Origin of the sequence: Paraburkholderia sp. RCC_158 (genome assembly GCF_041355255.1) — a bacterium.
In the GTDB taxonomy this organism is placed as follows: Bacteria; Pseudomonadota; Gammaproteobacteria; order Burkholderiales; family Burkholderiaceae; genus Paraburkholderia; species Paraburkholderia graminis.
Map to the genome: position 1 here is coordinate 1 of NZ_JBFUPM010000015.1, position 57,671 is coordinate 57,671.

The window sequence follows — 57,671 nt, forward strand, 5'->3', positions numbered from 1 at the left end:
TACGGGGTACGATGCTTGCCCATTTCGGCACCTCCTTCTTCAAAAGGATAGGCGTCCGTTTTCGCGGGTCAACTTCAGATGCGATTGCTAAACACTTGCTGCAATGCCACCAAGCGCTCATCCCCATCGGGCACTTGCGCCAATGCGGTGAAGTAGGCATGACCGATGCAATGATCACGGTCGTAGAGCGCCTCCACCCGCTGATTGATGGCCGCAAGCATCCGTGGAATGTCGATGACATGCTCGCCGGCCGTCACACGCAAACCATGCAATGGTGCGCTGGGTTCGTCACGCGCATCCGGCATGACGGGCACAAATTCGAACCGGCGGCGCAGAGCAGTATCCAACAGCGCCAGCGAGCGATCTGCCGTGTTCATCGTGCCAATGATGTCCACATTGGCTGGCACCGAAAAGCTGTCGCCGGAATACGGCAAGGTCACAGAAACGGCGTTCTCCGCACCTTCTCGCTTATCAGGTTCGATCAGGGTGATTAGTTCACCGAATATCTTGCTTATGTTGCCCCTGTTGATCTCGTCGATCACCATTGCGAATCGCTGATCCGGTGCTGATCGGGCCCGGCGGCACAGATCCTTGAAGACACCCGCACGGATCTCGTATTGGATTTCGCCGGTCTCCGCATCGCCGTTGAGGACCGGTCGAAGCCCCTCCACGAACTCCTCATAACCGTAGGATTGGTGGAAGGTTACAAAACTATAGCGACGAACTGCCCCTGACGTCGGCAAGCCGGCTCGATAAGCCTTCACGGTTTCAATGAGATCCGCACAGGAATCGGCCCATTCGCCAGCTAGTCGCCAAACTGAGTCCGATGCCTTGTCAAAAACCGCGGGCGCCAGTCGCTGCTTAGCATTAACGGTTTGTGACTCCTCAACCGTGTGGTACTGCAACGCGTTCCATAGCGTCTGTCTAACGTTCTGAATTCGCCCTTTAGCGGTTGCAATCGCTTCGATGAACGGATGCTCGTAGAGTTGCCCCACTTTAGCGTTACCGCCCAGATCGAAAAGCGCGGCAGCCGCGCCCTCCCACCAACTTAGACCGGCGATGCGGGTGGCAATAAATTGTTCGCGCCATTCCTCGTCGGATACTGCGGTCATGGGCTGCTCGTATTCACGTTTGAGCAGTCTCGAGAGTTGGTAGGTCTTTCCCGTACCTGGCGGACCGTAATAGATGCGGTTGATAGGTTGCCTCACCACATCGGTGTCAGTCGCCTCCTCCTCGTCGGAGTCCTCTCCGGGCTCCATCGGATCGTCACGCAGTTCATCGGGCCACAGCCCGGGCCGCTGTACCAGCCAATCGTCCAACGAATCACGCTCAGCCGAAAGGGTTGCCTCGATCTTCGCGACCAGATCCTCCGTCAACGTCTCGCGGTTGAGCTTGTGTAACGCGCCAACATCTCGCGTCCATGAGATTTTCCGCGTCCGAGTACCCCGAAGCACGCCGAGCACGCCTGCGGCGCGCTCGCTACCGGGATTCTTTCGACCAAAACGCACCTGAATGCTTTTGCTCATGTGCCACCAGTCCAGACCGGCTGCGTGAACGACCCGTGCCAGCCGACAGAAGAGCGCTTTGTCCTGGGGAGACCATGAGGCGCGAAAAGTCTTAAAAGCAGGCTTACCGTCGAAATGTTTGAGCAAATCCTCATCGCTCAACATCGTGCCTAGGTTGAGCTTCGCCACCACGTCGTCGTAGCGGAGCTTGAATCCCCGTATTGCCTCCACGCTCCACGCGGTCAATTGCTCCAGAGACATTCCAAGTCCGTCCGATGCTGACAACTTGGCCACGAAGGGCGACGTGTTGTCATAGGCACCGCGGACCGACAGATAAGCCTTGCGGGTCGCATCTGTGTCATCCAGACCAACGGTATCAATCTTGACCACGAAGCCATCGTCAGCACCGATACCCACGGTGTACGCGAGTTCCTTGGGAGCTTCCTCGGACGGGTAAAGCTTCGCCCAGTTGTAGGCGGCGAAATTGTTTCCCTGATTGGTGGGGCGCTTGCGGGTCTCCACACGACCTAGAGGAAACAACGCATCCTTAACCGACTTGGCCCACGCCTCAGTTATTTCATAGGCTTTCTTCAAATCCTCGTAAGCACGGTTCTGCTCCGGGTTGGTCTCGTCCCGCTTCTGCCCCTTCCATTTGTTGAGCAGCTTGAAGTGGTCACTTGTGAAAAAGTCCGCCATCGTTGTTAGATTCCTTCGACATCGATTCCGTGTTCGGCGAGCCACGCTTTGCGCTGCGCGAAATCAGGCATAGCTCTCTCGACGCGCAGCCAAAATGCGGGCGTGTGGTGCGGTTCGTGCAAATGGGCAATCTCGTGTACTACGACGTACTCGGCGATGCGGGCTGGCAGAAGAATCGACTTCCAATGGAAGTAGAGCCAATCTCCCTTCCCGCACGATCCCCAGCGGTAACCGAGATCTTGAACCTTGACACCAGCAGGCGCCACCTCCATGCGAGACTGGTACTCAGCCACCTTGACTGCCAACCAAGCCTTTGCGCGCTCGCTGTACCAGCGGATGAAGTGCGCGCGCGCGGCGGGCAACGCATCCCGACGCAAAGCGAAGCGGCCATTGACGAGCTTTAATGGCACATCCTGTTGATCCACCAACTTCAGTCGATGGCTGCGCCCGAGGTACAGAAACCCCTCACCACCCACGAACTCCTTTCGTGGCACCGAACGTTTCAGCCTGTCCTTCTCCGCCAGCTTGGTGTAAATCCAGAAGCGTTTCTCCGCGACGAATTCGCGCAGGTGGGCGTCGTCCACATCCGGCGGCGCGCACAAGACCAGTTCGCCAGTGCGTTCTACGGTGATTTGCATCGTCCTGCGCCGCCCGCTGCGCCGAACGATGAACTGCAGATCACCGACAGTCAAGTCACTGCGCGACCTTGATGCCGTGGTATCAGCCTGCGAACTGATCGATTTCGCGTGCGCCAGCATTGCGTCATACCTGCACTAGCTTGTCGTGGTTGGCGCGGGCTTGCTCCATCAACCGATCAGCCAGTACCCCGGCCTTATCGGCATTGACAAGCGCCGGTCTCAGTCGCATCACGTGATCGAACAATTGTCCATTGAGCTCGTCCTGTGCTGCGCGCTTATGCGGACTCCAAATGTTCCGGTTACTCTGCAACTCCTGCACCAGTAGGTCCACCACCTCCACGGTCACATCCTTCAGTCGCAGCAATTCGACATCCGTTGGTGGGGCGTCGGCACAGACCACGTCTATTACCGTCCTGAGAAACGGGACGCAATGCTCGGGTAGGTCGCCGGGCGCATCAGCCGTAGCCGCTTTGCCGGTGCGCAGCTCATCGATGATCTTTTGGAGTTGCATAATGACCTCGTCCCATTGCTCGCCCAGTGTTTTGAGAATGTCGCTCAACCGTTCCGAGAGCTTGCGGTAGAGCACTGGGTCTTCTTCAATGTGCTTGCGGATATGCGACCGAATCGCATGTTCCATCTCCGAAGCTTTGGCGCGGGCATTTGCCACACGCGACAGGTGGGCGTCAAACTCGACATCGGAGAGCTGAATCGGCGGAATCTTGGGATCGATGCCCAGCGAGATCACGTGATCATCGATCAGTTTTCGAACCTTGGCGCCAACGTCCTTGCCTAGAACCGGCGTGTCCTTGTATCGATTTCGGGCTCTGGCGTAGATATAGGCCAGCCGCTTCGCGTCCCCGGAATATTGCAGTCCCTCTGGACGTGGCAACACCGTATCCAGCGATGCGAGAAAAGCCTTCAGCTTGACGGCGAATTCGGCGCGCAGCTTCTCGCTGCCGAGCGCGTCGATGCAGGCCTCGGTGTCGTCCAGCGATTCGATGCCACGCTGGCGGAACAGGTCCACAACGCGCAGATGCCGATCGCGCAGCACCGGCACCTCATCTTTCAGGCTGGCCAGCGCGCCTTCCACGTCTTCGTCCGCGTAGGCGGCGAGCGCCTCCCTCAGGTGCTGTGCAACCCCGTAATAGTCCACCACGATGCCGCAACGCTTACCGAAGCCCGTGCGGTTGACGCGGGCGATGGCCTGCAACAGTTCCGCCTCGCGAATCGGACGGTCCAAATACATCACACCCTCGATGGGTGCGTCGAAGCCGGTGAGCAACATCGACTTCACCACCAAAAAGGCGAGCGAATCGGTCTTGTCGGGCTTGGCATGGAAGAGCGGCTTCTTGAAGCGCTTGATGAGCTGCTCCTGCGCCCTGCCGTCGGTCCACTGCGCCCACGTCGGATCGTCGTTGTTGCCACCGGAGATGATGGGAGCAAACTCGAGTCGGGCTACCGATTCGCGGTAACGCCACGCCTGAACCACCGCCTGCACCTTGGGCGAGCGCCGGCACAGATCCTCGTCGTCGAGCGCCTTGTCTTCCGGAGACAGTGCGCCAGCTTCTGCCAGCAGTTCGTCGCGGGCATTCCGGAGTGCATCGAAATAGCGGATCGCCGCCAGCCGGCTGTAGGCAACAACCTGAGCTTTGTAGCCGTTAGGCAAGATGTTCGTCACATAGTGACGAAGGATGTCGCGCGCCTTATCGGCAATCAACTCCAGGGCGTCGAATATATGCCCCTTGGTTGCGTATTTCTGCTTGATTGCCTCCAGCTCTTCCGAAGTGTGTTGACGAAACAGATCATCGAATAGCTCATCCAGGCTTGCGCCGTCCTTGATCGCACCGTTGGCAGTCCGCCCCTCGTACAACACTGGCACCGTAGCGCCATCGGCCTCGGCCTCCTTGATCGTGTAGCGGTCGATGAATTCGCCGAAGATTTCGTGAGTGCGCTTTTTCTCGCCCATGATGATCGGCGTGCCAGTGAAGCCGATCCGGGCGCAATTTGGCAATCCCGCCAGCAGGTTCGCGTGTAGATCGCCGGCCTGCGTGCGGTGCGCCTCGTCGACCAGCACGAGGATAGTCTCATCCTCGTTCAACACTTCGAATTTTTGTTCCGCTTTGTAAGCAGCCTTAGACTCCGCTGCCTTTGGCAGATCGTCCGCCTCCAAAGGCGTGCCGCCCTGCGTGTCAGCATTTCGGTACTTTTGAATGGTGGCAAAAATCAACGCTGGCCCCCTGCGCCGGGCCAGTGCCTTCACGCCTTCGTTGCTTTCAGCCACCTCGACCGTCTCGCCAGTCAGCGTGGTGGTGACGGATAACTGCCCCTGCAAATCCTTACGGTCGGTGACGACGATGATTTTGAAGCGACGAAGCTGCGTATCGGTGCGCATCTTGCGCACCAGGAACACCATGGTCAGACTCTTTCCCGAGCCCTGCGTGTGCCAGATGATGCCGCCGCGCTGGTCATGCTCGCCATGCTGTAGGCGGGTCTCTCCATTCCTGAGGCGGGAAATTGCGCGGTTGACGGCGCGGTATTGCTGGTAGCGGCAAACCGTTTTGATCGTCTGCCCACCGGCCTGCATGAAGAGCATGAAATTCTTCACCACGTCCAGCAGATGAGCGGGCGTGAGCAGGCCTGCGATCAAACGTTCTTGTCCCGATAGAGCGGCTTTGCCTAACGCGTGCGCAATCTCGATCTCGCTGCCCGAGCCGTCCGGCCCTACCACCGTCTTCCACTGCGCGTAATGCTCGAAGGCAGCGCCGATGCAGGCGACCCGGGCCTCGTCGAAGCATGTCGCTATCAAGAGCTGGGTGGTCGCGAACAGCGCCTCGTTACCCTCGTTGTCGTCCACCTCGAAGGCGACCTTGCGCTGGTTGCTGTAGCGTCGCAGTTGATCGACCGCCTCGGCCAGTGGTTCCGGGATGGATGGGCTCTTGCACTCCACCACCACCAGAGGAATGCCGTTCACCAACAGCACCATGTCTGGCACGATGAAAGCCTTGGCCGCGTTGAAGCCCGGCGGACAATCGACGCGGTACTGGTTGACCACGGAGAAGCGGTTGTTGGCCGGCGTCTCCCAGTCGATGTAGCGAATCGTCTGACCGCGCCCACCATCCCAGCCGGGTACCCCCTCAATGGTGATGCCCTTGATCAGCAACTCGGTGGCCTTTTCGTTGGCCTCCATCAATTTGTGCGTACCCAGGCGGGTGATGGCCGCCACGGCTTCCGATAAGCGAATATCGTCCAGCCAGGACTGACCGTCAGGGCCTAGGTTAAGAGCATGTAATTGCTCCCGCAGCACGCCTTCCTGGATCACCTCGACGAAGTTGTTGCGGCCCGTGATCCCTGGGTCGTCGAGGCTGCCTTCGATGTGCGTCCAGCCCAGTGCCTGCAATTGGGCGACAAAAGGCTTTTCCACATCTTCGAGCTCCCAGCCCATCAGACGTCCCCTTCTTGCTGTTCGTCTTCAATCAGGAGGGGCGTGACGCGAACGCGACCAGTGAGGAGGTCGTCCATCAGGCCGGATTTCTCATTCTGGAGCTTCTGGTACTCGAGTTGTGCGACTTCGATTTGCAGGCGAATTGCCTCCATGCGTTCAATAACTATGTCTTGTTCTGCGATTGCGGGAAGTGCGATATCAATACGCCGCAAGTTACCGAGATTGATGCGCTTCATCGTCACGCCCTGCTCATACCTTCGAATTTGCACTCTAGCCGTGCTGCCGTTCATCGAAAGCATGACGAACTGATTGCGGCATCGCGAGTTCGCACGAAAACGAAAGCAATCTGCCTTGTTGACCGCATCAGGCAGTGTCGTCGGATAGCAGCAGGAGCGCCCCACCGGATAGCCGGCATCACCAAGTGACGCAATTAGTACATCTCCCCCGACTACGCGATTCCGAGACAGTGACGCGGCGTGTTTGTCAGAGATGAAGGCTCGTTCCGAGTCGTTGTATTCACCCGACAGGATGTTCTGCAGGCGGACAACTCGCACACCAGGGTTCTCGACATAGTGCGCGGTTTTGAGGTTTGATCCGAACGGTCCGTCAACCAGTGACTCCGCAAGGTCGCCAAGCGGAAGAACCTCCCACGCCGTCGGAATCCACCCCAACGGGGACGACTTATAGAGATCCGGCGCCTCGGCCTGTGGGGGACGCAGTTCCCCGTTGGCGTCAATGCCTCGTGTCAGCAGATCGTGCAGCAAGCCCTGCTTGACGGCCATAAGTTTGGCGATGATCGCCTCGTTTTCGTGGATGGCGGTGTCGAGGGTGTCAAGAACATATGCGATCTTCGACTGCTCGCGGAGACTTGGGCAAAACACCTCCAGCGCGCTCAAATGCTTCCATGAGGTTCGTGGCATCTTCGTGCCGACAGACGTCATTTCAGCCGCTGTGCCAACAAGCTCGGATCGAAGCACCTTTCCTGCAAAGCTCGGATCGGTGAACTCATTCGCTCGCAATACCAAGATGTCGGTGGAGCAGTAACCGTCGAAAGGCGCAACAACACACTTGCGCAGGTTTGGGCGTAGCTTGCCAAAGAGAACGTCACCTGCTCGAAAGATTGCGTTGGTACTTATTGACGTACTGGCGAGCGCCCAATCGGCGAGATGCGCGCCACGCGAACGAATGTGCTCCAGTCCGATGTATGGCCTAGTCTCGTCCTTGCGAATGGTAATCTTAGCGTCCACTGGCGTTACCAACGCCGAAAGCGCTCGATAAGCAGTTGTTGCGTCGTTAGACATACCGCAACCCCTTCATGAACCCCTGCAGCGCCTTTGCCGCCGCGTCGCGCTTGCCCTCGATCTCGGTCAGTGTTACGCGGTACTTGTCCCACCAGTTCTCAAACGCCGCAACGATGGCCTTGCGCTGGGCCGCGATGTAACGCTCGACGATGGCGCGCATATCGTTGTGCAGGATGGTCAACAGCAGTTCGGCAGCCTGCCCGGGCGACAAACCATCGACGGCCGCGTTGACGTGTGCGGCAAAGCTCTCCTTCTTGGCCTTGAGCTGCTTCTTGACCGCGGTGAGTTCCTTTTTCCACGTCTTCAGCTGGGATTCGTCGACCGCGCTCTCATCGTCGGCATACTCCTCCGCAGCTTCGGCGGCTTCGCCTTCCTCTCCCTCGGCGTCCTTGGGGCTTGCGGCCTTAATTTGGCTGTCAAGTTCGGACTTCTTGGCCTCCAGCTCGTTGATTGCCTCAACGAAGTCACTCATCAGGAACCTGACCAGCTTGTGCTCCAGCGGGCTCTCCTTGCTGGCTTTGTCCTCGAGTGCGGTCACGATGCTTGTGCGCCAGGCGTCGGCCACCCCCTTAGCGCCGCGTGCCATCAGGGTGAGGAAGTCGTATTTGGTCTGATACCAGAAGCCGGCGACGATGCCGCGCACCTGGAAGGGGTCCAGCATGCCGATGGCCTCCAACGATGCGCTGAAGCTGGCCAACAGGTCGGTGCGAAGGGCGACGAGGCTGGCGGCGTTGTCCATTTGCCCGGCCAGAGCGGTAATGCGCGTGCTGTGCTGATGCCACCACTGCTCGAAGGCCGCGCGGATGGCGGTTTCCTTGGCTAGCAGGCCGGCGTTGTTTTCGATGGCGGGCTTGAGCTCCTGGCGCTTGGCGAGTTCGGGGTTGAAGTCGACGTACTTCGCGTCACGTCCGACGAACAAGTCCATTGGATCGAGGCCGTGCGCAGCGAACAGCGCCGCTTTTGCCTGTACCTCAGCCTTGGGCACCCCGCCCACGAGGTGCGCACGAACGTCGTGCGGTTCGGGTGAAGGCGCATTATCAGCGTAGCGGCGAATGTTGAGGTTGTAGTCGTTGGCCTTGAGCGTGGCGATGTCCACGATAGCCGAAAACCTTGGGACTGCCCTGAATTCGTCGAAAGTAGTAGCGATCTTCTCGATGTGCTCGGGCAGCAAGTGGTTCTGCGCCCGGCCTTCGAAATATTCCCGGTCGGCGTTGATGAACAGCACCTTGCCTTGACGTTTGACCGGTTTGCCGCTTACGCGATTCGCACCGTTCTGCACGCGCTGGCGTAGCACAAGAATGCAGGCGGGAATACCCGTGCCATAGAAAAGGTTGGGCGCGACGCCGATCACGGCTTCGAGCAAATCGTCGTCGACGATGCCCGCACGGATTGCTCTCTCCTCGCCACCACGAAACAGCACGCCGTGCGGCATCACGGTTGCAACCATCCCCCCGTCACGGGTGACAGCCAGCATATGCTGCAGGAACATCAGATCAGCCTTCTTGGCGCCTAGAGGACCTGCCCGTATTTGAATCGCTCGGGGAATCTCGGCGCCCATGCGGGCGTACCGTCTGGATTCCTTTCGGTGTTGCCCCACGGAAGCGAGAACGGTGGATTGGTAATCACGCGATCGAAGTGAATTAGCTCGCCGCCCTCGACGTGCTGCGGCTCGGCCAGCGTGTCGTCGTTCTGGAGATTCGTGGTACTGATGCCATGTAGCAGCATGTTCATCTTGGCAATGGACCAGACCGTACCGTTGAACTCCTGCCCGAACAGGTTGGCCTTTCGACCGTCTTCACCGTGCTCATCGATGTACTCTTTGGCGGCGATCAGCATGCCGCCCGAGCCGCAACAAGGGTCGTAGACGTCGTGCTTGAGTTCGGGCTTGACCAACCGGACCATCATCCGCACAACCGAACGCGGTGTGTAGAACTCACCGCCCTTCTTGCCGGCGGAATCGGCGAATTCGCCGATCAAATACTCATACGCCGCGCCAAGTAGATCCGGGAACTCGAAATCCTCGTTGCGCAGCCGATGCTTGGCGAAGTGCGTAATGAGTTGTCGAAGCTTAATATCAGGGATCTTGCTCTGGCCAACCTTACGGGTGAAGTCGATGTGCTCAAGCACGTCGTACAGGCTTGTATTGGCTGTCTCAATACCGGTCAGCGCCTTGTTCAGGTAATCGCCAACATTCTGGTGAGCGTCGTTGATCAAGAATTCGTAGCGCGACTGCTGCGGCACCCAGAAAGAACCTTCCTTCTTATACCAGCGCGAGTTTTCTGCCGACTGGCGAGCGTCAGCCTCGCTCTTGCCTGCCTGCATTTCGAGTCCGATGACTTCTTCGCGGCGCTGATCGAACACGTCGGAGCAGCGCTTGAGGAACAACATCCCGAAGATGTATTCCTTGAACTCGGAGGCATCCATCTTGCCGCGAAGAATATCGGCGGCTTTGAACAGGTGGCGCTCCAGTTGTGGCAGAGTCAGTGGCATCAGTTAATTTCCAAATTCATCATTGCATGTCCTCCCGGGTCATCAGTTCCGGGTAGGCGGTGTACGTTTGCTGCGCTTCGACGGAGAGCTGTCGCGCGTATGAATCAGATGAAGCCCGTCACGAATAGCACTCTCCCTCAAACGCGAACCTTCGCCGCGTCCCGTCAACAGGTGCAGCATCAGGTTAAACGTCAGGGAGTCGATCTCCTTTGGCGAAATCGCCAGAGCGTGGGCGACGTCGGCTCTGGACGTTCCCTCATCGCGCAGCGCCTTGAAAACCTTCTCAAGCACTTGGGACTTTTCATGCGTCATCGGCTCAGGCTCGTTTGTGCGGTAGCCAGCTTCTGCCAGTTGAATACACAACGTCCTGTAGACCCATGCGCTCGTCAGTCCGAGTGCGTGCATTCGGTAGTTCAACGCCGCAACCGACACTTTCCAGTGGTGTTTTGCGTGTACCAGCCCCGGCAATGTCGCCACACGAGGCGCATAGGCCAATACACTCTTGCGGGGCATGAGGAATGCCGATGCAAACGCATTCGCTTCGCGCTCCAGCTCGGGGCCCTGCGTCTGCCCATGTCGATGCAAAACCAGATGACCCAGCTCATGGGCCGCATCGAACCGGCAATGTTCCGCCGACTTGTACGTGTTCAGGAACATGAAGGGCGTACCACCATGCCACATCGAGAATGCATCGACCTCTTTCGCATCGATCGCGAGAGAGAACACGCGTACGCCCTTCGATTCGAGTAGAGCAATTACATTTTTGACCGGAAGCTCACCGAGCCCCCATTGGGAGCGCAGCGCCTCGGCCGCCGCCTCGGGATCGTAAGCCGTGGCGGTGGATGGGAATGGAATGCCTTCCTCGAAGTCCTCCAGAACCGCAGGGGCCGTCAATCTACCAGGTTCGCGCCCCAGGTCAGGCAAGTCCGGAGACGGCAGGTTGAAATTGCGCTCTAGCCACTCGTTCAGCATCAATCCGATTGCGCCGGACCCTAGCGCACTGTCACGCTGGCGCGCGCTCATTTTCGACATCGAACGGAAGCTGGCCACGCCCTCTGACAGCTCTTCGGGATCACCGGCGAAAAAAAATGCCTCGGGAAAACCGAGTGCCGCCGCAATGCGCTGCATATTCGACGGCTCGGGTTCCTGATCGCCCTTTTCGTACGCGGACACTGACCGCTCGCTGACACCAATGTGTTCAGCGACTTCCCGTTTGGTCAGACCTCGCCGGCGTCGCGCCAGCGAGAATCGCTTTGCGTTAAACATCACTTACCTGATTGCGTTACTTACGGCTTACGGCCACATCGACATCGGGCGATTGGGGAATCGGCAACACGGTCGGTTCGCCGTCAAGTTCAATCGAGCCAATTACGATGCGTTCGGACCATGAAGTTACGAAACGCTGAGTCGAGTCGTAACCGTTCGGACGAGAAAGTTCAAGACGCATCGCATCACCGGCATGATGGTGCAGCAGTATCCACGTGTCGAGAGCGCGCTGTTCGTCCTCTACGGACGGCAGTGTCTCGGGAAACAAATCCGCCGTCCGGTTGTCGTCCACCGCCTTGACGGTACGCGGACCCTTTTCACTCTTGTTGGACGGCGTGCGGTCCTTCATACCGGTCGCATCGTCGCCCGAGGCCACGGCAATCGCGACATTGACCTCCGGATTAACGACCAGTTCGTAGTTACCTTCGTCTTGCTTTCCCCAGCCACGCGGAACGAGGAAATCTCGCAGGGCGGCAACCGTCTCATTGGTCAGTACGGAATGCCGATACAAGTTGGGGTGATGGGAGGTGAGGCGCGCCTTGTACAAAAGCGCCTGCAACACTGCGTCAATAAGCACCTGCCGGTCAAGCGCCAATACAGCAAGACGGGCATCGACATCGGCAGACTCGTGGAAAACGACAGTGGCAGACATAGCTACGCCCCAGAAATTGACTTCCGATTACTCTACCACAAATGCGGAACAAAAACCGGAAGCCGAAAGAAGCCACACTGTCTCAACAACGGGTAAGCTGCATAATGAAAAAATTTTCAACTACACATCATCCGGTTGAGCACGCGTCCCCGCTGCTCCGCTGCTGCGATCCCGCACTGGCGAACTTGCTCCAGGAGTCTGGTGATGCTTTCTACCCCCCTTGAATACCTGATCGCATTCGTGATCTGTTCCCTCCTCGGCTCGCTCTGGACGATATGTGTCGGCTGCTACGTCAGACACGTCCGGTAAAAAGGCGGCAGCTGGCATGCCTGACCGCCACCCACCTTATCGGCCAGTCGACGATGACGACGAAGATAGTTGCCCGCATGGGCCGCCCCACCCGCACGACCGTGAGTTTGCGCAAGAGCCGCCCCGCCCTTTCGAGCACACAATCCCACGCTACCGCCCCGATATGGGCGAAGCGATCCACGCCTGTCCTGCGTGCGACTCGATCCGGACAGCGCCACGTCACCTTGCACGCCGTTTCGGTGGCGCGCTCGGTGCGGCGGCAGGCGGCACCAGTGCGGTAGCGGCAGCGCTGTCCGGCGCCGAACTCGGTGCCACTGCTGGGACCCTCGGAGGTCCGGTCGGCGTCGTCTGCGGTGCTATTGCAGGTGCCATCATCGCGGGCCTGGCCGGTGCGGCCGCTGGCTGCGCGACGGGTGCGGCCCTCGGCGAAAGCATCGACCATACGGTGCTCGACAACTGGCATTGCCGCGCCTGCGGGCACACCTTCTCCATCCGGGCGGCCTAATCGCCCGTCGCTTTTCTCGTCCACCATCCTTTCATCGTTGGCCCGGCCTTACGCCGGGCTTTATGCCGTTTACACGAGATTTTCATGCACCTCATCCACTCAATGGCGTATACAGGCCAGCAACCGTGGCACGGCCTCGGCAACCAACTTTTGCCGAGCCAGCCCATCGAAGTGTGGGCCAAACAAGCCGGCATGGACTTTACGATCGAATCGGCCGACGTGCGATTCGTGTCCGGCAATGCCGGCACCAACCTCGGCTCGATCCACGCGTTCCCGGAACAGAAGGTCCTTTACAGAAGTGATAGCAAGCTCCCCCTGAGTGTCGTGTCCTCGCGCTACAACGTCGTTCAACCCAGAGAGGTGCTTGAGTTCTATCGCGACCTCACCGAAGTCGGCGGCTTCGAGCTGGAGACCGCAGGCGTCTTGAAGGACGGCAAGAAGCTCTGGGCGCTCGCCCGTACCGGCCAGTCCGTCTCGCTCAAAGGCTGCGACGAAGTGAACGGCTATCTGCTGCTCGCCACCGCCTGCGACGGCACACTCGCGACAACTGCGCAATTCACGTCAGTGCGCGTGGTCTGCAACAACACGCTCGCGATCGCCCTCAGCGACAACACCGGGGCAATCAAGGTGCCGCATCGCAGCCAGTTCGACCCGCAGGCGGTCAAGCGTCAGCTCGGGATCGCGATTTCGTCATGGGATGCGTTCATGGTCCGCGTGAAAGCCATGTCGGAATGCAAGGTCACCGACGCCGTCGCGGAAAAATTCCTGCGGCGCGTACTCACCTATTCAACGACGAACCAAGCTGATCGTGATGCGATTGCCGTCAACGAACGCGCAATCAAGGCAGTCCACGCACTGTACACCGGGAAAGGAATGGGGGCCGACTTGGCTTCGGCATCGGGGACGGTTTTCGGATTATTGAACTCAGTCAGTGAATTTACCGATCACCACCGCCGCGCACGCAGCGAGGACCACCGGCGCGACGCGTCCTGGTTCGGCTCCGGGGCCGTACTCAAAGCTCGAGCCTGGGACGAGGCGATGAAACTCGTCGCCTGACCCATGAACACAACGGCATATCAGCCCGGCCGGGATTTCTCCCGCCGGGTTTTTCACTTTCTGGAGGTGAGAAATGGCTTTGCCTGAATCAATCGAACGCGGTCGGCATCGGCCAGCGCTACGGCTTGTCGAGACGAAAGACCTGTCGCGTGACGATTGGCTGGCGGTGAGAAAAAACGGCATCGGCGGGTCCGATGCCGCCGCAGCAGTCGGGCTCTCGCCCTACATGAGCCAGCTGGAACTCTTTCTAATCAAAACAGGAAGGGATGCCAAGCTGCCGAAGCCGGATGCTGACGATACAACACAGCCCGTGTACTGGGGCCATATTCTGGAACCGATCGTTGCTGCTTCCTACACCAAAGCTACGGGAAATCGCGTGCGTCGCGTCAATGCCGTGCTCCAGCATCCGACCATCCCATTCATGCTCGCCAATGTCGATCGCGAGGTAATCGGCAGCCACGAGGTCCAACTGTTGGAGTGCAAGACGGCCGGCGAATGTGGCGCACGACTCTGGCGAGGCGGTGTGCCGGAATACGTGCAGCTTCAGGTTCAGCACCAGCTCGCGGTCACGGGCAAACAGGCAGCGGATGTCGCCGTGCTGATTTGCGGACAGAAGCTCGAAGTGCATCGCATCGAGCGTGACGACGGACTCATCGCCCGCCTGGTCGAACTCGAAGCGGCGTTCTGGCGTTACGTGGAAACCGATACCCCGCCGCCCGTTGACGGCTCGGAATCAGCGGATCGTGCGCTGCGCTGCCTTTATCCGGGCGCGGGCGGCATGATCGATTTCACCAGCGACAGGAAGATGTCTGCGACGTTTGCCGATCTCGTCGCCATGCGTGCCGAAATCGAGGCCCGCCAACAGGTCGAAGCGCAGCTCAAACAGAGCATCGTGCAGGCGATGGGCGAAGCCGACCGGGCCGAGTTTGAGACGGGCTCGGTTTCCTACAAACGCAGCAAGGACGGCACCGTTGTCGATCTGAAACGCCTGCTCGCCGATCAGCCGCAGCTCGCCACGCAGTACGCCATCACGAAACCGGGCTCTCGCCGGTTTCTCGTGAACACCTGATTCCCCGCAGCTCCCTTCCTTCGCTTCATTCCCCTCTGTTTACATTCAGGAGAATTGCCATGCTCAAAGGTCTCGCTATCACGCCGCCCATCATCGGGCGCATCTCCATCGGTCGCGTCGTGGAAAAAAACGGCAAGCGACTGCCCGAGAAAGACGATCAGTTCACGATTACAACCCAAGTTCAGGGCCGGGACGGATGGCATTTACATCCTGTCGACGCCGAATTACGCAAGGCCAATACTGGCAAGCTGCGCACGATTCCCGTGCGGTTTCTCTTCAATGACGCCGACCTGAACCTACGTGCCGAGTATTCATGCTTCGACCGTGAGAACGGGCGGCCTGTCTGCGTCGGCAACGGAGAAACCTGCCGCCGTGCTGGTGACGGTGGGATCGCGGAGCTGCCATGTCCGTCCCCGGACGGCTGTGCGTTCGGTCAGGGCGGCGCCTGCAAGCCCTATGGCCGGCTCAACGTGCTGATTGGCAACGAGGACGAGATGGGTTCGTTCATCTTTAGAACGACGTCATATAACAGCATACGGGCTTTAGCTGCGCGCCTGCATTACTTCAACGCGGTATCGGGCAACCTGCTGGCTTGCCTGCCACTGGAACTGAAGCTGCGCGGCAAGTCCACAACTCAGAGCTACAGGAGCGCAATCTATTACGTCGATCTTGGCGTGCGATCCGGCAGCACGCTCGAAGCGGCAATTGCCGACGCGCGCGAGCTGGATGCTCGCCGGAAATTGGCCGGGTTTGATCAGGCTGCGCTCGACGCAGCAGCACATGCTGGGTTCAGCAATGGTGCCTTCGAGGACAGTATTGAGGAGCGCGCCGCCGTCGCTGAGGAGTTCTACCCGCCCGAATCCGGTGGCGTGGACAGTCAGCGCGACAGTCATGCCCAGCCCAACACGCCGCCTGCCTCCGGCCTGAGAGGCAAACTCGAGCAGCGCGCGGCGTTACTCAGCGGGAAGGCCGCATGACCGGATTGCGCCCTGCCTGGCCGCTGGCCGTCACGGCAACGGGAACAGCTCTCTGCATGTCTGTGCTCGCAGGCTGGCAGCGCGGCGGAACGCTCCCCGAGCGCGTCGTATGGATCGCAATCGGCGTCGTGCTCGTCGTCAGTGCCCACCTGTTACCGGCGATCGTGCGAGATGCGTCGGTCATGGTTCGGCTCATAGGTGCCGTGTTATGGGGTGCGTGCATGGTCACCGCCTGCATAGGCCACGCAACCTTTTTCGTATTGGCCCAGCAGCATGCGGGGGCGGCCCGTGCGGCCACCGTAACGGCTGACCCAGACCGTCCTGCCGTCTCACCACCAATACTCGCGCCCGTCATGGAGGAACGGGCAAGCATCGCGCATGAACTCGCGCTGGCCAAAGCACAACGCTGTTCGCGCAACTGTGGCTGGCTCAATGTGCGCCGTATCACGCTCGCCGCCAAACTCGACGCGCTGGAGGCGCAAGCCAACGATATCCGACGGCAGGACGTGCACCGTGACCGCGCCACGGTGCGACGTGACGCGCTACTCGCCGATCCGATCGCGTCGCGACTCGCCGCGTTACCCGGCTTGACGCCTGCCCGCATCGACCTGCTGCTAGGACTCGGGTTTGCCGCCGTCCTCGAAGGCGTTGCGTGCCTGCTGTGGACGGTCGCGCTTCGCCCGCCATCGTTACCGGCTCCGGTGCCAGCCGTGACTTCGCCAGCAGTCGCGTCAATCGCGAGCGTGACTGCCGTGACTCAGCACGCAGTAACGGACGGTACGGGAACAATGCCCGACGGTCACGCGCCGCATGACGATCCCGTGGCACCGTTACCGAGTCACACGTTACCCGGGGACGACCTGAGCCAGCTGGTTCGCGACATCGAAGCGGGCCGCCTGCGCCCAACCGTCTCTGGCATCCGCCGACACCTGAACTGTTCACAGGCAAGGGCAGCGGCCCTGCGCCGTGAGCTTTCTGAACTTTCCGCAACGCCATAACACGGGCGCGTCCTGCGTCCGATCTTCGTTTCCCCCTGGCTGCGCCCCGTTCCGGTTCATCCGGAAGGCCGTGCTCGCCCTTTGCAGGAGAACCCCATCGTGAACACCTCTACCTGTCACAACCAGCCTTATCTGCTGGGCGGCTACACCGAACGGCCGTCGAACGATCGGCCGGCGTGCGTGCAGTCCTTCGGATCGGGACGCTGCGCGCTCACCAGCGGCCATCGGATCGGTGACCGTGTGACCTTCGGCACGAGCAACTACCGCAAGCCCATTGACCCACCTGCTTCTGCACCCGTTCCGGCGGGCTTCCTTCACTTCGACCCATGGACACTACCGATCTCGTCAAAAGCATCAGCATCGCCAATCTCGCCAATCAGCGCGTCTCGGTCGTCGAACGCGTCCGTCGTGCGCTCGACCTGCTCAACGAAGCCGAACAGCTCGCGAAGACCGCACACCTCGGCTTCCCCCGTCTCGTGCTCGACGACAGCTACGCCTGCCGCGGCAAACCAACCATTACGGGAGAATTCGCGAAACGCGACGAGGTGGAGGCCGCCATCGTGCGCGTGATCGATTCATGTGGCTGGAACTACTTGCTGTCGGAATCGGGCCTGCGTACCTTCATGGATGCGAAGGCGCGCGAGCAATGGAGTACCCAGATCGCCGACGGTGACGTACCCGAGCTTACCGCCGCCAACATTGAAGCCACGTTTGCGCAGCTTTACGGCACGCGCGGCGACATGTTCGAACGCGGTGTGCTGCAGTGCTTCCGACGGCTGTCATGGGACTACAAGACCAACCAGCCGTTCAAGTTCAGTAAGCGGATCATCGTGCGGTATCTGCTCAGTTCCGGCTCTCCCAATCACCGAGTCACTGATGAACTGGACGACCTGATCCGCGTGTTCTGCGTGCTGGATGGCAAGCCCGAGCCCGATCACCGGCATGGTGCGTATGTCCTCGTATCCGATGCATTGCGGGCGCGACGCGCCGAAGCCGAGCATGCCTACTTCTACGTGCGCTGGTTCAAGAATGGCAACGGGCACCTGACGTTCAAACGATCGGATCTGGTCGACCAGCTCAACCGGATTCTCGCCCGGCACTATCCGAACGCGCTTGCATCGGAAGCGCGATAGTTTCCATCGTCATCGGACGCATCCAGCGTCTGGCCTTTCCCCTTTCTCGCGACCGCTATCCGGCTCGTCCGGAGGCCGGTGCTCGCCCTTTTTTCAGGAGACTCCATGCCCAAAATCGGCTTCGCCGAACTTCCGCCGCGACCCGATTCGTTACTTGGGCAGCTCAGTGTCGCGGTCCGGATCACCGCGATCAGCATATCTGTCGCCATGTACAGCTTCGAGCAGACCCGCAAACGCCAAACCGAGCGACCTCGCACGTGGTTCCCGACACGCCCGTGATTCGGCCCAAAAAACGGTAACGCCTGACCTTTGCGCCGGCCCACTGTGCCGGCGCCCCTCCACTCGACGGCCATGCATCCGGCTTTGCCGGAGGAGCGTGCTCGTCTGTTTCAAGGAGATAAACAATGCATCAAGTTACCCGCCTTAAGCCGCTGTTTCATCCCGGCAAGCTACTCGTCTCGCCCGCGGCTCTCGCCGAACTGCGCGCGAACAGCGTGCCGGTCATCAGCATCGTGCTTCGCCACATTGCTGGTGACTGGGGCATCGTGTCCGATGATGACAAGCGCCAAAACGACGTATCGATCACGGCCGGGTTGCGGCTAATCTCGATCTACCGCCTGCCGGACCGGACTCGCATCCTGGTCATCACGGAATGGGACAGGTCGAGCACCACCATCGAATGCCTGGATGATGTCGTGTCATCGTAACGAGGCACGCCCGGTTCATCCGGCGAGCCGTCGCTATTCAACTACTGCTGTAAGGCGTCACATCGTCTGCATTCTTGGCCGCCGCACAACCAACATTGAGCGGCAGGCGAAACGTCTTGGTGCCGCTTTGCCTAGACCTGTGCTCTGCGTTCTACCAGCTGCGCGGACAGATCTTCAATTGTCTTCGAACCGAGTTCAAAGCCGCTAAAGAGCGCATATAGCGGCGGCAACATCGAAGTCAACAATCCACCGATCGCCGAAGGCGGTGTATCCAAAGTCACCGTCGAATTTAAGTCGTAAAACGTCCTTGATCATGCGCATGTTCATCCGGTGCGCGGGCATGCTCTCTCCGGCCAAAGCCGGCGAGCATAGCCCGCGTGGTTGATGTCATGCGCAACGCCAATCCTGCCGTCCGGTCCGCTCGGTCACGTTCCCGAAATGACCGGCCACGTTGCCGAAATCGCCGGTCACGATCCCGAAACGGCCGGTCACGTTCATCCGAAATACGCAGCAAGTGCACACGGCGAAGCACACGGAGGTCGCCGTGATGACAGGAGGCGTAGGTGGCGTGTGCTCCCGCCGAATGAAGCTGAAAAGATAGAGAGTTGTCTGGACGCGACCCTGCGTCGGCTGGTGGAAGTATTCACCGCGTCGACGGCATGCAGCTTTGGGGATTGAGCGGACAGCTGGACATCACTTTTGACTGACAGCCCAAAAGAACAATGGGCCAAGGCCAAGCAGAGTTAAAGCCTCGTTCTGCTTTTGACGTTGGAACTCCGCCACTGTAGTCATCCTCGCACTCTCGACGTTCGCCACCCAGCTCACGCTCAGTTTCGCGCCAGCGATATCTGCATTCTGAAACGCAACCAGCATGAGTGAGACCAGTGTCTCGAAAAAGGTCTCAGAGGCAGTATGCTGCGCGTGAAAGGTGACACCCAGCGACTCCTGGACTCCAGCCGTGTTCCTGACTCCGAAAAGGAGAACGTTTTGAAATCGCGCATGAAGTGGACCAGCAAGCTCGAAAGCCAGTGCTCGGATAAGGGGTGCTACTACAACATGTCCAGCGAGCGTAACAACGAGCTTGAACGGATCATGGCGAAGTACAACATTGCTCCGATGTAAGCCACCGCTCGCTATCGAACGGAAGAGTGGGCGTGACGCCCACTCTTCTCGCATATGCCGCTTTTTTTTGCCTGCGGAAGACGGAAAGGACAATTGCAAGGAGCACGCCGACCGCCGTCTAGCCCGTCGTTTCCACTCGAAAAGCGCGGGCCTCGACTTCCCCTCTGGCCCGAGACGTAACACCAGTCGCTCCACTCAATTGCAGCGCGTCATGGACGGGCGCCTTCCCATCGGTCGGGAAGGCGCAGCACAATGGTGAACAGACGGCTAGGCGGAACGCGGGCGCTTAACGTTGCACGCCGTTGAGGAAAGGCGATGGCCGCTGCCTACGTTCGTCTCCCCATGGCATCAAACGTGACGCGGGATAAGTCAGGTATAGCAGCCGCCTCGAACGAGTGGCCGCAACAAATGCGTTGCGAGTCTCCTCTGCACGCTCTTTGGGACCGGTGGCGCGGTAATCCGGAAACACGCCGTCGGCCATTCCGGCCATGAACACGACGTCGAACTCCAGTCCTTTCGAGGAATGCACAGTTAGAAGCGCTACTCCGTCACGGGACGCCTTCTGCGTTCCGCCCAAGGCCTTGCTGCTGATGAATCCAGCCAAGTTCTTGGAGCCAGTCGCCGTGCGAAGAAATTGATCCCACTCTCGGCTCAAAACCGCGACATCCTCGTAAATCGGAAGCCGCTCTGCCTCCTCCAGCGTGTCCGCATATGCTTTTAGCACGTCCAACGCCGGCATAAGGTTCACCCGAGCCGAATTCTTGGCGGCCGCTGCGATGGCATCGCGCACTGCTGCGCACTTCGGGTCATTCGAGCTCGCGGCCAGCGTCGTCAAGTTCGCGACGAAGTCTCCCGACACATGGCTCTCGGGTAGGCGCCAACGCTTGGTGAGCGTCGCCAAATGAAGCCGGTCCTTCGGATTAGCGAGGATCCGAAGCGCGACGAGAAAGTCCTCGACCAGCTCGGACTCGTTTTCATGATTGCCTGAGAGGCGCTTGACAAAGTCGATCCCGCGCTCCTTGAACTCTGCCTCGATCGACAGGAGCGCGAAGCGCGTACGCCCAAGCACGGCGCACTTCGAGGGCTGCACTCCCCCTTCGACGTCGGGGTGACCCTCGGCGAATACCGGCCACAGCAATCGCCGATTTGGAAGCTTCCTCGGCCTGATACCGTGATAGCTACCATCCGACGAGTAACGCTTTCGAATGGATTGCGGATTGACCGCCAGAATGGCCGCCAACTCTTCCGTGGATACGTGATCGCGGTTTACCGGAATCGGCATTGGCCCCGCCGTAACCCGCGGAGTTTTTTCCGCAGGCCGGGCAACTGGCGTGCCTAACGCTGCACCTCGATCGTCTCGCCCCGCAAGGGCGGCATGGATCACGCCCAGCGTTTCTTCTGCCTGACTCGCGTAGTCGAGCACCGCAAGCGGGATTAACTCTGGCCGATCTGTCTGCGCCTCGCCGCCGTGAATGACGTCAAGAATCAGGCGCATCCAATCCGTCTCAATATCGGTATCCACGCACCACTGGATGAAATCACAAGGCTCAACCTGATTCGGCGCGACAGCGCCCTTCTCGGCATAGTCTTCGCAGTGCCAGTCCCACGTCCTCATGATGTCGCGAGCCTTGATCATTCGATCAATGACATCGCCTTCATACGGCCGATCATCAAGGCCAGTCGCCGTTCGAGGCAGTTCCGTGCAGCCCGTTGGTGGGCACAGGCCAGACAGAATCAAAGCGCCTTCTGCCGGCGTCCAGGCTGGACGGTCAAGGTACCGCTTCAAAACGGCATAAAGCCGCCTCATAGCGGCAAGGCGCTCTTGCGGCGTTGGCTCTGGCATACCAGCTTCCTCCTACGATATGAATCGTGTCGAGCAATTCTACCGCTTAGGGCCAGAACGAACGATCAGGCGACGGTGGGGTGGATCGAGATGGGATTGACTGGGAGCCAATCCGGTTACACAGCGGTTACACGGACGCCAGAAACAGAAAAGGGTTACAGGCAAAACGCCTGTAACCCTTTGATTTATTGGTGGAGAGGAGGAGGATCGAACTCCCGACCTTCGCATTGCGAACGCGACGCTCTCCCAGCTGAGCTACCCCCCCACTATCGAAACAATTCTAGCACAGCCCTTTTCGGTTTTGCCAAGCCGCAACGGACCACAAAACCTCACTTCGACGGCGCCCCAGCAAGCACCCAACCAACCACCGTACGGACGTCAGCATCGCTCATCGACTGATGCGCCGGCATGGGAATCATGCCCCACACGCCCGAGCCGCCGTCCTTCACTTTGCGCGCCAATTTTCCGGCCGCCTGCGCATCGCCCTTGTACCGGGCGGCGATCTGCTGGAACGACGGACCGACGAGCTTGCGATCCACCGCATGGCAGCCCATGCACGCATTCGCATTAGCGACACGCTGACCAGCGGGTACATCGGCGGCAAACGCTTGAGATGCAAACACAAGCGCCACCGAGCCCGCCATCAACGCCATAAAAACACCGGCAACCCCACGCATCATTGCGGCGCCTTCGGATTGCCCGGATGCACCGCGTTCGAATTCGTGACCGGCGCCGGCGCCTGCTGCTCAAGCGGCCGCGCGCTCACCGACGAATCCGGAATCGCGCCCACCGTCGCCGCGCTCGCGTCGGGCTGCGACGCGGCGACCGGCGCCGTTGCCGCAGCAGCGGCCGCCGCCGCAGCCTCCTGCGGCTGGATGTACTGGAACACCTTCACGACCTGCGTCACCCCCGGCACCCGGCTCGCGACGTCCGCGCCGCGATTGCCTTCATCCATCGTGACGAGGCCCATCAGATACACCGAACCGCGCTCGGCCACGACCTTGAAATCGTTCGCCGAAATATCCTTCTCGGCGATCAGCGCCGTTTTCACGCGCGTCTCGAGATACGTGTCGTTCGTGCGCGACGAGAACGAACTCGCGGGCATGATCGCCAGTTCGTTGACGATTGTATTCACGTTGTTCAGTCCGCGCACGATGCTCTCTGCGCGCTGCTTCGACGCGTCCCCCGCGACTTCGCCGGTCAGCAGCACGCGGCGATTGAACACCGTCACGTTGACGTGCGCCGAGTCCGGCAGGTTCTGGCTCGTCTGCGAAAGCGCCTTCACCTGAATCTCGCGGTCTTCGGTCTGCGCGCCGAGCGTGCGCCGGTCGGTCGCCATCAACGCGCCGCCGCCCGCCGCGCCCGCAACGGCGAGAAAGCAACCCTGCAACGTCGCGGACAACCCCGCCGCAAAACCCACCACCAGCACGGTTCTCACCAGTGTCTTCTTGACGCGGAATACGCTCATCAACTAGCTCTCCTTCGGATCGTTCTCAGTCTTCGCCCAGCAACATGGCATCGATGCCGTCGCACAGACAATGGATGGTCAGCAAATGCACTTCCTGGATACGCGCGGTGCGATCCGACGGCACGCACACGTGGATGTCGGTATCGCTCAGTATTTCCTGCATGCGTCCGCCGCCTTTTCCGCTCAGCGCGACGACGATCATTTCGCGCTCATGCGCAGCTTCGATCGCGGCGATCACATTCGCGGAATTGCCGGACGTGCTGATCGCGAGCAACACATCGCCCGGCTGTCCGAGTGCCCATACCTGCTTCGAGAAAATCTGCTCGAACGAGTAGTCGTTGGCGATCGCGGTAAGCACGGACGTATCGGTGCTGAGCGCGACGGCCGGCAAGCCGGGCCGCTCGCGCTCGAAGCGGCCGATCAGTTCCGCGGCGAAATGTTGCGCGTCGGCAGCCGAGCCGCCATTGCCGCAAGAAAGAATGCGATTGCCGTTGGCAAGCGCGGCGAACATCGTGTCGATCGCTGCAGCGATCGGCATCGACAAGGTTTCCAGGGCTTCGAGTTTGACTGCCGCGCTATCGCGGAAGTGTTGTTGAATGCGTTCGACTGACATCGAGTCTCTATCTTCTACCGCGAGTGGGCCGCAATGCGCAGCCATGTTGTGAAGTCGTATGAATGAAGTCGTGCAGCCTGCCGTGCCGCTGCGGTAAACGTGTTACGCAACGCATGACGTGGGTACGTGCATGCGCGAACCGAAACACCTCGCGAAATGCGCTGCACGGCGCACTGTTGTGCCGCACGTCGTCCGTCGCCCCGTAGCTCGCACGCGAGCGCAAGTTTATCGCACTAACACGCGTTGTCCGCGCATTGCATCAGACTTCGTCGGCGCGGAAAGCATCGCGCAGCCACACGAGCCGCCCCGCTTCGAAGGCAATCACGTCGAAGCGGCAAGCGGGCTGGGCGCCTTGCTGCGACACCTGCGTCGCGAGGTAATGCTGCGCGGCGCGCACGATTCGCTGCCGCTTCTGCCACCCGATGCTCGCCGCCGCGCCGCCATACTTGCGTTGAGCGCGCGCCCGGACTTCGACGAAGACCAATGCGCCATCGCGCTCGCGCATGACCAGATCGATTTCGCCGCCGCGGCACGACACATTGCGCGCGACCAACCGCAAACGCTGGCGCTGCAGAAACTCCTGTGCGCGTGCTTCGAAAGCGGCGCCGACGAGCTTGGACCCGGCTTGTGTGGAAAAGTTGTGAGGCATGGCTCCATACGCTTTCGGCCTAGGCTCGTGCTCGTGCTCGTGCTCGTGCTCGGGCTCGGGCTCCTGCTTCGAGCGAGACGCGCTCCGAGCACGCACGCCGCCAGGACCTGGTGCCCCTGCGTGGCACAATGACGGCCTCATTCCGTCCGTCTGCGTTTTCTGCCTCATGACTTCTCTCTCCGAACTCGCGCAAGGACAGCAGTACCCTGCCGCCGCGCTGTATGTGGTGGCCACGCCGATCGGCAACGTCGCCGACATCACGCTGCGCGCGCTGCATGTGCTAGGTCTTGTCGACCGCATCGCCGCGGAAGACACGCGCAACACGGGTCAGTTGCTCGCGCGCTATGGCATCTCGAAGCCGCTCATCGCGGTCCATCAGCACAACGAGCGAGCGGCGGCGCAACGCATCGTCGAACATTTGCAGGCGGGCGAGCGCGTGGCCTATGTGTCCGACGCAGGCACGCCCGGCATCTCGGACCCAGGAGCGAAACTCGTCGATGCAGCGCGCGAAGCGGGCTTTGCAGTCGTTCCGCTGCCGGGCGCAAGCGCGCTTGCAACCGCGCTGAGCGCGGCGGGCGACTGGGTCGCGACGTTCTCGTTCCTCGGCTTTCTTCCGCCGAAAGCCAAAGCGCGCGCCGCCACACTTCAGGGGCTCGCCCATCATCCGCATGCGCTGGTCTTCTATGAAGCGCCGCATCGCATCGTCGAAACGGTGCAGGCGCTGGCCGATGCGCTGGGCGGCAAGCGCAAGCTGCTGATCGCGCGAGAACTGACGAAGTTACACGAAGCGCTGCATTGCGGCACCCTGGCCGAAGGGCCAACGTGGCTCGCCGCCGATCCGAACCGGCAACGCGGGGAATTCGTACTTGTGGTGGAAGGTGCGCAGCAGGAAGCGGCCGGCGAACACGATCACGACGCGTTGCTCGAAACGCTGCTGGAAGAATTGACCGTGAGCAGCGCGGCCAAAATCGCGGCGACGATCACCGGCGCATCGCGCAACGCGTTGTACACGCGCGCGCTCGAGCTCAAGAAAGAAGAGGACTGACGCGCGAAGCGGCCGCGCCGCAAGCGCAGCGGGAGACATCGCAAAACAAAAGGGCCGCTCATACCGATGAGCGGCCCTTCTTGCATTTACACACACAGCAGCGTGGCTGTTCGTCATGCCCGGCAGCGCCCAAAGCGCCGCCGCAAAATCATTTCTGCGCCGTCGATCCGGAGTTCGATGCCAGCGTTTCGTCGCGTGCGGCACGCGCTTCTTCCTGCGTCAAACCTTCGATCTTCACGCGCGCCGTGCCGGCGTGGCGCATATCGAGCACGTTCGCCGCCGCCATCGACAGATCAATCACCCGGCCGCGCGCATAAGGACCGCGGTCGTTGATTCGCACGACGACCGAGCGCGACGTGGCCGGATTTGTCACGCGCACATACGAGCCGAGGGGCAGCGTGCGATGCGCGGCAGTCAGCGCGTGCATGTCGTAACGTTCGCCATTCGCGGTGCGGCGGCCGTGGAAACCGCGGCCGTACCAGGAAGCGCGGCCGATCTGATGAAAGTCCGACACGTCGGTGCCGTCATCGGTGAGCGGTTTGGCGTCGGCCAGCGACGAGCCCTGGACGGCGACCTCCGAGGCCGGCGCGCTGCCGTAGGCTTGCGGTCCGAAGGACGCTGCTTGCGCATTTTTTGTGCGGAGCGGCACAGCGTTTGCAACGCTGTTGTCGGCCCCCGGCGGCGTGGCGCAACCGGCCAGCACAAAAAAGGCGAAAAGAGTCCCCAGACTACGGGATAACCGAGTTTTCATAAGACGTGCAATCACATTGTCGAGCCGCATCACGCGAAGTTGAGCGTGTTGCCTGCGACTCCGGCGGCAAAGGACGACAACGCGCCGCGCAGACGAGCGCAGTACGTCGAAGCCCGGATGCAGCTCACTGAGCCGCTACCGCACGGTTAATTTTCACGTCTGGCGCAACCTGTCCCCGGCAGCCTGACCAGACCCCACATGCCGCCATCGAACGTGGCAAACACGTTCTTGCGCGCGAAAGTTCAGCGCGCAGGAACGGCGGCGTAGGCCCCACCCAGCGTCACGACCGTTAAAGTCGTAGCAGGCGCGCGGCGCCTGGCTGGGCAAGACGTGTGCATCGAATGCATCGATACCTGATGGCCGTCATACCGCGACGGCCCTTACTTGAGTGGCGATCCGCGCGCCCATTTTTGATGGGGACGCATCGCCTTGTGGCAGCACGATTCCTCGTGCATCGGGTCCATTATACCCAAAACAGAAGTCTGCGTTGCTAAGCGACTGAAAACCTTGATGAATCTTCACCATTGCTGCAAGAATCGACAGACAAAAGCCGCAGGCGCGGCGTTTGCGGGGAGGCGACAAGCCTCGGCGCGCGCCGGAAAGACGCCGGTACAATCAACGTTTTCACCGCGGCGCCGTCATCCATGAAAGTCACCTTGATCCCCGTTACGCCGTTCCAGCAAAACAGCTCGCTGCTCGTTTGCGAGGCGACCGGACGCGCGGCCGTCGTCGATCCGGGCGGCGACCTCGACGTCATTCAAGGCGAGATCGCGCGGCAGAAGGTGAGCGTCGAAAAAGTGCTGCTGACGCATGGTCATATCGACCACTGCGCCGGCGCGAAGACGCTGGCCACGCATTACGGCGTGCCGATCGAAGGCCCGCATCCGGACGAACGTTTCTGGCTCGACAAGCTGCCGGATCAAAGCATGCGCTTCGGCTTTCCGGCTGCGCAGGCGTTCGAGCCCGACCGTTGGCTCGACGACGGCGACACCGTGCAGTTCGGCGATGAAACGCTCGAGGTCTATCACTGCCCGGGCCACACGCCGGGCCACGTCGTGTTCTTCAGCCGCGCGCATCGGCTCGCGCTGGTCGGCGACGTGCTGTTCGCGGGCTCCATCGGCCGCACGGATTTTCCGCGCGGCAACCACGCCGATCTGATCCGCTCGATCCGCGAAAAACTCTGGCCGCTCGGCGACGACGTCACGTTCGTGCCGGGCCACGGTCCCACGTCGACGTTCGGCGCGGAGCGTCGCAGCAATCCCTATGTCGCCGACGGAGTCGCCGCATGAGCAGCGAAATCTATGTCAGTACCGACGTCGAAGCGGACGGCCCGATTCCCGGCCCGCATTCCATGCTGAGTTTCGCCTCGGCCGCCTACACGGAGGACAAGCAGCTGATCGCCACGTTCTCCGCCAATCTGGAATTGCTCGACGGCGCCGCGCCGCATCCGGTGCAGGAGGCGTGGTGGAAGACGCAGCCCGAGGCGTGGGCGGCCTGCCGCACCGACTTGCAGCGTCCGGACGCGGCGCTCGCGGCCTACGTCGACTGGGTCGAGGCGCTGCCCGGCAAGCCGGTGTTCGTCGCCATGCCCGCCGGCTTCGACTTTACGTACATGTTCTGGTACATGATGCGCTTTGTCGGCCGCTGCCCGTTTTCGTGGTCGGCGCTCGACATCAAGACGCTCGCCTTCGCGATGACCGGCCTGCCGTATCGCAGGAACATCAAACCGCGCTTTCCGAAACACTGGTTCGACGAGCATCCGCACACGCACGTCGCGCTCGATGACGCCATCGAACAGGGCGCGCTTTTCTGCAACATGCTGAAGGATCTGCGCACGATGCAGGCCGCCAGCCTTGCGTCGGCGCAAGAAGGGGACGCCTCAGGACAAAATCCCGCTGAGGAACCGGCAAATTAGGTAATCTCCCTCGCTGGAGGCGTTTTGCATTGCGTTTCGTTTTCGCGCCCTCTACCATGCGGTGATACGGCGACGCAAACGGAGGCGCAGTTGACACTCGATACGTTCTCTCAAAAAATTCTGCGCCTTTTGCAGTTAGATGCACGCCGTTCGGTGCAGGAAATATCCGATCAGGTCGGCCTGTCGAGCACGCCATGCTGGCGGCGCATCAAGGACATGGAGCAGTCGGGCGTGATCCAGCGCTACACCGCGCTGCTGGATCGCGAAAAACTGGGGCTGCACGTGTGCGCGCTCGCGCACATTCACCTCACGCGTCACACCGAAGGCGGCGTCGAACAGTTCGAGCGGGAGATCGCCACCTGCCCCGAAGTCACCGAGTGCTACAGCACGACCGGCGAGTCCGATTACATCCTCAAGATCGTCGCGCCGGACATCAAGGCGTACGACACGTTTCTGCACGAACGCATCTTCAAGATTCCCGCGGTGGCGCAAGTGCGCACGAGCGTCGTGCTGCGCGAGATCAAGTTCGATACGCAGTTGCCGCTTTGAGGGGGTGGCGTGTTTTGGCGCACTTCGATGCGCTTTGATGCGCTTCGCTTCGATGGGGTTTGATGCGCGTCGGTGTGTGAGAGGTGCACGTGCGATGCGCCTGATGGTCCGCAATCCGCCGATGATGCGCCGGCGAGCCGCCGCAATCCATCAAGAGCGCCCGTTCGGCATGGCGACGCGGCCCGCCGCGCGTTGCGTTGCTCTCAAGCCTCAGTTAGTGCCGTGCGGCACTGTGGTACGGCGACGACCATGGCCCGTAGCGCCCGCCTGCGTGGACGAACCGCTTTGCGTCGACGGCGTGCTCACCTCGCGTAACACCTCCAGCTTGCGCGCACCGAGCCGGCGCTTGAGCGCGGCGAGATCCACGCGCTGGAGCCCCTCTGCGTCGCCCTTGCCGGACCCATGCGAAGGCAGCGCCGGCAGCACGACTTCGACGTCGAGCCCCGTGCTCAGATAATGAATGTTGACCGCGGCCGCCTTCACGCCGCCGGCGGCCAATGCCGCGTTGACGTCCGCGACGATCCGCTCGCGCGGCGGCAAACCGACGGGCGGATGCGCGACGGCATCGTTCTCGGGATCGACGTGAATCAGCGCGTCCAGCACGCGGCTGTCGTTCAGCACGCGCAGGCGCGCAGTCTCCGCGATGTAGTGCCCCTCGGAAACCGAGATGAGCGGATCGACCAGAATGTGCGCGTCGACAAGCGCGAAATCTCCCATTTTCCGCGTGCGTAATTCGTGGACGTCGCGCACGCCTGGCGTGGACAGCAGCAGCGCGCGCATGTCGGCGGTGGCGGCATCGTCGAGTGCGCGGTCGGACAGATCCTGCAGCGCGTCCCATCCGAACATCCAGCCCATGCGCGCCACCATGAAACCGACGATCGCCGCCGCGATCGGATCGAGCAGCCGCACGCCCGCAAGGCTGCCGAGAATACCGAGCGCAACCACCAGCGACGACGCCGCGTCCGAGCGCGCATGCCACGCATTCGCGATCAGCATGGCCGAACGCACGCGCTGAGCTTCCCGCAGCATGTAGCGAAACAGTCCCTCTTTGGAGACGAGGACGAGCACGGCCACGATAAGCGCGCTCAGATGAACGGCGGGGATGCTCTCGAGATCGGCGAGACGCGTACCGGCACGCCATAACATGCCGAAGCCGACCGCAATCAGCAGCGCGCCGAGAAAGAGCGATGCGACCGTTTCGTAACGGCTATGGCCGTAATTGTGATCGGCATCCGGCTTTGCGCCGCTGTGCCGATTGGCAAACAGCACGACAAAATCGGAAATGAGGTCGGCGAGAGAATGGATGCCGTCAGCCACCAATGCCTGCGAGTGCGCGAACACACCGACGGCGATTTGCAGCGCCATCAATACCGTATTCAGCGCAATACTGACAAACGTACTTTTGCGCGCGACGCGGTGTTTTTCAGCGGACTCAATGGCGGCGGAAGGCATCATGGAAGCGGTGGGTGTTCAACCCCTCCATTCTACCCGTCCGGTCTTAAGAATGAGCGCCCACGCCAACAAACATCTTTTAGAATCAATCGCTTATGAAAACGAAAAGCATTCGCATTCGAATTGCGCGAAGCGGCAGTGCGCGTAGCACACACACGATTTGAACGGACGACAAAAAAGCCGCGCCTGGAAACTGCGCGGCCTTAGTGAATGAGTCCAGCGCACTCGCGACGCGAGCCTCATTCGTATTACGTTAATGCTACACATGCGAGAGGCATTACACCTGATTAATTCCGGGCAAGCACTCAGTAAGCCTGGCGCCTGATTACTTCTGAATGAGAAACTTGTCGCGATCCATGCCCGCAATCCAGCGCGGCGGTTTGCCGCGGCCCGACCACGTGCTGCCGCTTTCCGGGTCACGATATTTAGGCGCAACGCCGGCACGCGGACGAGCGGCTTTTGCACCCTTGGGCGCGCGCCCGCCGCCGAGTTCGCTCAGCGAAATGCCGTAGTCGGCCATTTTCTGTTTGATTTCGTTCAGCACTTCCGCGTATTCGCGCGACTTCGCCTCTTCGATCTGCTTTTCCAGCTTCTCTCGCTGCGCGAGTAGTTCCTTGTAGGAAGACATAGGTTCCCTTGTGGTTTGGATTAACGACTGCCAGTCTTAAGCCGGCTTGCCCTTTGAAGGTGTTCATGCCTCGGAATTTGAACGCGAGATTAACACAAAATAGAAAGACTACAAACGCGTCCGCGTAAAACTAATACTTGTCCGTTTCAAAAACTTTCGCGGCGAGGCGCTGTCACGCGTCAGCTTTCATTTAGCCACTCCGCGTTTTTTGCAGACAAAGCGTCGCGCGAATCGGTAAATATGGGATTAATTATCAGCGCATGAAAATTAAGACAGTTTCCGCAAGCAAACATTTCATTGCATGAGAGCTTCGACATGAAATGTCGGCACATATTTGAAGCACTTTGGGCCTACCGTTTTCGGCGATAAGGTTTTCCCGAATAGGCAATAAACGCCTAATTGGCCCGCCGTCGAATGCAATCTTCTAGCGCCGCACGCAATGTTTCCATGTCCAGCTTCGCGCTTTCGAATGCGAAACGTTTGCGCAGACCGTTTTGCCGCAAATCGACGCCATATCTGTCGACGCCGATTAGCCGGTAGCCGCAGGCGTCGGACAGTGCGTCGGCGAATTCGCCAATCAGCGCGTCTTCCTCGTCGTGCCCGAGCACCGGCAGCGGGTCGAGTTCATCGCCGCCCAGCCAGCCCATCGCGCCGAATCCGCCGATATAACGGAGGCGGTCGAGCTTCATCGTCCAGAACGTGAAGTCGCCGAGGACGAGGTAGCGCTCCGCGTCTGGGTGATAGCGCAGATACCGCGCGACGAGTTCCGGTGCCGGGTCGACCGGTTCGAAAGTGCCGAGCAACGTGACGCGCTGACCGTTGAGCACGTCGCCGTCCGGCGCATCGACGACGAGGAAGCCGGCACGCGGATCGGCGTGCAGGTTATGCGTGTGCTCGGCGAGCCGGCTCACCAGAATCGTCGGCCGATGCTGTTCATCAGGCGCAAACGGCAGCACCGACGGATAAGGGAAGCCTTCGGGCTGGCGTGCATGCGTCGCCAGCGTGCCGACCGCGGCGGTATGCAACAGGTGCAATGGAGCTTGTGCGGGAATGTTCAAGTGTCTTCCTTTCGTCGATGAGCGAATTCTTGGCGTCCGTTGATACGCGGATTGGCGTGGCGTGCAATGCCGGCTGCCCGCCTATATATATTGCATGCACCTCGTGGATTCGCGGATTCGTGAGTCGCTGGGCGCGCACATCCGCGAACCGTCTGCCAATGCGCGACGAATCCAGCAAAAGCGCAATTCCGTGGGTTCAAGCATAAGACAGCGCCCTTCGTTAGAATCGGAAATTCGCTTTCAGTGCGCTTTCTTCCGCATCTTCCTCCTCACGAGACTCCCGTGTCCGATCGCTCCACCGACTTCGCCGCCATCCCCGCCGCTCACCGGAACCTGTCCGACACCGCGCGTCAGCGAGCGCGCATCGCAACGATGGCGCTGTTTTTCATCGCCGGCATGGTGTACGGCTCGTGGGGCGTGCATGTGCCGACCGTGCGCGACCGCTTCCACCTCAGTCCCGCCTTGCTGTCGGTCGCGCTTCTCGCGGTTGCCGGCGGCTCGATCGGCGCGATGGCCGCGAACGCGTCGTGGATTGCGCGCGCCGGCACGCGCCGCGCCTGCCTCACCGGCGGGCTCGTGATGTCGGTCTGCGTCGCGTTGATCCTCGTGGTGCCGTTTTACTGGATGCTGCTGGTCGTGCTGGCCCTGTTCGGCGCGGGCATGGCCACGCTCGACGTCGCGATGAACGCCGAAGCGAGCGCCGTCGAAAAGGCGCTGCGCAAGCCGATCATGTCGTCGTTGCACGGCATGTTCAGCGTCGGCGGGATGGTCGGCGCGGCTGTCGGCGGCGCGCTGCTCGCGCATGGGATGGCGCCGGCCGTGCATCTCGGCTTGGCCGCGGCCGTCAGCGCGCTCGTGCTGATCGCGGCCTGCCCTTCCGTGTTGCCGCACGTGCCGCACGACGAACATCCCGACTCGGCGACGCCGCGTGCGAACCGCTGGCGCTCGCCCGCGTTGTGGGCGCTCGGCACGGTCGCGCTCGTCGCGCTGATCGCCGAGGGCGCGATGTACGACTGGGCGACCGTCTATATGCGCGATGTCGTCCTCTCTTCGCCGGCGGCCGCGAGCGCCGCGTATGCCGCGTTTTCGGGCGGCATGGCAGCCGCGCGTTTTGCCGGGGACGCGGTGCGCGCGCGCTTCGGCGCTCCGCAACTGGTGATGGCCAGCGCGACGCTTGCGCTCGCCGGCATGATCGGCGCGCTGTTGGTGCCGACGCCAGTCGCGGCGCTGACCGGCTTCACGCTGATGGGCTTGGGCCTCGCCAATATGATGCCGGTGCTGTTCGCGGCCGCTGCGAGCGTGAAAGGCATCCACGCTGCCGAAGGGCTCGCGCACGTCGCCGGGCTGGCTTACTTCGGGATGCTGTTTGGGCCGGTCCTGATCGGCGCGGTGGCGCAGGTGACGAATCTGTCGATCGGACTGTCCGTGGTCGCGGTGTGCTGCGCGCTGATTGCGATCGCGGGGCCGAAGGTGCTGCAGCGGCTGAAGATTTAGCGGCTGCGGCGCAGCGGCCGTCGCCTGTTTCGTGGACTGGCGCGGAGGCGCCGGGTCCCGTTGGTTGCGATAGCCGTTACTCCTCTTAGAACGCAAGCAACGCGGGCAACGCGCCCGACGCACGCAACGCACGCAACGCGACCACCACGGCTGACGCCAACCACCAACCACCAAACCCCACCCCAAAACAAAAGGCACGCGACCGAAGGTACGCGTGCCTTTCCAATCATGCGATCACGGACAGCGCAAGCTGCCCGCACCCATGCGGTATTACATCTTCACCACGTCGAGCAGCGTCTTCTTGCCCGACTTGTAGTTGTACAGCGAGATCACGCCGTGCTTCAGATCGCCCTTCGAGTCGAAGGTCGTCTGGCCGATCACACCCTTGTAGTCGGTGTTCGGCATTGCAGCGAGGATCTTCGACGGATCGGTCGAGCCAGCGCGCTTCATTGCGTCGACGATGATGTACACAGCGTCATACGTGAACGGAGCGTAGATCTGGATCGGTTGACCGAAACGCTTCAGGTACTTCGCCTGGAACGCCGAACCGCCTTCCATCTTCTCGAGCGCCATGCCGGCTTCCGAGCAGACGATGTTGTCGGTTGCGTCGCCAGCGAGGTCCGACAGCTTGTCGGTACACACGCCGTCGCCTGCCAGCACCTTCGCGCGCAGGCCGAGCTGCTTGGCTTGCTTCGCGAACGGGCCGCCGGTGGCGTCCATGCCGCCGTACATGATCGCGTCCGGGTTTTCGCCCTTGATCTTCGTCAGAATCGCGCGGAAGTCGACAGCCTTGTCGTTCGTCGCGTCATGCGACATCACGTTCAGGCCCAGCGACTTTGCGGTCTTTTCGAATTCGTTCGCGAGACCCTGGCCGTAAGCGGTCGAGTCGTCGACGATCGCGACGCTCTTCACTTTCAGACCCTTGGCTGCGTAGTTAGCCAGTGCCGGACCTTGTTGCGCGTCGGTCGCAACGACGCGGTACGTCGTCTTGAAACCTTGTTGCGTATAGGCCGGGTTCGTTGCCGACGGCGAGATCTGCACGATGCCTGCATCGCTATAGATCTTCGAAGCCGGAATCGACGTGCCCGAGTTCAGGTGGCCGACCACTGCCACAACCTTGTCGTCGACCAGCTTCTGCGCGACTTGCGTAGCAGTACGCGGGTCGGCTGCGTCGTCTTGTGCGTCGAGTTGCAGCGTGACTTTCTGGCCGCCGATCGTCAGGCCCTTCGCGTTGATTTCTTCAACCGCGAGGCGTGCGCCGTTTTCGTTGTCTTTCCCCAGGTGAGCGATACCGCCAGTCAGCGGTGCAACGTGACCGATCTTGACGACCGTGTCGGCTGCAGCCGATGTTGCCAACGTCGCGAACAGCATCGCCGCAGCGCTGATCGGCAACAGCTTTTGAATCTTGATGTTCATGTAAGTCTCCAGTTTCGGTCCCAAAAACAACGTAATCGCCCTGTGCCCCCGCTTCCCCAACACGTGTCGCTCAGTCCCGTGGACGACCACGCCGGTTGCATCGTTCATGCACTTGGCCAGTACGTCTGCCGGACTGTTTGTGACAGGCGGCAACCCGTACTTGCGCGCAAGTGTAGGCTATCAAATTAATTTGTGGGACTTTTTTGAGGAAGTGGGATGAACACTAATAGCGTTTATCCAGTGGCGCCGGCTTCCGGCTTGCGTCGCGGGCTGGAAAGCACCGGCCCATGCGGGTTTCCGCTATATGAGCAACGCATCGGCGAGTAAGCGCTAAAGGTTTTAGCGAGTCAAACCGTTAATGGTTCGAATGAGGCGGAATACGTCGAAATGGATTCGAGCGGCCGGCACTTTTTTTGAAAACGACGCGCGCCGCAAGCGGGGGCGGCACGCGTCCTGACTCGTCGCGGTTCAGCGTTTAAATCCAGCGACGAACGCCGCGATGCCGGCGCTTGCCGCACGCCATTCGTCGTCGAGTTGGGCCATCAGTTCTGCCGCGCCGAAGTCCTCGCGCCGCGAGCGGCCGAGCGGCGCACCTTGCCCCGACCACAGCGACAGATAATCGCCGTTCTGCGCGCGGCCGGCCGTCTGACGCAACTCCTGCGTCAATGCGTTCTGCACGGGATACGGCGCGATCTTCTGCGGCGCTTCGCTCAGGCGCTGCATCAGCGGATTGCGGATGCCGCGCGCGTGGCGGCCAGTGATCGCGTAGGTCACCGAAGTCGACGTGTCGGAAATCGAGCGCAGCCGGTCTTTCCATGCCTGCGGTATCGCGCTTTCGCGGGAAGTCAGGAACGCGGTGCCCATGACCGCGGCTTGCGCGCCGAGCGCGAGCGCGGCGACGATTCCCCGTCCGTCCATGATGCCGCCGGCGGCGAGCACCGGCAGTCCGGTTGCGTCGACGAGTTGCGGCACGAGCGCCATCGTGCCGACCAGCGCTTCTTCGAATGAACCGATGAACGTGCCGCGATGCGCGCCCGCCTCCGAACCCTGCGCGGCGATCGCATCGGCGCCCGCGTCGCGCCACGCGACGCCTTCCGCAACATGCGTCGCGGTGCCGATTACATATTGACCGTTCGCCTGCAGCCGCGCGACGTCTTCGCGTGACAGCAGCCCGAACGTGAAGCTGACCACCGGCACACGCGATTCGATCAGCGCCTCCAACTGCGCGCGAAAATCCGGCGCGTAGCGTTCGAGCGGCCGGCCCGGCGGCAAACCTAGGTCCGCGCGCACCGGGTCGATGGCTTCGAGCGCGCGGCGCACGGTGGCGTCGTCGGGCGCGGCAGGCTGCAGCACGAACAGATTGACGCCGAACGGGCGATCCGTCAGCGCGCGAATCGCCGCGACGTCGCTCGCGATTTTCTCCGGCGACAGCGCCGCACCGGCCAGCGTGCCGAGGCCGCCGCTATTCGACACGGCCGCGACCAACTCGGGCGTCGTGGCGCCCGCCATCGGCGCCTGCACGACCGGCACACGCAAGCCAAAACGCTCGGCAAACGGCGTCACAAAACTGCCTTCACTCATGATCGATTCTCCTTCGCGCAATCCGCTCGCCATCCCCGCGAGACCTTACCGTGGACTCTACCGGCGCGACGCGCAACAGGAAAATGAATAATCGAGAACGTTCGGATCGTCCAATGAGATTGCCTTGACGATGCCCGTCGAACGGGCTTTCGAAGGCTGTTCGCAAGGCTTTGCCGGGGGTGCCTGCATCGGCTTTCTTTTGGTGGCACACTGACCGCCCGCTTCAGGCATTCGCGCCTCTTGCATTCGTTTTGTCTCAACTCGCCCACTCAATTCATTCGCGCGACCGCGCGCGATTACGGAGGACACCATGAGCATCACTTCGCGATGGATCGACATTCCCGCCGGCAACGACACGTTCGGCGGCTATCTCGCGCTGCCCAAAAGCGGCAAGGGACCGGCTGTCATCATCATTCAGGAAATCTTCGGCGTGAACAGCCATATCCGCTCGGTCGCGGATCAATATGCGCAAGACGGCTACGTCGCGCTCGCACCCGACGTGTTCTGGCGCGTGCAGCCGCGCGTCGAGTTGACCTATGAAGGCGCGGACCGCGCGAAGGGCGTCGAACTGATGCAGAAGCTCGACGCAAACCAGGCGGCCGACGACATCGGCGCAACGGCCGCGGCGCTGCGCGCGATGCCCGAAGTCACCGGCAAGATTGCGGCAATCGGCTTCTGCTTCGGCGGACTGCTTGCATATTTGACGGCCGCGCGCGGCAGCGTCGACGCCGCGGTCGCCTATTACGGCGGCGGCATTCAGAACAAGCTCGACGAAGCCGCGAAGGTTAAGGTGCCGATGCAGTTTCACTACGGCGAACTCGACCAGCATATTCCGCTGTCGGCCGTCGGTCAGATTCAGGAGCGCTTTGCCGGCCGCACCGATGCCGAGTTCCACATCTATCCGAACGCGGATCACGGCTTCAACTGTTCGGACCGTGCGTCGTACAACCAGCGCGCCGCCGCGCTCGCGCATGGCCGCACGCTGACGTTCCTCGGCGAGCGGTTGTAAGTCGGGCAAGTGACGCAAGTCACGCACTGACGCGATAGGCTCGCCGCGGCGGCGCGCGAGTCGGTTACGCTTCAAGGGCGGCGCGCCCGCTCTTTTCGCGTCGATGCACGCGGCGGCAAATCACGGCGTAGCTGTGCCGCCGCGCCGCCGCTTGCGTGCATCGACGATGGACATCCCACATCCGCCAGCGAGGTCCTTTCCGCCGTGCTATCAGACTATCTCGCCCATGACGCCCTCGGCCTGGCCGAACTCGTGCGGACTCGCGAAGCCAGCGCGCGTGAGTTGCTGGACACAGCGATCTCGCGCACCGAAGCGGTCAATCCCGCGATCAACGCGATCGTGCTGAAGGACTACGAAGCCGCCCGCGAACGCGCGTCGCGTTACGACGCGAGCATGGCGAACGGCATCAACGGCGCAAATGGCGCGGACGCCGACAGCCCGCAAACCGCGCTCGCCGGCGTGCCGTATCTGATCAAGGATCTGGGCGCCGCCGTCGCGGGCCTGCGCATGACGATGGGCAGCCGTCACTATCGCCACTTCATTCCCACCGACGACGCGCCCGTCGTCGCACTCGCCAAAGCGGCGGGCCTCAACATCTTCGGCAAGACGAGCACGTCGGAGCTCGGTCAAATGCCTTATACGGAGCCCGAACTATTCGGTGCGTGCCGTAATCCGTGGAATCTCGACCATACGCCCGGCGGCTCGAGCGGCGGTGCGGCGGCGGCAGTCGCGGCGGGCATCGTGCCGCTCGCGCATGCATCGGACGGCGGCGGCTCGATCCGCATCCCCGCGTCGTGCTGCGGACTGTTCGGGCTCAAGCCGTCGCGTGGACGCGTGCCGCGCATGCCCGCCGCGGTCGCGGCCGGCGAACTCGGCGTCGATCACGCCATCTCGCGCAGCGTGCGCGACAGCGCGTTGTTGCTCGACCTGCTCGCGGGCAACGCGGACCGTCCGCTCGGCGCGCCGGGTACGTTTCTCGGCGCGAGCCGCGAGCCGTGCAAACCGCTGAACATTGCGTACGTGACCGAGCCGATGCTCGCCCCGTCGCTTTCCGCCGATGCACGCGCCGCGCTCGACGACGCCGCGCAACTTGCAAGCTCGCTGGGACACAACATCGAGCCTGTTTCGCTCCGGATCGATTTCGACGCGGTCAGGCACGCGTTCCTCACGCTGTGGTCCGTCACGGCGGAAGACCTCGTGCTGAACGCCGAGCGCATCACCGGACGCAAGCCGTCGCGCGACGAGTTCGAAATCTCGACGTGGGCGATGGCGCACGTGGGCCGCAAGCTCGGTGAGCGCGGCCTGCCCGGGGCGCTCGAAGAACAGCGCCGCATCACCGAACGTCTGACCGATCTGTTGAGCCGCTACGACGTGATCCTCTGCGCGACGCTCGCCGCGGCGCCCATCAAGATCGGCGAGATGCATCCGACGCAGGCCGAGCGCATGCAGATGCGCGCAGTCAGCGCGATGCCGCTCGAGCCGCTGATGAAGAAGCTGCTCGCCGAGGCATCGAACAAGGCGTTTGCGTGGGCGGGCTGCACCGAGCTCTTCAATCTGAGCGGCCAGCCGGCCATGTCGATACCGCTTTACTGGAATGCGCGCGGACTTCCCGTTGGCGTGCAGTTCGCGGCCCGCGACGGCGGCGAAGCCACGCTGCTGCGCCTTGCCGCGCAACTCGAAGCGGCACGGCCGTGGTTCGACAAGCGTCCGCCGCTGATCAAGGCGCGCAGCTAGGCGGTGTGATGTGAGGTGAACGGTTTGCGCTGCGCGTGCGTCGGCATCGACGTGACGATGGCCCGGCATGCAAGCCACTGCGACGATCGACGCAGCCAGTCCGCGCATCAAGTAATAAGTCGGTGCGAGCGGCGAGCCGCTCGCCTCGGTAAGCGAGGTGACGACGAACGGTCCAAAGCCGCCGAACATCGTCACGGCAATGCGGTAGACCAACGATAAACCCGTGCAGCGCAAATCCGCAGGGGAACAGTTCGGCGATCAGCGCGCCGAACTGCCCGTCATATTGCAGCGCACTTCAGCCAACGCATGAAGGCAGCGTGAGAACCACGCGATCAGGCCTTCTTGTTATACGCACTGCACCAGCCCTTCGCCGCAACCTGCTTGCCGGCGAACATCGGACACGGCGCGTACGGATCGCTCGCTTTGCCCTGATAGAAGCTGCAATTGCCGCAGTCCTGGCCCGGTGCGTACTTGGCGAACTTCGCCTTGTCGACCTTGCTGGCGTCTTCCTTGTAGCCGAGCGCCTGTGCGGTCGGGTCGCTTTCTGCGACCTTCGGTGCATCGGCGAATGCCTGGCGGGACAGTGCCAGCGACGAGGCCACGCCGATACTGGAAATCAAAAACGTGCGACGGGAAGCTTTCATGGGGACTCACTCCATTTATATTGAACTGATCGCCGTTCTGATGACAGCGGTCCCCAAGGATATCAATGAAGCCGTCTCAGGTGACGGGTCAAATGATAGAGATAAGCGAATCGCAACGACATCAGGCCGCCCGCGTGAAGCGCAACGGCGTGCGCTCATGCGCGGCCGCTCAATTCGCACACCCGCTGCGCGATCGCCAGGCAAGCCGTGAGTCCCGGCGATTCGATGCCGAACAGATTGACGAGTCCGCGCACGCCATGCGCGGCCGGTCCCTGGATCACGAAATCGGCGGCGGGTTCGCCGGGGCCCGACAGCTTCGGACGGATTCCCGCGTAAGCCGGCTGCAGCGCGTTGTCCGGCAGCGCCGGCCAGTAAGCGCGAATCGCTGCGTAGAAAGATTCGGCGCGCTGGGGATCGACGTCGTAGTTGATCGCATCGACCCATTCGACGTCCGGACCGAAGCGCGCCTGGCCGCCAAGGTCGATCGTCAGATGCACGCCGAGCCCTGCTTCGTTCGGCATCGGATAGATCAGGCGGCTAAACGGCGCGCGTCCGGAGATGCTGAAGTAGTTGCCGCGCGCGAGGTAAAGCGGCGGAACGTGGCGCGCGTCGAGTCCGCGAATCTTGCGCGCCAGCGCGTTCGCGTGCAGCCCGGCGCTGTTGATCACGCAAGCGGCGCTGATCGTGGTGGGCGCGTCGCCGCTGACCTTGATGATGAAGCGGCCATTGCCCGCTTCGATTGCCTCGACCGGCGAGTGGAACGCGAACATCACGCCGTCGCGCTCGGCGTCGCCTTGCAAGGCCAGCATCAACTGATGACTGTCGACAATGCCTGTCTGCGGCGAGAACACGGCCGCCACGCATTCGAGCGCCGGTTCGAGCGCCTGCGCCTCGCTGCCCGTAATGCGCATCAGGTCGAGCACGCCGTTGTCGCGGCCCTTGGCCATGATGCTGTCGAGCTGCGGAATCTGATTGTTCGACGTCGCGACGAGCAGCTTGCCGCAGCGCGAATGCGGCACGTTACGCTCGACACAATAGTCGTAAAGCATCTCGCGGCCGCGCACGCATAGCGTTGCCTTCAGCGAGCCGCGCGGATAGTAGATGCCCGCGTGAATCACTTCGCTGTTGCGCGAACTCGTGCCCACGCCGATTGCCTCGGCGGCTTCGAGCACGATCACTTCGCGCCCGCGCGCCGCGAGCGCACGCGCCACCGCGAGCCCGACCACGCCGGCGCCGATTACGACACATTCGATCTGGTCCATGTCCCTCGACGCAGCCGACTTCGCTACGCGCCGCCTCGTTCATCCATGTAGATGGCAACAGCATGCGGCCAACGAACGCCGTACACCGCTCGCTGCCGAACGCACTGCCGTTTTGCGACCGTTTTACAACGGTCATCCGACCGCTGCCTCAAATTGTACGACGCCGCGCGCACGGCGATGCGCTCCCGCTGTTTCCAGCGGCAGCGCATCGTGCGGCCATTCGCAGTTTTTGGCGGGAATGGACAGTGGCTGCCTAGAAGCCGATCGGCCTGCGACGGTTGCCGAAGTCGAGCCGGATGTCGCCGCCGCCGATCTCGTCGCGTCCGTCGATGCGCGCCGCACCGAAGCCGTTCAGAATCGCCCGGCGCATTTCGCGAGGCGACGCGTTTTTCAGCGCGTCGAGCGCGTCATCGCCGAGCTGCTCCGGAAAGCGCAGACCCCAGTTGTGCGCGCCGCGAATCTCGGCGTAGATGGACTGCGCGATGCGGCGCGCGCCGTCGCGATCCGGCGGCGGAATCTCATACACGTTCATCCGGTTCATGATCGGCTCGGGAATCGAGCGCGCGTCGTTCGCCGTCGCAATCCAGATTACGTGGCCGGCATTGATCGGAATCTCGGCGAATTCGTCGATGAAACTCTGCGCCGTGTCGTGCTCCAGCAGCGCGTACAACGCACCGAGCGGATCGTATTGCGAGTCGCCGGTAGCCTTGTCTATTTCGTCGACGGTAATCACCGGGTTCGCATAGCTGCCGTTCACGAGCGCATCGAACACCTTGCCCGGCTTGGCGTTTTTCCATTGCGACGACGCGCCGGAAAGAATCCAGCCGGCCGTCAGCGAGCTCATCGCGACATACTGATAAGCCGTGCCGAGCAGGCGCGCTAACTGCTTCGCGAAATGCGTCTTGCCGATGCCGGGATCGCCGAGCAGCAGAATTGGCATCAGTTCGAGACGGTCCTCGGTCTCGAGGCAGAGCGCGACCTGCTTGCGGATGTCGTCGAGCGGATCGGCGAAGTTCGGCAATGCGTCGATCAGATCGTCGATCGACGGCATGCGGTTCGGCTTCACGCAGAACCGCAGATTGCCGGTTTTCAGCATCTTTTCGTAGGTTGTGCGCAGCGCGTCGTTGGCGCCTTCGCTCAGATCGTTCAGCGCGGTCTCGACCTGATCGAGGTCGTACACCTGACTGAAAGACGCTACGGCGATTTCCTGTCTGACCATTGCTGTTGTCATTGCTCACCCCGTCTGACTGGCCTTGCTAGGCGGCATCCGATGGACGCCGTTTCAGGTCCAGTTTAACGAGGACAGATCGGCACGCAAGCCAGCAGTCGTGCGGCTCTGCTGCTAACAGCCGGTTATGCTGCAAAGCCGCGCCAAGCGCGCAGCGAGCACAACCGGCGCGCTTCGAAATAGATTGTTGCTGAACCCGGCCCCGTTTAACGTGTCAGAAAAGCGTTGCGCTCATCAGGCGTAAGATGGCCCTCTGACCAGGCTGCCGGACGCAGTCACCGGAGATTCGTTCTATGTGGAAAACGTCTATCGCGGCCGTGCTGATCGGCACTTCGATGCTGGCACAGGCGCAGCAGCGGCCGCCGCAGCAGGTCGTGCAATGGCAACTGCAAGTGCTGCTCAACGGGCAGCAGATCGACACCTTCGACGGCACGACCACGGTCGGCCAGGCGCGCACGGACACGCATCACAAGGTGGTGCAGCACAACGTCGGCTGCAAGGATCAGCCGGCGGGCAGCATCGACCTGGCGCGCACGCTCACGGTATCGCCGCTGCAGGCGGACAGTAACGAAGTGACGCTCTCCATCGAGGCGCAGGAAACGTTCGAGGACAGCGCCGCGCGCCAGACCGACACCGGCTGCAAGCTGCCGCCGCAGCCGCGCCAGGTGAGCGCGAGCCATCCCGGTCTGAAGGTGGCGGCAGGTCAATGGGCGAGCTGGACGATCGTCGACAAAGACCCGGCGCTCGTCTACCGCGTCCGCGCAAATCTGACGAATGGCGCCAATGCGGCAAGCGCAACCAGCGCGGCCAGTGCGGCCAGTGCGGTGAACTGACTGCGCTGCGAGCCAGCGACAAGCCCGCGGCAAATCAGGCGCAAGCGCGTTCCGCTCGAGGGGGTTGAAAAGCGAAGCTGAAGAGCCAACCTGAGAGACCCGCGAACAACGCATGAACAATCGAAGCTCCGAAAACAGAACACGTGGATAACGCGGCATGCGAAACCCCGAAGAATTGATCCGCGAAAGCACAGCACCCAAGGATTTCGTGGCGGTGAGCTGGAACCTTCACAAGGGCCGCACGCCGCTCGGCTTTCAAGCCTGGCAAGCCATGCAGCGCTGGGTTCAGTCGACCCACGCGGACGCCTATTTTCTGCAGGAAGCGATGGCGCGCCGCATGCCGTCGCCGGTATTGGCGAGCAGCTTCGGCGCGCCCGTCGCCGATCCCTTGAACGATGTCTGGCATTGCCAGGCGACCGAAATCGCGCAGGCGCTGCAACTGGAAATCGCGCTTGGGCCGAACGTGTTCAAGCCGTCGTGGCGGCACGGCAATGCGATTCTGTCGCCGCATCCGTTGGATCTCGGCGGACGCTGGGATATTTCCGCGCATCGCTTCGAGAAACGCGGGCTGCTGGTCGCACGCGCGACCTTCGGCGGACACTCGGTCACCTTGCTGTGCGCGCACCTCGCGCTGACGCGCTCGGCGCGCTTGCGTCAGATGAACTGGATCGCTCACTGGATCGCGAAGGAAGCGCCGGACGGTCCGCTCGTGCTGGCCGGCGACTTCAACGACTGGCGCAACGATTCGGTGCCGCTTTTCGGCGAGCACGGCCTGCATGAAGTGGCCACGCTGCTCGGCGAGGCGGGCCGCACGTTCCCCGCTTTTTCGCCCGCCCTCGCGCTCGACAAAATGTTCGTGCGCGGCATGAAGCCGATCGAATGGATTCCGCCGACGCAGGAAACCGCTTGGCTGTCGGATCATTTGCCGTATATGGCGCGCTTGCGGGTGGAGTGACGACGCGGAGCGTGGTTTGGCATGCGGGCCGAAAAGCGCGCTTTCGATCGATGCGATTGCACTTGCGCTTGCGAACGCGCGGTCACGTAGACACAAATGCAGACGCCGGCCGGGCCTATGCGCTTTCTGCCGAACGCGCGCCTCGGCGCGACGTCACTCATTGCGCGGTTGCAGCGGGCAAACGCTGACATTCCCGAGCCTGGTTTTCCGCCCGTTTGCCTGCTTTATTGGCAGGGTCTATGCTGCGCCGCACGGCAGCTTTCTGTATCATCCTGAAAATGTTGCCCGCGCGGCGCGCCTACCCGGCGCGAGCCGGACAGCCGGTGGCAGCCGCCCCGCGCGGCCTTCGTCCATCGCCGTACCCTTGGTGACGCGCGGCGGCAAGCACGCCTGGCACTGCCCGTCGCCGGTCGTAGTCGGACCCGGCGGACCCAGCGAAAACCGGCGCCCGCGCTCTTCGGCCGGAAATCCGCATGATGAGTTCGACGAACGCCGGTTGATCACCGCCGCTCGACCGCTTGATTCGCTGTTTGATTCGCTTTTCGCGCCCCATCGCCGCGTCTCGGCCCGCTGGCGGCGGGCGCGGTAAAATAACGGATTGCGCGCCATTCCGCCCGCGGGTGAGCGCAGCATCGCCCTTGCCGTGCCGGCCGGCTCCAACGACTGGCCGCCTTTGTTTTCGCACTATCCAAGAAGCCATGAGCAACCTCAATTCACAAACCGTCCTGAGCGTCCATCACTGGACCGATACGCTTTTCAGCTTCACCTGCACGCGCGATCCGTCGTTCCGTTTCGAAAACGGCCAGTTCACGATGGTGGGCCTCGAAGTCGACGGCAAGCCGCTCTTGCGCGCGTACAGCCTCGCGAGTGCGAACTACGAAGAACATCTCGAATTCCTGAGCATCAAGGTGCAGGACGGCCCGCTCACGTCGCGTTTGCAGCATCTGAAAGTGGGCGACCAGGTGCTGATCGGCAAGAAGCCGGTCGGCACGCTGATGGCGGACAACCTGCTGCCCGGCAAGACGCTGTGGCTGCTGTCCACCGGCACGGGCCTCGCGCCGTTCATGTCGATCATCAAAGATCCGGACATTTACGACCGCTACGAGCGCGTGGTCCTCACGCACACCTGCCGTTTCGTCGACGAACTGGCGTACAAGGAATACATCACCGACCACCTGCCGGCGCACGAGCACCTCGGCGAACTGGTGCAGGAAAAGCTGCTGTATTACCCGACGGTCACGCGTGAAGCGTTCGAGAACCGCGGCCGCATCACCGAACTCATCGAGACGGAAAAGCTGTTCGCCGACCTGGGCGTGCCGGGCTTCTCGCTCGAAAACGACCGCGTGATGCTCTGCGGCAGCCCGCACATGCTGCGCGACACGCGCAAACTGCTCGACGACCTGGGGTTCCAGGAAGGCAGCAACAACGAGCCGGGCCACTATGTGGTCGAAAAGGCGTTCGTCGGTTAAGCGATTTTTCGCGGTTCGCGCCGCGAAACCAGGGAAAAGGAGCCTTCTGGCTCCTTTTTTTTCGCCGTTACAATTGGGCACCGGATATTTGACATTTTCTGTCGGCAATCTTCCTACAGAACGGCATGAGCGGCATGTCAGGCGTTACGTGAGGTAATGCCGCTAAGCCTTGGTGGGCCTGCATTTTTTTCTTTTTTGGGATATGATCGCGGCGCGCCGCCGGGCGATTTCACTGCCGCTCATGGCACGACGCGCTTGTTACTGAATGTAAATTTCGTTACGTTGCTGCGTAGTGATCTGCCCGTCGTAGTCATCTGATGCGGCCATATTGGAGGCCCGAGACCTGATGCGTTCTTTCGTCTTCGCGGCGCCGATGCGCCACCGCTTCGCCGTCCGCGCCGCTTTCTGAGAGAAAGTCATGGATACGTCGACTGTCGTCCGTTTCACCAGCCATGCTTCGGCCTTGTTGCCGCGCGCCGCCGAAGACGCGGGCCGCGCGTCGGCGTCGGCGTCGGCGTCGGCGTCGGCGTCGGCGTCGGCGTCGGCGTCGGCGTCGGCGTCGGCGTCGGCGTCGGCGGAACGGGAATTGGCTCGCCTGCGCTCGCGCGTGCGGGAGCTTTCCGCCGAACTGGTCCGGGCGCAGGAAGCGGCATGCCGTCACGTCGCGCGCGAACTGCATGACGGCGTGGGCGCCGAATTGACCGCGACGCGCTTCGCGCTCGCCGGCGTGGAAACCTGGCTGCCCGCCGACGCTCCGGCGCAATGCTCGGCCGCGCTCGCCGTCGCCAACCGCTCGCTCGACGCCGTTTGCGCCGCGACCCGCCAGGCGGTGGCCGAACTGCATGCGCCGGCGCTCGAAGCGGGCATCGTCGGCGCGCTCGCCCAGTGGACCGGCGACTTCGCCGCCCGCACGCAGTTGCGCACGAGCTTCGTCTGCGCGGCCGACGTGCGTCTCACGCGCCTCTCCGCCGACGCCGCGCTCGCCGTGTTCCGCGTCGCCCAGGAAGCGCTGAACAACATTGCCAAGCACGCGCGCGCCGAATCCGCCGACGTGCGGATTGAAACCAGCCGTCGTCATCTGACGCTGATCGTCAGCGACGACGGCGTCGGCGTTTCGCGCCACGCGCATCGCAGACACGGGCATTTCGGGCTGAGTGGGATGAAGGCGCGCTGTGCGGCCTTCGACGGCACGCTGAGCGTGAGCGCCCGGCGCGGCTTCCAGCCGCTGGTGCAAAACCCCGCGCAAAAGCCGGCGCAACGCGGCGATGGCGAAGGCCCGCGCGGCACGCTCGTGCGCGCGCGGTTCGCGTGGGACGCGATGCTCGCCGACGCGCAGCCAGGCGGCGGCCTGCGCGCGCTGCAATCGTGAGCGAGCCGTCATGAGCCTGCGCATCCTGCTCGCCGACGATCACGCCGTGGTTCGCCAGGGCGTGCGCCAGTTGCTGCTGGATCGCGGCGTCGCGCGCGAGGTCACCGAGGCGCAGACCGGCGCCGAAGCGCTCGACGCCGTCGCGGCCCACAGTTTCGACGTCGTGCTGCTCGACATTTCGCTGCCGGACATGAACGGCGTCGAAGTGCTCAAGCGCCTGAAGCGCAAGGCGCCGCGCGTGGCGGTGCTGATGTTCTCGATGTATCGCGAGGATCAGTACGCGGTGCGCGCGCTGAAGGCTGGCGCCGCCGGCTATCTGTCCAAAACCGTCGATGCCGCGCAGATGATCGGCGCGATCCAGCAGGTCGCGGCCGGCCGCAAATACGTGAGCCCGGCGATGGCCGAGGCGCTCGCCGATTATGTCTCCTTCGACGGCGAGCAGTTGCCGCACGAAAAGCTCTCCGACCGCGAATACCAGACCCTGTGCATGCTCGCGTCGGGCAAACGGCTGACCGACATTGCCGAGGCGCTGTCGCTGTCGGTGAAAACGGTGAGCGTGTACCGCACGCGCCTGCTCGAGAAGATGAAGCTGCGCAACAACGCCGAACTCACTTTCTATGTGATGAGCAACCGGCTCGTCGACCTCAATCCGGCGATGGCGGGGTAAGCTGGCGGCTGCGGCAGGTCGGATGCCGCCGGGTTGCCGCTGGAATGCCGCTGGATTGCCGCTGGATTGCCGCTGGAATGCCGCTGGAATGCCGCTGGATTGCCGCTGGATTGCCGCTGGATTGCCGCTGCGATGCCGCTCGGTCACGCCAGCGCCACGTATCCAGAGCCCCGTCTTTTTAGCGCGTCCCAAAAAGGTGCATGCGCGCGCATCCGCTAAAATCGCGGGTTTCCCGACATTCGGCGCGCGACACGCGTGCACTACTGGAGACCCCCGCCAATGTCCCTGTTCCGCAAGAAGAGCGTCGAGCACATGCTCGCGACGAGCGCCCAGAACGCCGGCCTCAAGAAAGCGCTCGGTGCGCTAGACCTGACGTTTCTCGGCGTCGGCGCCATTATCGGCACCGGCATTTTCGTGCTGACCGGCACGGGCGCCGTGCAAGCCGGCCCGGCGCTGATGATCTCGTTCCTGATTGCGGCCGTCGCGTGCGGTTTCGCGGCGCTCGCCTACGCCGAATTTGCATCGACGATTCCGGTCGCGGGCTCCATCTACACGTATTCGTACGCGACGCTCGGCGAACTGGCCGCGTGGATCATCGGCTGGGATCTGATGCTCGAATATGGGCTCGCGACGTCCGCGGTTTCGGTGGGCTGGTCCGGTTATCTGCAATCGCTGCTGTCCGGTTTCGGCGTGTCGTTGCCGGTCGCGCTGACGGCGGCGCCGGGCGCGTTGCCCGGTCATGAAACGCTCTTCAATCTGCCCGCGTTCCTCGTGATGATGGCGATCACCGCGCTGCTGTCGGTCGGCGTGCGCGAGTCGGCGCGGATCAACAACGTGATGGTCGCGATCAAGGTGACCGTGGTGCTGCTCGTGATCGCGGTCGGCGTGTTTCATGTGACGCCGGCGAACTGGCACCCGTTCATGCCGAACGGCTGGAACGGCGTGTTCGGCGCGGCCGCGGTGATGTTCTTCGCGTTCATCGGCTTCGACTCGGTATCGTCCGCCGCCGAAGAGGTGAAAAACCCGAAGCGCGACTTGCCGATCGGCATCATCGCGTCGCTTGGCGTGTGCGCGGTGTTGTATGTCGCGGTGGCCGCTGTGGTGACCGGCATCGTGCCGTCGGCGCAGTTCGCGAACGTGTCGCATCCGGTGTCGTATGCGTTGCAGGTTGCGGGTCAGCCGTGGGTGGCGGGCTTCATCGATCTGGGCGCGGTGCTCGGCATGCTGACCGTGATCCTCGTGATGGCTTACGGACAGACGCGCGTGATTTTCGCGATGTCACGCGATGGTTTGTTGCCTGCACGGCTTTCGCGTGTGCATCCGCGGTTTGCGACGCCGTTCTTCACGACGTGGCTCGTCGGCATTTTCTTCGGGCTCATCGGGGCGCTCGTGCCGTTGAATGTGCTGGCGGAGCTGATCAACATCGGCACGTTGGCGGCGTTTTCGATGGTGTCGATCGCGGTGCTGGTTTTGCGTAGGACGCATCCGGAGTTGCCGCGCGCGTTCCGGTGTCCTGGTGTGCCGGTGGTGCCGGTGCTTGCTGTCGCTTCGTGTCTGTTTTTGATGGTGAATTTGCAGGCTATTACCTGGGTGGCTTTTTTGGTTTGGTTGGTGGTGGGGATGGGGATTTATTTTGGGTATTCGAGGAGGCGGTCGCATTTGGCCCGATGAGGGCAGGGGTTTTTGTTGTTGTTGTTGTTGTTAGTAACCCCCTTGGCCTTTCCTTGATTTCGCTGTGGTCTATTTCGCGTTGCCCCTGTGCGGGGCGGCACTCACTTTCTTTGCCGCCGCAAAGAAAGTAAGCAAAGAAAGCGGGCTCATACCGCCAGCTTTTAGATGGCTCCTCCGGTTCGGAGTGGGCAGTGGTGCGCCTTACATCCGTGTCCTCGCGCATTCGACGTTAGTGACAAGGCAGTCATTCTTCCGGCGACGCTTCGCGCGCCGCAGCGGTCGTTCCCAAAACCATCGCGCGTTCGGCCGTGTCGCGGGCCGCGAGTCGTCGCGAGGGTTCTGCGGTTCCCCGCGCCGCGAACCGTCGCTGCGCTTCGCGCTCTTCTGGCTCCGCCGCCGCGTTCTTCAAAAGCGCGAGCGGAACGCACGCATTTAGATTCCCGCCAAGCAAAGTGATCGCCCCGCCGGCGCCTCGCCGAGGCGAAGCCGATGGCTCCCACCGCGAAAAAACGCAAGCGAGCGGTGTAAGCGAACCCTTCCGGCGAGCACGCAGTGCGAGGCGGGAAGCATGACTGCCTTGTCACGAGCGCGGAGTGTGCGAGGGCACGGATGTAAGACGCGCCACTGCCCGCTCCGAACCACGGAACCCACCTACAAGCTGGCGGTGTAAGCCCGCTTTCTTTGCTTACTTTCTTTGCGGCGGCAAAGAAAGTGAGTGCCGCCCCGCACAGGGGCAACGCGAAATAGACCACCGCGAAATCAAGGAAAGGCCAACCGAAGCCAAGGCCAACCCAAACAGACCAAAGCAAAACCAGGAAAAGGCCAACAGGGTAAAAAAGAGCGCCACAGGCAAAACAACCCCCATAGCGCCCCCGCCCAATTTGTGCTTTACTTTTCGGCAGACTCATAAAAAACCGCAGCACCCTAATCGGACCTCGCGAACGAGCAGCAGGCTGAAGGCAGAACAAAAGCGGTCCGGTTTCCCCCCATCAGGAGACGACTTCATGGCGATCAGCATTAGTCTGACGGTGAACGGTGCGCCCATCAGCGCTTCAGTCGAGCCCGGCACCCTGCTTGTTCAGTTCCTTCGCGATCAACTCCGGCTCACCGGCACGCACGTCGGCTGCGATACGGCCCAGTGCGGCGCGTGCACCGTCCACCTCGACGGCCGCGCGATCAAATCGTGCAACATCCTCGCGGCACAGGCGGACGGCGCGCGCATCACCACCATCGAAGGTCTCGCCAAAGACGGCGCGCTGCATCCGATGCAGGCCGCCTTCAAACACTGCCACGGCCTGCAATGCGGCTTCTGCACGCCCGGCATGGTGATGAGCGCAATCTCGCTCGTCGAACGTCAGCCCAATCTCACCGGCGACGACGTCCGCGCGCAACTCGACGGCAATCTGTGCCGCTGCACCGGCTATCACAACATCGTGAAGGCCGTGCTCGAAGGCGCCGAAGGCATGAAGTCCTCGGGCGCGGCTAACGCGGACGCAAACGCGACTGCAAACGCCAATGCAAACGCGAACGCAAGCGCCACCGCGCAAGCCACCGCCTGAGGAGCCGACGATGAACGCACCCGACACTCACAACCTGATCGGCGCTTCCGTCGAACGTAAGGAAGACTATCGATTCCTGACGGGCAACGGCCAGTACACCGACGACATCCTGCTGCCGCAGCAAACCTACGCGGTATTTCTGCGCTCGCCGTATGCGCACGCGCGGATCAACAGCATCGACACGACCGCGGCCAGGCAGTCGCCGGGCGTCGTCGCGATCTTCACCGGCAAGGACATGGCCGCGGAAAACGTCGGCGGCCTGCCGTGCGGCTGGCTGATCCACAGCACCGACGGCAAGCCGATGAACGAGCCGCCGCATCCGGTCATCGCGCATACGAAAGTGCGCCACGTCGGCGATCAGGTCGCGCTCGTCATCGCCGATTCGATCAAGGCCGCGAAAGACGCCGCCGAACTGATCGAAGTCGATTACGACGTGCTGCCCGCCGTGGTCGACACCGCGCACGCAGCCGACGCCGGTCAGCCGGCCGTTCACGATGAAGTGCCGGACAACGTCTGCTACAACTGGGGCCACGGCGACAAAGCCGCGACCGACGCCGCGTTCGCCAAAGCCGCGCACGTCACCACGCTCGACATCGTCAATAACCGCCTCGTGCCGAACGCGATCGAACCGCGCGCGGTCAACGCGAACTACTCGCCGCAGGACGACAGCTACACGCTCTACGTCGCGAATCAGAATCCGCACGTCGAGCGCCTGCTAATGGCCGCTTTCGTGCTGTCGCTGCCGGAGTCGAAGTTGCGCGTGATTGCGCCGGACGTCGGCGGCGGCTTCGGTTCGAAGATTTTTCTTTACGCCGAAGACGTCGCGCTAACCTGGGCGTCGAAGAAAATTCGCCGTCCGGTGAAGTGGACCGCCGAGCGCTCGGAGGCTTTTCTCTCGGACGCACATGGCCGCGATCACGTAACGAAAGCCGAACTCGCGCTCGACGCCAACGGCAAGTTCCTCGCGATGCGCATTCACACCATCGCGAACATGGGCGCGTATCTGTCGACGTTCGCCTCGAGCGTGCCGACCATCTTGTACGCGACGCTGCTCGCCGGCCAGTACGCGACGCCCGCCATTTACGCCGAGGTGAAGGCGGTCTTCACCAACACCGTTCCCGTCGATGCTTATCGCGGCGCGGGTCGTCCCGAAGCAACCTACGTGGTCGAGCGTCTCGTCGAAACAGCCGCGCGCGAGATGAAGATCGACCCGGCCGAGATTCGCCGCCTCAACTTCATCCGCGAATTTCCGTACGCGACGCCGGTCGGCCTCACGTACGACACGGGCGACTATGAAACGATCCTCGCGCGCTCGCTCGAACTCGCCGATGTCAAAGGCTTCGAAGCGCGCCGCCAGCAATCGGAGAAGAACGGCAAGCGGCGCGGTCTCGGTTACTCCTGCTATATCGAGGCGTGCGGTCTCGCGCCGTCGAACATTGCGGGCGCGTTGGGCGCACGCGCGGGCCTCTTCGAAGTCGGACAGATTCGCGTGCATCCAACGGGTTCGGTCACCGTGTTCACCGGCTCGCACAGTCACGGCCAGGGGCACGAAACGACCTTCGCGCAAGTCGTCGCGGACCGGCTCGGCATTCCGCTCGACAGTGTCGAGATCGTGCACGGCGACACCGGGCGCATTCCCTTCGGCATGGGTACGTACGGCTCGCGCTCGATCGCAGTCGGCGGCTCGGCGATCATGAAAGCGCTCGACAAGATCGAAACGAAGGCGAAGAAAATCGCCGCGCATCTGCTCGAAGCCGCGGCGGAAGACATCGAGTTCAAGAACGGCGTGTTCCGCGTTGCGGGCACCGATCGAACCAAGGCATTCGCCGAGATTTCACTCGCCGCGTATGTGCCGCACAACTATCCGCTCGAAGTGCTCGAACCGGGCCTCGAGGAAAGCGCGTTCTACGATCCGAGCAACTTCACGTATCCGTCGGGCGCGTATATCTGCGAGATCGAAGTCGATCCGGACACGGGCGTGTGCGAGATCCAGCAGTTCACGGCCGTCGACGACTTCGGCAACGTAATCAATCCGATGATCGTCGAAGGCCAGGTGCATGGCGGCCTCGCGCAAGGCATCGGACAGGCGATGCTGGAGCGCTGCGTGTACGACAACGAAAGCGGTCAGTTGCTATCCGGCTCATACATGGACTACGCGATGCCGCACGCGTCGGACTTGCCCGACTTCACCGTCGAAACCGCGAAAGGCACGCCGTGCACGCACAATCCGCTCGGCGTCAAAGGTTGCGGCGAAGCGGGCGCGATCGGCTCGCCGCCGGCGGTGATCAACGCGATCATCGACGCGCTCGCGCCACTCGGCGTGACCGATCTGCAAATGCCGGCCACGCCGCATCGCGTGTGGTCGGCGATTCACGCGGCAAACGTGGCAGCCCATTGAGATCCTGAGCGGAGCATTCGACATGTATTCATTCGAGTATCAACGCGCGACGGACCCGCAAGCGGCCGCCGCGGCCATCGCCGCCGACAGCGACGCGAAATTTCTCGCCGGCGGACAGAGCCTGTTGCCGACCATGCGGCTGCGTCTCGCGCAGCCGTCGCAGTTGATCGACGTGACGCGCATTCCCGCGCTAAAGTCGATTACCGTCGACGCCAACACGGTGAAGATCGGCGCGGCCGTCTGTCACGCGGATGTCGCGGAACACGCGGAACTGCGGCGCGTGTTGCCGGCGCTCGCGGAACTGGCCGCGCATATCGGCGACCGGCAGGTGCGCGCGCTCGGCACGCTCGGCGGGTCGCTCGCCAACAACGATCCGGCCGCCTGTTATCCGGCAGCGGCGATGGGTCTGGACGCCACCATCGTCACGCAGCGGCGGCGCATTGCATCGAGCGAATTTTTTGTGGGCATGTATGAGACCGCGCTGGAACCGGACGAGCTAATCGTCGCCGTCGAATTTCCGGTGCCCGAGCGCGCGGCTTATGAAAAGTTTCGCAACCCCGCGTCGCATTTCGCGCTCGTCGGCGTGTTCGTCGCGAAGTTCGCAAGCGGCGTGCGCGTCTCGGTGACGGGCGCGGCGGCTTCGGTGTTTCGCGTGCCCGAACTGGAAAGCGCGTTGTCGGCAAATTTCACGCCCGAGGCCGCGCGTGCCGTCAGCCTTTCCGCCGCGAATCTGAACGACGACATGCACGCGAGCGCCGAGTATCGCGCGCATCTGATTCCGGTACTCGCCGCGCGAGCGGTGGCGAAGGCGAATAGTTAGCGATCCTTTGCATGTCCGGCCGGCCTTGAGATGTTGAACGACACGCTCAGGTCGGCCGCATTCGCTCACCCGCGTCGCTGACCGCGCAGATTCAGGAACGCCATGCACCCCGCTTCGATCGACGACGCCCTCGCGCAACTCGCCGCGCAAAACTATTTCGCGAGCCGCGAACTGGCGACGGCGTTGTACCTTGCGTTGCGCATGGAGCGTCCGTTGTTCGTCGAAGGCGAGCCGGGCGTCGGCAAGACCGAACTCGCCAAAGCAGCGGCGGGCATGCTCGGCACGTCGATGCTGCGGCTTCAATGCTACGAAGGACTCGATACCGCGAGCGCGCTGTATGAGTGGGACTATCCGCGGCAGATCATGGCGCTGCGTCTCGCCGAAGCCGCCGGCGAGCGCCCCGATAACGACACGCTGTATCGCGGCGAATTTCTGCTGAAGCGCCCGCTGTTGCAAGCGCTGATGCCCGATGAAAACCATCCGGGCGCGCGGCGCGTGCTGCTGATCGACGAAATCGATCGCGCCGACGAACCGTTCGAAGCGTTTCTGCTCGAGCTGCTGTCCGACTTCCAGGTGTCGATCCCCGAGTACGGCACCGTGCGCGCGGCCGTGCCGCCGCTCGTCGTGATGACGTCGAACCGTACGCGCGAAGTGCACGACGCGCTGAAGCGCCGCTGTCTCTATCAGTGGATCGGTTATCCCGAGCGTGATCGCGAGCTTGAGATCGTGGCGGCGCGCGCGAGCGCGACGTCGGCGGAATTGCAGCGGCGCGCAGTCGATTTCGTGCACCGGCTGCGCGGCATGGATCTGTTCAAGGCGCCGGGCATCGCCGAAACGATCGACTGGTGCCGCGCGCTCGAAGCGCTTTCGGTGACGGAACTCGATCCGCAATCGGTGCAGAACACCCTTGGCGTGCTGCTGAAGTATCAGGACGACCTCGCGCGCGTCGACGCCGAGCAGATCGCGCAGTGTCTCGCCGCGCCGGGATAGCGGCATGACGACGCCAACTCGCGTTGACAGCATGGGCGACGGCGACGGCGATACCGCGCGCGTTCAACGCATGACGGACGCCATGAACTCAGCCCCCACCGCATCGCTAACCAACGACACGCCCACGCTTGCCCGCAACGTCGTGCATTTCGTGCGCGTGTTGCGCGGCGCCGGTTTGCCGATGTCGCCCGCGCATGCCGTCGACGCGCTCGCCGCTCTGCATTGGATCGACCTCGGCCGCCGCGACGACGTACGCGCCGCGCTCGCCGCGACGCTCGTCTCCGCGCCCGACGAACGCGATCTGTTCAACGCCGCCTTCGAACTCTTCTGGCGCGATCCCGATTGGGAAGGCAAATTGCGCGCGCTGCTGTTGCCGAAAGTCCGCGACGGCCTGCCGCCGCCCAAACGCAACAACCGTCTCGCCGACGCGCTCGCGGTCCGCGCGCCGCCCTCGCCGAATACGCACAAGCCGCAGGAAACCGAGCAGCACGAACTGCGCGCGCACGCGACGTTCAGCGCCGAAGAGCGGCTGCGTCATCGCGACTTCGACACCCTTTCCGCCGATGAATGGCGCACGCTGCGTCACCTGATTCGCGCTCAGCGCCTGCCGCTTGCAAAAGAACCGACGCGGCGCCTGAAGGCCGCCTCGCACGGCACACACGCGGACTTGCGCGCGAGCGCGCGCCAGGCTGTGCGCGCGGGCGGCGATTGGACCGTGTGGAAGTATCGTGCGGTGGTCGAGCGCAAACCGCCGCTCGTACTGCTGCTCGACATCTCCGGCTCGATGAGCAGTTACTCGCGCGCGGTGCTGTATTTCTGCCATGCGCTCGTGCAATCGCGTGAACGCTTGCAGGTGTTCCTGTTCGGCACGCGGCTCACGAACGCGACGCGCGCGCTGCGCGAGCGCGATCCCGACGTGGCCATTGCGGCGCTGACCGAGCAGGTTGTCGACTGGTCGGGCGGCACGCGCATCGGCGCGGCGCTCGCCGAATTCAATCGACGCTGGGCGCGGCGCGTGCTCGCCGGGCGCGCGAGCGTGCTGCTCGTGACCGATGGACTCGATCACGAAGCCATCGACGTGCTCGACACCGAAATGGCGCGCTTGCGCCGCTTCGCGCATCGCATCGTATGGCTCAATCCGCTGCTGCGTTACAGCGGCTTTTCTCCGAAGGCGCGCGGCGTGCTGGCGATCCTGCCGTATGTCGACGCCCATCGCCCCGTTCATAATCTCGAGAGCCTGGCCGCGTTCGGCCACGACTTCGCGCAACTCACGCGCGCGCCGCGTCCGCGCGTTCTTGCCACGCCAACCGCAGGAGCAAGTTCATGGAACTGACCGAAACTCATACGCTGCCGGTTTCGCAGCAGCGCACGTGGGACGCGCTCAACGACACCGAGGTTTTGCGCGCGTGCATTCCTGGCTGCGAAAGCATCGACCCGGACGGCGAAAATGCGTATCTCGTCGCGCTGAGCGCGGCGGTCGGGCCGGTTAAAGCACGCTTCAAAGGACGCATGCAGCTCACCGACATCGACGCGCCAACTTCATACAACATCGTGTTCGAAGGCCAGGGCGGCGCGGCCGGCTTCGCGAAGGGCAACGCGCGCGTCGTGCTCGAAGCCGACGGCGACGCCGCGACCAAGCTCAGCTACACGGCGAGCGCGCAGGTCGGCGGCAAGCTTGCGCAGATAGGCTCGCGGCTCGTCGACGGCGCGGCGCGCAAGATCGCCGGCGAATTCTTCAAGCGCTTTAGCGCCCAGGTCGGCGGAGACAATACGAATGCCGCCGAAGCCGACGACGCCGGCAATGTTCCGGACGCTGCAGCCGCCGACGCGGCGGGGCACAATACTGCATCGACCGACGCCGAGGAAGGCGAGTCCGGTGGCGATGCAACGAAGAGGAAGAAATCATGGACAGCGTGGATCTCGAAGTCCTGAAGTCCAGCGCACGTTGGCTGGAGGAAGGACATCGCGCGCTACTGGTGACAGTGGTCAAGACGTGGGGCTCGTCGCCGCGGCCCGAGGGCGCGATGCTCGTGGTGCGCGACGACGGACTCGTGGTGGGCTCGGTATCGGGCGGCTGTATCGAAGACGATCTGATCGATCGCGTGCGGCAAAGGGGCATCGAACAGACGCATCCCGAGGCGGTGAAATACGGCATCACGGCCGAAGAAGCGCATCGCTTCGGGTTGCCTTGCGGCGGCACGATTCAACTGGTGCTCGAACCGTTGACGCCGCAAAGCGGCATCGCCGAACTCTGTCATGCGGTGGAAGAAGGACGGCTTGTCGCGCGCGAGCTCGACATGGCGAGCGGCAAGGCGCAGCTCGGCAAGGCGCTCGCGACCGACGGCGTGCACTTCGACGGCGAGCGTCTTCTGACGATTCACGGCCCGCGTTACCGGATGCTCGTGATCGGCGCGGGACAGTTGTCGCGCTATCTGTGCAACATTGCCGTGGGGCTCGATTATCAGGTGACGGTCTGCGATCCGCGCGAAGAGTACACGGAAGAGTGGAGCATTCCCGGCACGAAGATCGTGCGGACCATGCCCGACGACACCGTGCTCGACATGAAGCTCGACGAACGCTGCGCGGTGATTGCGCTCACGCACGACCCGAAGCTCGACGACCTCGCATTGATGGAAGCGCTCAAGACGCCGGCGTTCTATGTCGGCGCATTGGGTTCGCGGCGCAATAACCAGGCGCGGCGCGAACGGCTGAAGGAATTCGATCTCAGCGAGACC

Annotated in this window: 50 protein-coding genes, 1 tRNA gene and 1 pseudogene (1 of these 52 running past the window's edge); 27 read left to right on the forward strand and 25 right to left on the reverse strand. The window is 62.3% G+C overall.

Features of this window, described 5'->3' with window-relative positions:
- Nucleotides 1-74: 74 nt before the first annotated feature.
- From AB6809_RS24930 to AB6809_RS24970, 9 genes are all read right to left on the reverse strand, one after another.
- Complete coding sequence (locus AB6809_RS24930) at nucleotides 75-2,201, reverse strand: McrB family protein (protein WP_371027376.1); 2,127 nt, start codon at nucleotides 2,199-2,201, stop codon at nucleotides 75-77.
- Between the two features lie 5 nt (nucleotides 2,202-2,206).
- Nucleotides 2,207-2,959, reverse strand: a complete 753-nt coding sequence (locus tag AB6809_RS24935) for a M48 family metallopeptidase (RefSeq protein ID WP_371027377.1) — start codon at nucleotides 2,957-2,959, stop codon at nucleotides 2,207-2,209.
- 4 nt (nucleotides 2,960-2,963) lie between these two features.
- The gene (locus tag AB6809_RS24940; protein ID WP_371027378.1) at nucleotides 2,964-6,281 is read right to left on the reverse strand and encodes a type I restriction endonuclease subunit R; all 3,318 of its coding nucleotides are present in this window, start codon (nucleotides 6,279-6,281) and stop codon (nucleotides 2,964-2,966) included.
- Nucleotides 6,281-7,582 carry a restriction endonuclease subunit S gene (locus AB6809_RS24945; protein ID WP_371027379.1) on the reverse strand — a complete coding sequence of 434 codons (1,302 nt, stop codon included), beginning with the start codon at nucleotides 7,580-7,582 and terminating at the stop codon, nucleotides 6,281-6,283. Before AB6809_RS24945 ends, AB6809_RS24940 begins: the two co-directional genes overlap by 1 nt.
- A complete protein-coding gene (locus tag AB6809_RS24950) occupies nucleotides 7,575-9,140 on the reverse strand; it encodes an N-6 DNA methylase (RefSeq protein ID WP_371027380.1) in 1,566 nt (521 codons plus the stop codon). The genes AB6809_RS24945 and AB6809_RS24950 overlap by 8 nt, the downstream gene beginning before the upstream one ends.
- Nucleotides 9,092-10,072, reverse strand: coding sequence for an N-6 DNA methylase (locus tag AB6809_RS24955; protein WP_371027381.1), 981 nt, complete (start codon nucleotides 10,070-10,072; stop codon nucleotides 9,092-9,094). Before AB6809_RS24955 ends, AB6809_RS24950 begins: the two co-directional genes overlap by 49 nt.
- Before the next feature lie 42 nt (nucleotides 10,073-10,114).
- Entirely contained in the window at nucleotides 10,115-11,338 is a 1,224-nt protein-coding gene (locus tag AB6809_RS24960; RefSeq protein WP_371027382.1) for a helix-turn-helix domain-containing protein, read from the reverse strand.
- Nucleotides 11,339-11,354: 16 nt separating this feature from the next.
- Nucleotides 11,355-11,990, reverse strand: a complete 636-nt coding sequence (locus tag AB6809_RS24965; protein WP_371027383.1) for a hypothetical protein — start codon at nucleotides 11,988-11,990, stop codon at nucleotides 11,355-11,357.
- A 292-nt stretch (nucleotides 11,991-12,282) separates the two neighbouring features.
- Complete coding sequence (locus AB6809_RS24970; RefSeq protein WP_371027384.1) at nucleotides 12,283-12,831, reverse strand: hypothetical protein; 549 nt, start codon at nucleotides 12,829-12,831, stop codon at nucleotides 12,283-12,285.
- Between the two features lie 57 nt (nucleotides 12,832-12,888).
- On the opposite strand from AB6809_RS24970, the gene AB6809_RS24975 reads away from it, so the two are divergent.
- From AB6809_RS24975 to AB6809_RS25005, 7 genes are all read left to right on the forward strand, one after another.
- Nucleotides 12,889-13,860, forward strand: coding sequence for a DUF932 domain-containing protein (locus tag AB6809_RS24975; protein ID WP_371027385.1), 972 nt, complete (start codon nucleotides 12,889-12,891; stop codon nucleotides 13,858-13,860).
- A gap of 73 nt (nucleotides 13,861-13,933) precedes the next feature.
- Nucleotides 13,934-14,929 (forward strand): YqaJ viral recombinase family protein, encoded by a 996-nt coding sequence (locus tag AB6809_RS24980; protein WP_371027386.1) that lies wholly within the window; start codon nucleotides 13,934-13,936, stop codon nucleotides 14,927-14,929.
- Between the two features lie 59 nt (nucleotides 14,930-14,988).
- A complete protein-coding gene (locus tag AB6809_RS24985; RefSeq protein WP_371027387.1) occupies nucleotides 14,989-15,906 on the forward strand; it encodes a phage capsid protein in 918 nt (305 codons plus the stop codon).
- The gene (locus tag AB6809_RS24990; RefSeq protein WP_371027388.1) at nucleotides 15,903-16,904 is read left to right on the forward strand and encodes a hypothetical protein; all 1,002 of its coding nucleotides are present in this window, start codon (nucleotides 15,903-15,905) and stop codon (nucleotides 16,902-16,904) included. Before AB6809_RS24985 ends, AB6809_RS24990 begins: the two co-directional genes overlap by 4 nt.
- A 326-nt stretch (nucleotides 16,905-17,230) precedes the next feature.
- A complete protein-coding gene (locus AB6809_RS24995; RefSeq protein ID WP_371027389.1) occupies nucleotides 17,231-18,037 on the forward strand; it encodes a DUF4942 domain-containing protein in 807 nt (268 codons plus the stop codon).
- A gap of 404 nt (nucleotides 18,038-18,441) precedes the next feature.
- Entirely contained in the window at nucleotides 18,442-18,744 is a 303-nt protein-coding gene (locus AB6809_RS25000) for a hypothetical protein (protein ID WP_371027390.1), read from the forward strand.
- Nucleotides 18,745-19,731: 987 nt separating this feature from the next.
- Nucleotides 19,732-19,866 (forward strand): hypothetical protein, encoded by a 135-nt coding sequence (locus AB6809_RS25005; RefSeq protein ID WP_371027391.1) that lies wholly within the window; start codon nucleotides 19,732-19,734, stop codon nucleotides 19,864-19,866.
- A gap of 286 nt (nucleotides 19,867-20,152) precedes the next feature.
- Here the strand turns inward: AB6809_RS25005 and AB6809_RS25010 are convergent, their stop codons facing one another.
- The 6 genes from AB6809_RS25010 to AB6809_RS25035 form a co-directional block, all read right to left on the reverse strand.
- Nucleotides 20,153-21,709: a 3'-5' exonuclease gene (locus AB6809_RS25010; RefSeq protein WP_371027392.1), complete on the reverse strand. Its 1,557-nt coding sequence runs from the start codon at nucleotides 21,707-21,709 to the stop codon at nucleotides 20,153-20,155.
- A 189-nt stretch (nucleotides 21,710-21,898) separates the two neighbouring features.
- Nucleotides 21,899-21,974: transfer RNA gene (locus AB6809_RS25015), tRNA-Ala, on the reverse strand.
- Nucleotides 21,975-22,038: 64 nt separating this feature from the next.
- Nucleotides 22,039-22,389 carry a c-type cytochrome gene (locus tag AB6809_RS25020; RefSeq protein WP_029969516.1) on the reverse strand — a complete coding sequence of 117 codons (351 nt, stop codon included), beginning with the start codon at nucleotides 22,387-22,389 and terminating at the stop codon, nucleotides 22,039-22,041.
- On the reverse strand, nucleotides 22,386-23,177 hold the full coding sequence (locus tag AB6809_RS25025; protein ID WP_006050467.1) for a BON domain-containing protein: 792 nt from the start codon (nucleotides 23,175-23,177) through the stop codon (nucleotides 22,386-22,388). Before AB6809_RS25025 ends, AB6809_RS25020 begins: the two co-directional genes overlap by 4 nt.
- 25 nt (nucleotides 23,178-23,202) lie before the next feature.
- Nucleotides 23,203-23,790 carry a phosphoheptose isomerase gene (locus AB6809_RS25030; protein WP_006050468.1) on the reverse strand — a complete coding sequence of 196 codons (588 nt, stop codon included), beginning with the start codon at nucleotides 23,788-23,790 and terminating at the stop codon, nucleotides 23,203-23,205.
- A 259-nt stretch (nucleotides 23,791-24,049) separates the two neighbouring features.
- A complete protein-coding gene (locus tag AB6809_RS25035; RefSeq protein WP_371027416.1) occupies nucleotides 24,050-24,568 on the reverse strand; it encodes a YraN family protein in 519 nt (172 codons plus the stop codon).
- 37 nt (nucleotides 24,569-24,605) lie between these two features.
- Here AB6809_RS25035 and rsmI point away from each other — a divergent pair, with 37 nt between their 5' ends.
- Nucleotides 24,606-25,484, forward strand: a complete 879-nt coding sequence (rsmI, locus tag AB6809_RS25040) for a 16S rRNA (cytidine(1402)-2'-O)-methyltransferase (protein ID WP_029969513.1) — start codon at nucleotides 24,606-24,608, stop codon at nucleotides 25,482-25,484.
- A 148-nt stretch (nucleotides 25,485-25,632) separates the two neighbouring features.
- On the opposite strand, the gene AB6809_RS25045 is transcribed toward rsmI, so the two are convergent.
- Nucleotides 25,633-26,265 carry a septal ring lytic transglycosylase RlpA family protein gene (locus AB6809_RS25045; protein ID WP_029969512.1) on the reverse strand — a complete coding sequence of 211 codons (633 nt, stop codon included), beginning with the start codon at nucleotides 26,263-26,265 and terminating at the stop codon, nucleotides 25,633-25,635.
- Between the two features lie 614 nt (nucleotides 26,266-26,879).
- On the opposite strand from AB6809_RS25045, the gene AB6809_RS25050 reads away from it, so the two are divergent.
- The 3 genes from AB6809_RS25050 to AB6809_RS25060 all read left to right on the forward strand — a co-directional run bounded on the left by AB6809_RS25050 (nucleotide 26,880) and on the right by AB6809_RS25060 (nucleotide 28,699).
- The gene (locus AB6809_RS25050; RefSeq protein ID WP_029969511.1) at nucleotides 26,880-27,524 is read left to right on the forward strand and encodes an MBL fold metallo-hydrolase; all 645 of its coding nucleotides are present in this window, start codon (nucleotides 26,880-26,882) and stop codon (nucleotides 27,522-27,524) included.
- Nucleotides 27,521-28,150: an exonuclease gene (locus AB6809_RS25055; protein ID WP_029969510.1), complete on the forward strand. Its 630-nt coding sequence runs from the start codon at nucleotides 27,521-27,523 to the stop codon at nucleotides 28,148-28,150. The genes AB6809_RS25050 and AB6809_RS25055 overlap by 4 nt, the downstream gene beginning before the upstream one ends.
- Nucleotides 28,151-28,240: 90 nt before the next feature.
- Nucleotides 28,241-28,699, forward strand: coding sequence for an Lrp/AsnC family transcriptional regulator (locus AB6809_RS25060; protein WP_006050474.1), 459 nt, complete (start codon nucleotides 28,241-28,243; stop codon nucleotides 28,697-28,699).
- Nucleotides 28,700-28,909: 210 nt separating this feature from the next.
- Here the strand turns inward: AB6809_RS25060 and AB6809_RS25065 are convergent, their stop codons facing one another.
- From AB6809_RS25065 to AB6809_RS25075, 3 genes are all read right to left on the reverse strand, one after another.
- The gene (locus AB6809_RS25065) at nucleotides 28,910-30,151 is read right to left on the reverse strand and encodes a cation diffusion facilitator family transporter (RefSeq protein WP_035570184.1); all 1,242 of its coding nucleotides are present in this window, start codon (nucleotides 30,149-30,151) and stop codon (nucleotides 28,910-28,912) included.
- 325 nt (nucleotides 30,152-30,476) lie between these two features.
- Nucleotides 30,477-30,779 carry an H-NS family nucleoid-associated regulatory protein gene (locus AB6809_RS25070; RefSeq protein ID WP_006050476.1) on the reverse strand — a complete coding sequence of 101 codons (303 nt, stop codon included), beginning with the start codon at nucleotides 30,777-30,779 and terminating at the stop codon, nucleotides 30,477-30,479.
- 395 nt (nucleotides 30,780-31,174) lie between these two features.
- Complete coding sequence (locus AB6809_RS25075; protein ID WP_029969507.1) at nucleotides 31,175-31,837, reverse strand: HugZ family protein; 663 nt, start codon at nucleotides 31,835-31,837, stop codon at nucleotides 31,175-31,177.
- Nucleotides 31,838-32,119: 282 nt separating this feature from the next.
- On the opposite strand from AB6809_RS25075, the gene AB6809_RS25080 reads away from it, so the two are divergent.
- Nucleotides 32,120-33,331 carry an MFS transporter gene (locus AB6809_RS25080; RefSeq protein ID WP_029969505.1) on the forward strand — a complete coding sequence of 404 codons (1,212 nt, stop codon included), beginning with the start codon at nucleotides 32,120-32,122 and terminating at the stop codon, nucleotides 33,329-33,331.
- 270 nt (nucleotides 33,332-33,601) lie between these two features.
- Here the strand turns inward: AB6809_RS25080 and AB6809_RS25085 are convergent, their stop codons facing one another.
- The gene (locus tag AB6809_RS25085; RefSeq protein ID WP_006050479.1) at nucleotides 33,602-34,747 is read right to left on the reverse strand and encodes a branched-chain amino acid ABC transporter substrate-binding protein; all 1,146 of its coding nucleotides are present in this window, start codon (nucleotides 34,745-34,747) and stop codon (nucleotides 33,602-33,604) included.
- Between the two features lie 468 nt (nucleotides 34,748-35,215).
- Entirely contained in the window at nucleotides 35,216-36,328 is a 1,113-nt protein-coding gene (locus tag AB6809_RS25090; protein WP_006050480.1) for a nitronate monooxygenase family protein, read from the reverse strand.
- A 310-nt stretch (nucleotides 36,329-36,638) separates the two neighbouring features.
- On the opposite strand from AB6809_RS25090, the gene AB6809_RS25095 reads away from it, so the two are divergent.
- The gene (locus AB6809_RS25095; protein ID WP_006050482.1) at nucleotides 36,639-37,337 is read left to right on the forward strand and encodes a dienelactone hydrolase family protein; all 699 of its coding nucleotides are present in this window, start codon (nucleotides 36,639-36,641) and stop codon (nucleotides 37,335-37,337) included.
- Nucleotides 37,338-37,541: 204 nt separating this feature from the next.
- Nucleotides 37,542-39,071, forward strand: coding sequence for an amidase (locus AB6809_RS25100; RefSeq protein ID WP_029969501.1), 1,530 nt, complete (start codon nucleotides 37,542-37,544; stop codon nucleotides 39,069-39,071).
- A 33-nt stretch (nucleotides 39,072-39,104) separates the two neighbouring features.
- On the opposite strand, the pseudogene AB6809_RS25105 reads toward AB6809_RS25100, so the two are convergent.
- The 4 genes and pseudogenes from AB6809_RS25105 to AB6809_RS25120 form a co-directional block, all read right to left on the reverse strand.
- Nucleotides 39,105-39,354 (reverse strand): annotated as a pseudogene (locus AB6809_RS25105) (MFS transporter); the annotation flags it as partial.
- 49 nt (nucleotides 39,355-39,403) lie between these two features.
- Nucleotides 39,404-39,715, reverse strand: a complete 312-nt coding sequence (locus AB6809_RS25110) for a high-potential iron-sulfur protein (protein ID WP_006050484.1) — start codon at nucleotides 39,713-39,715, stop codon at nucleotides 39,404-39,406.
- A gap of 155 nt (nucleotides 39,716-39,870) precedes the next feature.
- A complete protein-coding gene (locus tag AB6809_RS25115) occupies nucleotides 39,871-40,977 on the reverse strand; it encodes an NAD(P)/FAD-dependent oxidoreductase (RefSeq protein WP_029969500.1) in 1,107 nt (368 codons plus the stop codon).
- 253 nt (nucleotides 40,978-41,230) lie between these two features.
- Nucleotides 41,231-42,208 (reverse strand): AAA family ATPase, encoded by a 978-nt coding sequence (locus AB6809_RS25120; RefSeq protein WP_029969498.1) that lies wholly within the window; start codon nucleotides 42,206-42,208, stop codon nucleotides 41,231-41,233.
- 290 nt (nucleotides 42,209-42,498) lie between these two features.
- Between AB6809_RS25120 and AB6809_RS25125 the strand changes: the two genes are divergently transcribed.
- From AB6809_RS25125 to AB6809_RS25185, 13 genes are all read left to right on the forward strand, one after another.
- Complete coding sequence (locus AB6809_RS25125; protein ID WP_029969496.1) at nucleotides 42,499-43,038, forward strand: hypothetical protein; 540 nt, start codon at nucleotides 42,499-42,501, stop codon at nucleotides 43,036-43,038.
- 157 nt (nucleotides 43,039-43,195) lie between these two features.
- The gene (locus AB6809_RS25130; RefSeq protein WP_006050488.1) at nucleotides 43,196-43,993 is read left to right on the forward strand and encodes an endonuclease/exonuclease/phosphatase family protein; all 798 of its coding nucleotides are present in this window, start codon (nucleotides 43,196-43,198) and stop codon (nucleotides 43,991-43,993) included.
- A 698-nt stretch (nucleotides 43,994-44,691) separates the two neighbouring features.
- Complete coding sequence (locus tag AB6809_RS25135; RefSeq protein WP_006050489.1) at nucleotides 44,692-45,462, forward strand: ferredoxin--NADP reductase; 771 nt, start codon at nucleotides 44,692-44,694, stop codon at nucleotides 45,460-45,462.
- 418 nt (nucleotides 45,463-45,880) lie between these two features.
- Complete coding sequence (locus AB6809_RS25140; RefSeq protein WP_371027395.1) at nucleotides 45,881-46,831, forward strand: sensor histidine kinase; 951 nt, start codon at nucleotides 45,881-45,883, stop codon at nucleotides 46,829-46,831.
- A gap of 10 nt (nucleotides 46,832-46,841) precedes the next feature.
- Nucleotides 46,842-47,498 carry a response regulator transcription factor RqpR gene (rqpR, locus tag AB6809_RS25145; protein ID WP_006050491.1) on the forward strand — a complete coding sequence of 219 codons (657 nt, stop codon included), beginning with the start codon at nucleotides 46,842-46,844 and terminating at the stop codon, nucleotides 47,496-47,498.
- A gap of 279 nt (nucleotides 47,499-47,777) precedes the next feature.
- Nucleotides 47,778-49,169, forward strand: coding sequence for an amino acid permease (locus AB6809_RS25150; protein ID WP_029969492.1), 1,392 nt, complete (start codon nucleotides 47,778-47,780; stop codon nucleotides 49,167-49,169).
- Between the two features lie 1,004 nt (nucleotides 49,170-50,173).
- Nucleotides 50,174-50,728: a (2Fe-2S)-binding protein gene (locus AB6809_RS25155; protein WP_307251135.1), complete on the forward strand. Its 555-nt coding sequence runs from the start codon at nucleotides 50,174-50,176 to the stop codon at nucleotides 50,726-50,728.
- A gap of 10 nt (nucleotides 50,729-50,738) precedes the next feature.
- Entirely contained in the window at nucleotides 50,739-53,126 is a 2,388-nt protein-coding gene (locus tag AB6809_RS25160; protein ID WP_029969485.1) for a xanthine dehydrogenase family protein molybdopterin-binding subunit, read from the forward strand.
- Between the two features lie 22 nt (nucleotides 53,127-53,148).
- Entirely contained in the window at nucleotides 53,149-53,946 is a 798-nt protein-coding gene (locus AB6809_RS25165) for a xanthine dehydrogenase family protein subunit M (RefSeq protein ID WP_371027397.1), read from the forward strand.
- A gap of 102 nt (nucleotides 53,947-54,048) precedes the next feature.
- Complete coding sequence (locus tag AB6809_RS25170) at nucleotides 54,049-54,936, forward strand: AAA family ATPase (protein WP_371027399.1); 888 nt, start codon at nucleotides 54,049-54,051, stop codon at nucleotides 54,934-54,936.
- A 4-nt stretch (nucleotides 54,937-54,940) separates the two neighbouring features.
- Nucleotides 54,941-56,269, forward strand: a complete 1,329-nt coding sequence (locus AB6809_RS25175; protein WP_171800181.1) for a VWA domain-containing protein — start codon at nucleotides 54,941-54,943, stop codon at nucleotides 56,267-56,269.
- Nucleotides 56,260-56,868, forward strand: a complete 609-nt coding sequence (locus tag AB6809_RS25180; protein ID WP_029969481.1) for a CoxG family protein — start codon at nucleotides 56,260-56,262, stop codon at nucleotides 56,866-56,868. The genes AB6809_RS25175 and AB6809_RS25180 overlap by 10 nt, the downstream gene beginning before the upstream one ends.
- Nucleotides 56,841-57,671, forward strand: partial view of an XdhC family protein gene (locus AB6809_RS25185; RefSeq protein WP_053857380.1) — the 5' portion only. It continues 192 nt past the right edge of the window; only the first 831 of its 1,023 coding nucleotides appear in the window; it begins with the start codon at nucleotides 56,841-56,843; the stop codon falls past the right edge of the window. The genes AB6809_RS25180 and AB6809_RS25185 overlap by 28 nt, the downstream gene beginning before the upstream one ends.

Coding starts and splice junctions, on each gene's coding strand:
- AB6809_RS24930 (WP_371027376.1), bottom strand. CDS start 2,201: ATGGCGGACTTTTTCACAAGTGACCACTTCAAGCTGCTCAACAAATGG.
- AB6809_RS24935 (WP_371027377.1), bottom strand. CDS start 2,959: ATGCTGGCGCACGCGAAATCGATCAGTTCGCAGGCTGATACCACGGCA.
- AB6809_RS24940 (WP_371027378.1), bottom strand. CDS start 6,281: ATGGGCTGGGAGCTCGAAGATGTGGAAAAGCCTTTTGTCGCCCAATTG.
- AB6809_RS24945 (WP_371027379.1), bottom strand. CDS start 7,582: ATGTCTAACGACGCAACAACTGCTTATCGAGCGCTTTCGGCGTTGGTA.
- AB6809_RS24950 (WP_371027380.1), bottom strand. CDS start 9,140: ATGGGCGCCGAGATTCCCCGAGCGATTCAAATACGGGCAGGTCCTCTA.
- AB6809_RS24955 (WP_371027381.1), bottom strand. CDS start 10,072: ATGCCACTGACTCTGCCACAACTGGAGCGCCACCTGTTCAAAGCCGCC.
- AB6809_RS24960 (WP_371027382.1), bottom strand. CDS start 11,338: ATGTTTAACGCAAAGCGATTCTCGCTGGCGCGACGCCGGCGAGGTCTG.
- AB6809_RS24965 (WP_371027383.1), bottom strand. CDS start 11,990: ATGTCTGCCACTGTCGTTTTCCACGAGTCTGCCGATGTCGATGCCCGT.
- AB6809_RS24970 (WP_371027384.1), bottom strand. CDS start 12,831: ATGGTGGACGAGAAAAGCGACGGGCGATTAGGCCGCCCGGATGGAGAA.
- AB6809_RS24975 (WP_371027385.1), top strand. CDS start 12,889: ATGCACCTCATCCACTCAATGGCGTATACAGGCCAGCAACCGTGGCAC.
- AB6809_RS24980 (WP_371027386.1), top strand. CDS start 13,934: ATGGCTTTGCCTGAATCAATCGAACGCGGTCGGCATCGGCCAGCGCTA.
- AB6809_RS24985 (WP_371027387.1), top strand. CDS start 14,989: ATGCTCAAAGGTCTCGCTATCACGCCGCCCATCATCGGGCGCATCTCC.
- AB6809_RS24990 (WP_371027388.1), top strand. CDS start 15,903: ATGACCGGATTGCGCCCTGCCTGGCCGCTGGCCGTCACGGCAACGGGA.
- AB6809_RS24995 (WP_371027389.1), top strand. CDS start 17,231: ATGGACACTACCGATCTCGTCAAAAGCATCAGCATCGCCAATCTCGCC.
- AB6809_RS25000 (WP_371027390.1), top strand. CDS start 18,442: ATGCATCAAGTTACCCGCCTTAAGCCGCTGTTTCATCCCGGCAAGCTA.
- AB6809_RS25010 (WP_371027392.1), bottom strand. CDS start 21,709: ATGCCAGAGCCAACGCCGCAAGAGCGCCTTGCCGCTATGAGGCGGCTT.
- AB6809_RS25020 (WP_029969516.1), bottom strand. CDS start 22,389: ATGATGCGTGGGGTTGCCGGTGTTTTTATGGCGTTGATGGCGGGCTCG.
- AB6809_RS25025 (WP_006050467.1), bottom strand. CDS start 23,177: ATGAGCGTATTCCGCGTCAAGAAGACACTGGTGAGAACCGTGCTGGTG.
- AB6809_RS25030 (WP_006050468.1), bottom strand. CDS start 23,790: ATGTCAGTCGAACGCATTCAACAACACTTCCGCGATAGCGCGGCAGTC.
- rsmI (WP_029969513.1), top strand. CDS start 24,606: ATGACTTCTCTCTCCGAACTCGCGCAAGGACAGCAGTACCCTGCCGCC.
- AB6809_RS25045 (WP_029969512.1), bottom strand. CDS start 26,265: ATGCGGCTCGACAATGTGATTGCACGTCTTATGAAAACTCGGTTATCC.
- AB6809_RS25050 (WP_029969511.1), top strand. CDS start 26,880: ATGAAAGTCACCTTGATCCCCGTTACGCCGTTCCAGCAAAACAGCTCG.
- AB6809_RS25055 (WP_029969510.1), top strand. CDS start 27,521: ATGAGCAGCGAAATCTATGTCAGTACCGACGTCGAAGCGGACGGCCCG.
- AB6809_RS25065 (WP_035570184.1), bottom strand. CDS start 30,151: ATGCCTTCCGCCGCCATTGAGTCCGCTGAAAAACACCGCGTCGCGCGC.
- AB6809_RS25070 (WP_006050476.1), bottom strand. CDS start 30,779: ATGTCTTCCTACAAGGAACTACTCGCGCAGCGAGAGAAGCTGGAAAAG.
- AB6809_RS25085 (WP_006050479.1), bottom strand. CDS start 34,747: ATGAACATCAAGATTCAAAAGCTGTTGCCGATCAGCGCTGCGGCGATG.
- AB6809_RS25090 (WP_006050480.1), bottom strand. CDS start 36,328: ATGAGTGAAGGCAGTTTTGTGACGCCGTTTGCCGAGCGTTTTGGCTTG.
- AB6809_RS25095 (WP_006050482.1), top strand. CDS start 36,639: ATGAGCATCACTTCGCGATGGATCGACATTCCCGCCGGCAACGACACG.
- AB6809_RS25110 (WP_006050484.1), bottom strand. CDS start 39,715: ATGAAAGCTTCCCGTCGCACGTTTTTGATTTCCAGTATCGGCGTGGCC.
- AB6809_RS25115 (WP_029969500.1), bottom strand. CDS start 40,977: ATGGACCAGATCGAATGTGTCGTAATCGGCGCCGGCGTGGTCGGGCTC.
- AB6809_RS25120 (WP_029969498.1), bottom strand. CDS start 42,208: ATGACAACAGCAATGGTCAGACAGGAAATCGCCGTAGCGTCTTTCAGT.
- AB6809_RS25125 (WP_029969496.1), top strand. CDS start 42,499: ATGTGGAAAACGTCTATCGCGGCCGTGCTGATCGGCACTTCGATGCTG.
- AB6809_RS25130 (WP_006050488.1), top strand. CDS start 43,196: ATGCGAAACCCCGAAGAATTGATCCGCGAAAGCACAGCACCCAAGGAT.
- AB6809_RS25135 (WP_006050489.1), top strand. CDS start 44,692: ATGAGCAACCTCAATTCACAAACCGTCCTGAGCGTCCATCACTGGACC.
- AB6809_RS25140 (WP_371027395.1), top strand. CDS start 45,881: ATGGATACGTCGACTGTCGTCCGTTTCACCAGCCATGCTTCGGCCTTG.
- rqpR (WP_006050491.1), top strand. CDS start 46,842: ATGAGCCTGCGCATCCTGCTCGCCGACGATCACGCCGTGGTTCGCCAG.
- AB6809_RS25150 (WP_029969492.1), top strand. CDS start 47,778: ATGTCCCTGTTCCGCAAGAAGAGCGTCGAGCACATGCTCGCGACGAGC.
- AB6809_RS25155 (WP_307251135.1), top strand. CDS start 50,174: ATGGCGATCAGCATTAGTCTGACGGTGAACGGTGCGCCCATCAGCGCT.
- AB6809_RS25160 (WP_029969485.1), top strand. CDS start 50,739: ATGAACGCACCCGACACTCACAACCTGATCGGCGCTTCCGTCGAACGT.
- AB6809_RS25165 (WP_371027397.1), top strand. CDS start 53,149: ATGTATTCATTCGAGTATCAACGCGCGACGGACCCGCAAGCGGCCGCC.
- AB6809_RS25170 (WP_371027399.1), top strand. CDS start 54,049: ATGCACCCCGCTTCGATCGACGACGCCCTCGCGCAACTCGCCGCGCAA.
- AB6809_RS25175 (WP_171800181.1), top strand. CDS start 54,941: ATGACGACGCCAACTCGCGTTGACAGCATGGGCGACGGCGACGGCGAT.
- AB6809_RS25180 (WP_029969481.1), top strand. CDS start 56,260: ATGGAACTGACCGAAACTCATACGCTGCCGGTTTCGCAGCAGCGCACG.